Genomic DNA, 50,861 nt, shown 5'->3' with positions numbered 1-50,861 from the left:
ATGTCGCCGCGCTTGTGCGCCCAGCCGAACAGGATCGAGGCGTAGGCAAAGACGGCCCGGCGCGTGCCGCGCTTGGCGCTGGGGATCGCGTCGAAGATCGGCTGTAGATCGGTGCGGGTGATATGCGGGAGCGGCTTGCTGGCGAGCTTGGGGGCGAGGTAGCGGTTCACCACAAGGCGGGCCATTGCCAAGCTGGACGGACGCCTGGCCTTTTCGTGTTCGTAGTGATCGAGCCAGACAGCCGCGATCTTCGAAAAGGCCAGCTCGCTTTCCAGCCGCTTGCGATCGGCCTCGATCCGCTTGGCCTCATCCTTGGCCGCGACGGCCTCGATCGCGCTGGCGCGCGGGTCAATGCCTTGCGCCACCAGTGCGGCCATCTCCCGTGCCCGCTTGCGCGCCTGATCGGGCGTCAATGGATCATGCCGCCCGATCGTGTAGCGCCGCGTTGGAGCGGTCCGGGCAGCGCCGGGGCGCGGCTGGCGATACTGGAAGATATAGACCTTGCTGCCCGCTGGCGTGATTTTGAGGCCGAAGCCTGCCAGTTCATCGTCCCAAACGAATTGATCGCGTGCGCCCTTGCTGGCTGCGTCAACTGTCCGCTTCGTAATGTTTGCCATGCTGGCCTCCTGATCGCCGCCGGCACTCTAGCAATCACATAGCAAGCACACCAGAGGAAACAGGATGATCCAATCGGAATGACAATGACACGTAAAGCAATGGCATTACGCCATTCTGTCCGGGCAGCGAAAGCGGTTCAGCCGATATTCCGCTAATTTGTAATCAGGGGGTCAGGGGTTCGAATCCTCTAGCCGGCACCATTCGGTCAGCCAACCAACCCGGCGTAAGTCCATGCAAGCTTCTCGCCGGCGTGGAATGGGACAAGGCTCGATCCGGCCAGATCGATGCATTCGGCCACGTGTTGCGGGCGACGCTCCAGCACGACGCGGGTTTCGTTGAGCGGCAGGCCATAAAACCGCGGGCCGTTTTCCGAGGCGAAGGCTTCGAGTTGATCGAGCGCGGCTTCCTCTTCGAACACCTTCGCATAGCTTTCGAGCGCGAGCGGAGCGTTGAACACTCCGGCGCAACCGCAGGCGGCTTGCTTGTCGGCGGCGGCATGTGGTGCGGAATCGGTGCCGAGGAAAAACTTTGCCGATCCCAAGGTGGCCGCGCGGCGCAGGGCCAGTCGGTGGCTCTCGCGCTTCACGATCGGCAGGCAATAAAAGTGCGGGCGGATGCCGCCTTCGAACATTGCGTTGCGGTTGATCACCAGGTGGTGCGGGGTGATCGTGGCGGCCAGATGTGGCCCGCCGGCTTCGACGAATGCCACCGCATCGGCCGTGGTGATGTGTTCGAACACCACCTTGAGCGCGGGAAAATCGGCGATCAGCCCGGCCAGGACCTGTTCGATGAACACCGCCTCGCGGTCGAACACATCGACGCTGCGGTCGGTGACTTCGCCGTGGACGAGCAGCGGCATGCCGATCCGCTGCATGGCTTCTAGCGCCGCACGGATGTTGCGGACGTCGCTGACGCCATGCGCCGAATTGGTCGTGGCGTTGGCAGGGTAGAGTTTTGCGGCGGTGAACACGCCCTCGATGAAGCCGCGTTCGACTTCGCCCGCATCGATCGTGTCGGTGAGGTAGCAGGTCATCAGCGGCTCGAACGGCAAGCCGGGTTCGACGGCGGCCAGAATGCGGTCACGATATGCCATTGCCGCCGCCACGGTGGTGATCGGCGGCTTGAGGTTGGGCATCACGATCGCGCGCGCGAATTGACGGGCGGTATAGTTCACGACCGAGGCCAGCATGGCGCCATCGCGCAAGTGCACGTGCCAATCGTCGGGACGGCGCAGCGTCAGGCGGTTGTCGACTTCGGCACGAGGCAGGCTGTCGGCAATCGTCATTCATCGGCTCCAGCGAAGGCGCGTGCGGCAATCAGCAGCCAGGAATCAACTGGCGACCTGTTCGGGTTTCAGGACCGCATAGCGATCCAGCAGCTCGGCGAGAAGTACATTGGGAAAGCGCCGGGGCTGCATGATCGCATAGAAGCTCTCGCCCAGTTGCGGAATACGGCAATGTTCGACCAGCACGCCCGATTGCAGTTCGTCGCGCACCACGATCGGCGGTACCAGCGTCACGCCCTCGCGTTCGCGGGCGAGCAGCCGCAGCATGGCCATGTCATCTACTTCGGCCACGACGATCGGGCGGATGCCGGCCAGATCGAGCAGGCGGTCGAAGCCGACGCGGATATCGCTGTCGAGGCTGGGCAGCAGGATCGGTTCGCTCCGCAAGTCCTCGGGGAAGCGGAACGCGGGCCGGCCCGGGCGCGGGCGGCCGACCAGGCTGACCGGTTGCTGATCCAGCAGCATATTGCGAAACGGTGTGCGCGCGTCGCGCTGTGCAGCGCTGTTCGACAGCACCACGTCGAGCGAATGGGCTTCCAATTGCGCAAGCAGATCGCGCATGGTGCCCGATCGCACGATCAGCTCGACATCCGCCCGTCCGAACAGCGGGCGCAGGAATTCGAGCTGGAAGTTGCGCGACAACGTCGTCAGCGCCCCCACCCGCAAGGCCTGGCGAATGCCGCCCGGGCGCCCATCGAGCGTGCTCATCAATTCGTCGCCCGCCTCGAACACGGTGTCGGCGTAATCGAGCGCGATGCGGCCCGCTTCGGTCAGCACCAACCGCTTGCCAACGCGATCGAACAGCGCGTGGCTGATCTGCTGTTCAAGCTTCTGGATCTGCACCGACACCGCCGATTGCGACAGGTTCAATCTTTCGGCCGCGCGAGTCAGGCTGCCTTCGTGCGCGACAGCCCAGAAATAGCGCAAGTGATTGAAGTTCAGATTCGCCATATCGTTCTATAAAACAGAATGACTATGCAGAAACAATGAATTTTTCTGCAATTACCGTGCCCGCTATCGCTCTCCCGTTCCGGGTGCTGCGTTGGAGGGAAAGCATTTGCCATACCAATACCTGCCGCTTGCCGCTCCATCCGCGCTGCTGCTGGCTGCCGCGATCAGCTTCCTGAGCGCTGCTTCGCCGGCGCGGTTGGCGACACGGCTGGCCGAGGCGCTGGCCTTTGTGGCCATGGCCGGCGCAGCCGCTTCGGCCATATGGCTCGTCCTGCACGGGCCGGGCGACGCAATCGGATTGAGTGGCTTTGGACTATCGCTCCGGCTCGATGCGGTGAGCGGCACGATGCTGGTGCTGGTCGGGTTCGTCGGCTGGATCGTGGTGCGGTACGCCGCAACTTATCTCGACGGCGAGGCACGCGCCGGCGCGTTCATGGGTTGGCTTTGCACGACGCTCGCCTCGGTGATGCTGCTGGTGACGTCTGCCGACCTGGTCCTGCTGGTGCTTGCGTGGATCGTGACCAGCCTCGCGCTGCACCGCTTGCTTCTGTTCTATCCCAACCGCATCGGCGCGCAGCGGGCGGCCGCCAAGAAATTCGTCACCGCCCGGGCCGGCGACATGGCGCTGATCGGCGCTGCGGTCCTGCTCGCGCAGGCTTATGACACCACCCGAATTGCCACGATCCTCGACCTTGCGCGCGCAGGACATGGCGGCGGTCATGCGATCGCAGCAGCGAGCTTGCTGGCCATTGCGGCGCTGCTGAAATCCGCGCAGTTTCCAACGCACGGCTGGCTGACCGAAGTGATGGAGACCCCCACCCCCGTTTCCGCGCTGCTCCATGCCGGGGTGATCAACGCTGGCGGCTTTCTGCTGATCCGCTTTGCCGATGTGATGCTGCTCGCGCCCGCGGTGCTGGCGGTGCTGGTCATGATCGGCGGCTTTACCGCGCTGTTCGGCGGGCTGGTGATGCTGACCCAACCTGCGGTCAAGACCTCGCTGGCCTGGTCGACGGTGGCGCAGATGGGCTTCATGATCCTGGAATGCGGGCTCGCGCTGTTCCCGCTGGCGCTCCTGCACATCGTCGCGCATTCGCTTTACAAGGCGCATGCATTTCTGGCCTCGGGCGGCGCGGTCGAGGCGGTTGCCGCGCAGCGCAGGCCCGGCGCGGTAGCCATCCCCAAAGCGCGCGCCGTCGGCCGGGCGTTTGTGCTGGCACTGGCGATTTACGTGCTGGTGGGCGTGGGTTTCGGAGCCGTATCGGGCTTCGGCTTCGGGCATAAATCACCGCAGGCCATCGCGCTGGGTGCCATCCTGATCTTCGGCGTTGCCTACCTGCTGGCGCAAGGTCTTGCCGATGCCGCACCGCGTGCGCTGACCCGGCGCACAATGTTGTTCGCGGTGGCAACTTCGGTCAGCTACTTCGCGTTTCAGGCGATGGCGGTCGAATTGACCGCCGGGGTGCTGCCCGCAGCGCCCCTACCGGGACCGCTCGAATGGGCGCTGATCGTGCTCGCGGTGCTGAGTTTCGGCGCGGTGGCAGTGGCCCAGGCGATGTTCCCGCTGTGGGCCTATCACCCCGCCGCCGCCGGACTGCGCGTGCATCTCTCCAACGGACTCTACGCCAACGCCGCCTTCGATCGGCTGCTTGGCGGCTGGCGCGTGCGTGACCCGGCCTGAACACACCAAGCCTGACCTCATCGGGGAGCCGACGACCATGAATATCGAGACAACCAACTGGCGAGAGCTCATGGAATTGCAGGCCGCAGCCGATCGCGCCGCTCGCGCCATTCCGCCGTTGTGGCCGCTATCGGCGAGCGTCGCGGTCAACCCGTTCCTGGGCCAGACGCACGAAACCCTGGCGACGGTCGGCGCGCGGCTGGCGCGGGTGGCGGGCGCGCCCCTTACCATGCCGCGAAGCTGGTATCACGATCGGATCGCAAACGGCATAATCGACGATGACGATCTCAAGGGTGCTTTGGCCGATGCGCCAGTCATGCTGCGCCCCGTCAGCCTGCGCGCATTGAAGCATGCCGCCAGCCTGCCGGCGCCTGAGCCATGCGCCGTGCCGACAGTGGCCGATCTGGCGGCCCGGGTCTCGGGCATCGACTGGCCGGGGCTGATGGCCGAGCGGCTCGGCTCATGGGCGGCGGGTTATTTCGACCAGGGCCAGGCGCTGTGGGCAGCATCGCGCGGCCGGGGCGCTTATCAAGCGTGGCGCGCGGTTGCGACGCACGACCTGACGCCGGAAATCGTGGGGTTGCGCGGCTTTGCCAGGCACGTAGCCGAAACGCCGGAGACGGCATCGGGCGCGATCGCAAACGCTGTAACACAGCTCGGTTTGCCGGCTGCGGCCTTGGATACCTGTTTCCATCGCCTGCTGATGACGCTCGGCGGCTGGGCGCAATATGCGCGCTACCACATGTGGCAGGCGGAACTTGCCGGCACCGCCGACGAGACCGTCACCGACTTGCTGGCGATCCGCCTGGTCTGGGAAGCAGCGCTGTTCGAACGCTACGAAGCGCAAATCGGTGTTGCCTGGCAAGCGGAGGTGGCTGCCCATGTGCTCCCGGTAGAGCCCGGCCCCGATCTGATCGTCGACGAAATCCTGCAGGAAGCGGCCGAGCGCGCCGCACAACGTGGCCTGGCCGAGATCCTGGCCGCACCGGGACCGGGGACCCCCGCCGGTCGCCCGGCCATGCAGGCGGCATTCTGCATCGACGTGCGATCGGAAGTGTTCCGCCGCGCGCTTGAAGCGGTCGATCCCGCAATCCGCACGCTGGGTTTCGCCGGGTTTTTCGGGCTGGCGACCGCGCACCGCCGCTTCGCCTCGGATAGCGAGGAACGACGGCTGCCCGTGTTGCTGAATCCCGGCATTTCCAGCCGCGCAGGCGGACCCGACGGTGCCGCAGACCAGTCGGCACGGGTCAAGGCGCGCGCAACGCGGGCCTGGGGGCGGTTCAAGTCGGCGGCGGTGTCGTCGTTCGCGTTCGTCGAGGCGACCGGCCCGATCTATGCCGGCAAACTTGTCAGCGGCGCCTTGGGACTGACTCGCCAGCCTGCGCCAAATGACCCTGCCCCGCGCTTCGGCCCCAAACTTGGCCCAGAATCTGGCCCCGACCTGGACCTCGCCACCCGCACCACGATGGCGGAGACGATCCTGCGCGCGATGTCGTTCACCGGCAATTTCGCCAGGCTGGTCGTGATCGCCGGTCATGGCGCCAATGTCGTCAACAACCCGCATGCCAGCGCACTGCGTTGCGGCGCCTGTGGTGGCTATTCGGGCGAGGTCAACGCGCGGCTGCTGGCGGGCTTGCTCAACGACACAGACGTGCGCGCCGGCCTGGCCCAGCGCGGCATCGCCATTCCGGCCGGCACCCTGTTCGTCGGCGCATTGCACGACACCACGACCGACACGATCACGCTCTATTCCGCCGATCGGCCCTCGGAAGCGCACTTACCTGCCTTGCAACGGGCCGAAACCTGGTTCGAGGCGGCCGGCGTGCTTGCCCGGGGTGAACGGGCGCTGCGCCTGCCCCGCGCGCATGGACAGCGCAGCATTGCGCGTCGCAGCCGCGATTGGGCTGAAATGCGGCCCGAATGGGGCCTGGCCGGCTGCAACGCCTTCATCGCCGCGCCGCGCCATCGGACTGCGGGCAAGGCTCTGGCGGGCCGCGCCTTCCTGCATGACTACGACTGGACGAATGACCGGAATTTCGGCGTGCTCGAACTGATCCTGACTGCCCCGGTCGTCGTCGCAAGCTGGATCAGCCTGCAGTATTACGGATCGACCGTCGCGCCCGAAACCTTCGGCGCCGGCAACAAGCTGCTCCACAACGTGACCGGCGGGATGGGTGTGATCGAAGGCGCCAGCGGAACGCTGCGCGGCGGGTTGCCGTGGCAATCGGTTCACGACGGCCGGCATATCGTTCACGAGCCGCTGCGCCTGACGGTGTGCATCGAGGCCCCACGCGAGGCGATCGCCGCGATCCTGGAACGGCACGAAGCCGTGCGCGCGTTGTTCGACAACCGCTGGCTGCACTTGTTCGCGCTCGACGAAACCGGCGCGATGGCCTGGCGCTATGCCGGTGATCTGCAATGGGTCGACGCAATGGTCCCAAAGGAATTGGTGTAAGCTAAGACCTGATAAACCATTCGGCTGTACGGCATCTCCACAGGCTTTGTTGGAGAGATGCTGGTGGATACCATCACCATCGACGGATTGGACGAGAACGATTTTCGCCGTTCGATCGAGACCATGTTGCGCAACGGCGAAGCAGACGATGCGGCGTCGAAGCTGCGCGCGCTGCTGAAGCCTTATTCGGGCCGCGACAAGTTGCTGCCCGAACGGTTCATGACGGTATCTCCGCAAGAGGTTTCGCTGGCCGGGTGGCAGAACCTGCGCGCGCAGATCGGCAAGTACGACCGGCCCGAACACCTGATTTCGGCCTTGCGCATTGCCGTGACCGATCCAGACCCCGAAGCGCCGCCGCCCGTTCCCGATCCGTCGGGCCGGATGACCCCGCTGGTCGAAACGAGCTATTTTTCGGACGATTCGTTTCCGTTTTCGGATGCCGATCGCAACGATCTGCTCGACGGCTATTCGATGGACGACAGCGCTTGGCAGGGTGATTTCGAAGCTTCCGACTCGGCGGTCAAGGTCGAGGGCATCGAAGACCTGTACGGGTCGGTCGCCGCGATCGAGGCGCGGGTCATGCAGAGCGACGAGCCCGATGGCGACGAAATCCGTGCCGGATCGCTCGGCGCGTGTTTCCTGGCCGTGCTCGTCCACCAGGCCGTCCGTGAAACCGTGCGCAAGGAAGGCCTGCCCCGCGCCTTGTGCGTGATGGCCGGCAACGACGGCGTCTACCCGTTTTTCGATGCACCCGTGCTCGCCCGCGACGAATATCCAGACGATGGAGCCACCATGACCATGCCGCTCAGCCCTGCGTCCGCCGCGATCGACACCGACGAAATCGAGCCCGAGGAAAGCCGCGAGGGCCCTTACGATTTCAGCCGGCTCAGCAGCGTGACCAACCGCCAGGTCCGCAAGATGCCAGTCATCATGCTCGATGCCGCTGAAGCCGATCTCGCCACGCACCAGTTCGATGCCGGCGCCGCGCAGCAACTGGCCGAGATCGAGGCTGCCGAGAATGCGGAACTGCTGGCGGTGCATGAACCCGCCGCGGCGACTGTCAGCCCCGTCGCTGCCCAAGTCGCGCCGTACTTCGAGGAGCTGCCCGAAGCGCCACAAACCGTTGCGCCAGACGCTGTTGCAGCAGAGCCAGTTGCGCCTGAACCGCTCGCGTTTGCAGAGACGAACGACCTGGCCGAAAGCGCGCCTTCGCCAGCTTCTGTTTACGAACCCGCCGCTTTCGAAGCGACGGACTACGATCACGCGATCGATGCTGCACCACAGACCGATGCATTCACACCCGAACCGGAGCCGATGTCTCACATCCGCGCACTGCGGGCACGCATGACGGTCGAGCCAGAACCCGAACCGGGCCTTGGCGATCGCATCATGGCTGCGTGGCGGAAGGTTCTGGCCATGCTCGGCCTGGCTTGAACACGGCTGGTAGCAAGCCCGCGCCGATTGCATCCTCGCCGGGGTTTCTGGTAGTATCCGGTGAATGGAAAACCATCCGCAGCGCGACCTCGCATGATCCGGCACGACGCCAAATCCGATAGCCGCCTGTCACGCCGCAAGTTGCTGGCAGGCGGCGCAATCGGCGCTGCGGGGATCACGGCCCTGCCCGCATTCGCCAAGTCGCTTGTCGCCCGGCCGCCTGTTGCCAATTCGGTGGTGGATCTTGGTTTGCCGAACCGGCCCTCGCAACGCGCGCTGACCAGTGAATTTCCGGGCAAGCGGGAGATGATTCTCCAGCGCATTCGGCCACCTTTGCTAGAAACCCCGCTATCCGCCTTCAACCAGGGTGTGATCACACCAAACGACCGCTTCTACGTGCGCTGGCACTGGAACGAGATCCCCGGTCAGATCGATGCCGCGACGTTTCGACTCAAACTGCATGGCCATGTCGAACGCGAAATCGAACTGTCGCTCGACCAAATCCTCCATGGCTTCGAACGCATCGAATATACCGCAGTCAACCAGTGTTCGGGCAATTCGCGCGGGCTGTTCGTGCCGCCGGTGCCGGGCGCGCAATGGGGGCACGGCGCGATGGGCAATGCACGGTGGACTGGTGTTCGTTTGCGCGACGTGCTGGCCAGGGCCGGCCTCAAACCCGGCGCGGTGGACGTGCGCTTTGCCGGGCTGGATGAAGCGCTGCTGCCCGATGCGCCCAAATTCCGCAAATCGCTGGCCGCCGAACACGCGATGGACGGCGAAGTCCTGATCGCCTTTGCCATGAACGGCGTACAACTGCCGCTGCTCAACGGTTTCCCGCTGCGGCTGGTCGTACCGGGTTGGTATTCGACCTATTGGGTCAAGATGCTGTCCGATATCGAGGTCCTGCCGCGCAAGGACGACAATTACTGGATGACCAAGGCTTATCTGGTCCCCAAGGCGCCGTTCGGCAACGTGGCGCCCGGCGTCGACGATTACCCGAAGGAGCCGATCAGCCGGATGGTGCCGCGCTCGCTCGTCACCAACCTGGCCGAGGGCCAGCGCGTGGCCGCCGGCCGGCCGCTGGCTGTGTCGGGCATCGCGCTTGGCGGTGATTGCGGGGTGGCGAAAGTCGAAATCTCGACCGATCATGGTGCCACATGGCGTATGGCGAAACTGGGCGAAGATGCCGGCAAATATTCGTTCCGCCGCTTCGACCTGGCCGTCCCCGTTCCGGCTGCGGGCACCCTGCCCGTCACTTGCCGCTGCACCAACACCGCGGGGGTCAGCCAGCCGCTGGCGATGAACTGGAACCCCGGCGGCTACATGCGCGCGGGTGTGGAAACCGTCACCGTGATCGCAGGAGGCGGCGCATGACGGGTCCGAAAAGCGGTCTCATCGCCCTGCCCGCGCTGGCCGTGATGCTGTTCGTGCTAGGAGGAGCCAGCCCGCCAGCCAAGCTACTGCGCAACCTCAAGCTGACATCGGTGAGCGTCGACGTGCCGCAGGATTTCGAGCAACTGTTCCCCGAAGGCCCCGACGTCGAATCCGTCAACACCAACTGCCGCGCCTGCCATTCGCCCTCGATGGTGATGGTCCAGCCGCGGCTTTCGAAGGCGGTGTGGGAAAAGGAAGTCGCCAAGATGATCACGACCTACCACGCGCCGATCCCGGAGGGCGAAGTGCCCAAGATCGTGAATTACCTGAGCAGTATCAAGAACTAGCCGAGGTCAAAGCGTCCGCAGGATCGCCTCGCGTTCCTTGCCGCCGTAAGCCAGCGTCGCTTGCAGCAATGCGGTCGTAACCGCGCAATTGTCGGCATCGCTGGCCTTGTGCTGCATCGCTGCGCCCACCCGTTCGATCGACAAGTGCGTCACATCGAGCACCTCGCTCACCAGCCTGCCTGGGACCGTGGCCGAACGCGGCGTCCGTCGCTCGATCGGCGTCAGCTTGCCCGCTTCGGCCAGTTCGACAGCCAGCACCTGCTCGCGGCGGCGCAGCGCGTCGGGCAACGCGGCCTTGCCCGGATCGAGCAGCGCGGTCTGCACGAATGCCCGGCAGTCCGCTGGGCCCGTGCGCTGCGCCACCTTCATTTCGGCCAGCCGCAGCCGCATGATCCGTTCGAGCAGATCGCCCTTCACCGCATCGCGCGCTTCGAACAGGCGCTGCCGCACCAGATCGCTGGCGATCCGCGCGACCTTCGCGTCAGGATTGCCGGCCTCGGTCTGAAGCCGGACATTGGACTGGATGACTTGCGCCAGTTCGGGCTGCCGCTGTTCGAGCCAGGTCCGATCGTGCCCTGGGCCGAATGCAGCCGCCAACGCGGCTTGCTCCGCCCGGCCTTGCTGTTGCTGCTGGACCAGCAACGCTTGCGGCGAAAGCTGCGCAGGGGGCGCCGCATCGGGCTGCGAAAGACTGATCGCCAGCCGGACTGCCGCGCTCAGCAACACGAACACCCACCAGCCCTTGCGCAACCCGATCCGGAACCGTGCGGGCGCTTGCCAGGAAGCGACGCGATCGGGATCGAGGTGGTTCTCCAATTCGGGAAAATTGCGCCTGATGCCCGTCAGCAGCTTGTCGACATCGCTGCGCGTGGTTCGAAGCCGCGAGAGCAAGTCCTTGCGCCCCGGCCGCTGCAACTCCAGCCACGCCTTGTGGTAGATGTGCTTTGGATCGAGCACCGCCTCCTGAAACCGATAGCCCTTGCGCCGGGCGTTCAGAAACGCGATCGCCGGGCGTTCGCCCAGCTTGCCGGCTTCGGCTTCCCAGCGAAAACTGTCGGCCGCGGTGGCCAGCAGCGGCGCCGATCGCGGCCACGCTTCGGCAAGCAGATCGGCCACCCACTCCTCGATCGCATCGTGCCGCGCCAAATCGGCTTGCACTGCATCGCGCAGGATCAACCGCAGGCAATCTTGCGCGGCCACAAGGTCCGCTTCGTCCAGAGCAGCTTCATCACCCTCCCCGTTGCCGAGCAACAGTGCATGGAGGCGCTCTCGGGGTTGGGGATATGACGCGATAGTCGGTGCTGGCGCTGCATTCGCACGGCGCGCGATGACCGCTGCGAACGGATCGACGATCGGTGTGACCGCCGGTGCAGCGGACCGCGCTTGGGCGAAGATCATGGCGGGCGCCGGGGCCGATCCTGTCCCGGGCTGCAACACGTTCACGGTCAATGCCGCATCGCCGCTTGCTGCCCCGGCGTCGAAATCTGGCGCCGCATAGGGCCAGACCCCGACAGAGGCAGCCTCGACTTCAGCTTCTGGCACCGGTTCGTCCGGCTTCGCAGCGCGCCTTGCCAATCGCAGCGCCGCTTCCCGCGCCTCGCGCAGCCGCGCGAAGCCCGCCGGATCGGCGTCGGGGTCGATCGCCTTCAGGCGCGTGGCATAAGCCTTGCGGATCGCGCCCGCATCTGCGCCCGCATCAAGTCCGAGCACCGACCACGGCGGCCGCCGCCTGCTCATCCCAGCGGCCCGATCCGCTCGATCTCGTCGAGATTGCCGATCAGCATCGCCTTGGCATCGGCAATCCGGCGCGGGTCCTGCGATTCGAGCGCGCCTTTGAATTCGGCGATCCAGGCGCTGATCATCGCGCGTTCCTCGCCGAGAAAGTCCTCGTAGCAGCGCTCCGCCCGCGCCATCGCGGCAACGTTTTCGGCACTTTCGCGCGGGTGAAACTTGAGCCTGGCCAGCGCCGCGCGGCGCCCTTCGATCTCGGTTCGGTCGGGCCGATCCTCCTCGTCCACGATCACCAGATTGCGCGTCACGCCGGTATCGGGGAGCACGACGTCGACCTCGAGCAAGCCGCTGCTGTCATAGCTGAAGCGCACTTCGGCATGGATTTCGCCAGCCGGACGCGGCGGCACCGGGATGGTGATCGAGCCCAACTGGATGTTGCCGCTGACCTCGCGCGCTTCACCCTGATAGATGTTGAATTGCAGCTTCTTCTGGTTGTCGGCCACGGTCTGGTAGAAATTGACGCGGCTGACCGGCACCGGCGTGTTGCGCTCGATGATCGGCGAAAACACGCCATGGTGCAGGCCGCCGTGGGCATCGCGCTCGATCGTATCGACCCCCAGCGTGAACGGGCAGACATCGGTGATCCGCACTTCGTCGAGCGCATTGTCGCGCGCCAGCAGCCCGGCCTGGATCGCCGCACCTTGGGCAACCGCGTGATCGGGATGGACCGAACTGTCGGGAAAGCGGCCGAACATCCGCGCGATCGCGCGGCGCACCAGCGGCATGCGCGTGGCGCCGCCCACCAGCACGATCGCGCTCAGGCCCGCGGCATCGATCGCGCAATCGCGCAACGCCCGCACCACGGGATCGCGCAAGCGGCGGATGATCGGCCCGCAAGCCTGTTCGAAGTCCTCGGCGGTGACCGGGGCTTCGAGCCGGGTGTCGTCGAATGTCACCACGAAATCGGCTTGTGCCACGGTGGTCAACTGCCTTCGCGACTGTTCGGCCGCGCGGAACAGCAAGGCCCGGCGGCGCGCTTCGGGCAGCTTGGCGAGCGCTCCCGCCGGATCGATACGCGGCTGCATCAGCGCGGCCAGCGCGGCGTTGAAATCGTCGCCGCCCAGTCGATTGTCGCCCGCCGAACCGCGCACCTCGACAATTCCCTCGAACTTTTCGACTACCGAAACGTCGAACGTGCCGCCGCCCAGGTCGAACACCAGGAACGGCTCGCGATCCTCCTTGTCCTGCAAGCCGAACGCCAGCGCCGCCGCGGTCGGCTCGTTGATCAACCGGCGCACGTCGAGCCCGGCGATCTGCCCGGCTCTTCGCGTCGCCTTGCGCTGGCGATCGTTAAAATAGGCGGGCACGGTGATCACCGCCTGCGTCGGCAGCACGCCGGTGTGCCTAACAACATCGTCGCGCAACGCCATCAGCACGAGCGCCGACAAGTCCTCCGCCCGGTAATCCTGGCCGCCCAGCCGGGTCAGCTTGTCGGTGCCCATCAGGCGCTTGAAACTGGTGGCGGTATCGTCGGGATGATTGGCCATGCGGTCGAGCGCCGCGGCGCCGACCCAGGTCTGGCGCTGGCGATCAATGCTCACGGCCGAAGGCGTCAGCCGTTCGCCCAGCGCGTTTGGAACCAGTTCGGCAAGCCCGTCACGCCAGATCGCCACCGCGCTGTTGGTGGTCCCAAGGTCGATTCCGATCAGCATTGGTCCCCGGGCGCGCTCCAGCCCATAAGCGTTCGATCGTTTCGCCGATCCGCCCGCAGGGTTCCTGGGCTGAACTTATGATGCGATCGCGAACGGCGCAAGCCGCCAACGCTCTGGAGCCAATCCGCAAAAACCTGATATGCGACGGTGCGCAGACAAACGGGAGAACCAGCACCATGCGGACCGCAATCAAACACGCGAATCGGCGGTTTCTACGGGCGGCGATTGTGCTGATCGCCGGGCCCGGATTCGCGGCGTGCCCCGCCATCGCAAGCTCCCAACCCGCAGCGCTGCCGTTCGAACTGACGATGATCGCGCCCGGCGTCTACAGTGCGATCGACGGGCCCGGCGGCAAATCGGGTTCCAACGCCGGTTTCGTGATCGGTGACGATGGCGTGCTTGTAGTAGACAGCTTCTTCGATCCCGAGGCCACCCGCGCGCTGATCGCCGAAATCCGCAAGCTGACGCCCAAGCCGATCCGCTACGTCGTCAACACGCATTACCACATCGATCACGTCGGCGGCGATGCGGTGTTGCAGCAGGCCGGCGCGGTGGTGATCGCGCACCGCAACGTGCGCGGCTGGGTGCGGACGGAGAACCTGCACTTGTTCGGCGACCGGATCACGCCGGCCATGAAGGACCGTGTCGCGGCGCTGGCCTTGCCCGACCTGACCACCGACAAGGACCTGACCGTGTGGCTGGGCCAGCGCAAGGTTGTTGTACGGACGGTGCACGGCCATACCGGCGGCGATCTGGTGGTTTCGGTGCCCGATGCCGACGTGGTGTTCTGCGGCGATATCGTCTGGCGCCACGTCTCGCCCAACATCATCGACGGCACCGTCGCCACCTGGATCCAGACGGTGCGCGGCCTGGGAAGCGGTCCTCAGGCAGCTCAAACGACGTTCGTTCCAGGGCATGGCGGCATCGCTACAGCCAAGGACCTGGCCGACTTTGCAGACTATCTCGACGACTTGAGAGCGATCGTCCGAAGCGCCCACGCGAAAGGCCTGTCGGGCGATGCGCTGGTTCAGGCTGCAATGCCCGAACTGACGCGCAAGCATGGCGACTGGACCGCGTTTGCGCACTTCGCCCCGCTCGAACTGCGGTTCATGGCCGACGAATTGGCCGGCCGGAAACGCACGCCGCAACCGGTCGGCGAATAAAGCAGGAGCAGCCTCGATGGTAGCGCAGGGCATGATCGCACTTTCGGCCGGCGAAGCCGTCTCCGCAATGCGCGACGGGCGCATGACCGCGCTGGCTTACGCCGAAGCCTTGCTGGCGCGCTGCGCTGCGGGGGCGGAGCTCAACGCGTTCATAACGCTCGATCCCGAAGCGGTGCGCGCGCAAGCTCGCGCTGCCGATGCGCGGCGGGCAGCGGGCGAAGTGCTGGGCCCGCTGCATGGCCTGCCGATGCCGATCAAGGACAGCATCAACACCGCCGACTTGCCAACCACCGCCGGAACCTCCGCCTTGCGGCATTTCCGCCCGGCCGCCGTTGCCTCGGTGGTCGCACGGTTGCGCACGGCGGGGGCGATCGTGCTGGGCAAGACCAACCTGCACGAACTGTCGCTCGGCTGGACGAGCAGCAACATGGCTTATGGCGCGGTGCGCAATCCGTGGGATTTGGCGCGGATACCGGGCGGCAGCAGCGGCGGCACCGCGGCGGCGGTGGCGGCCGGCATGGCGCCGCTGGGGCTGGCCGAGGACACCCAAGGCTCGATCCGCGTGCCCGCGGCGCTGTGCGGGATCACCGGTTTCCGGCCCACCACCGGACGCTATCCCAGCGATGGCTGCGCGCCGATCAGCGGCGAATTCGACCAGGTCGGGCCGCATGCCCGTTGCGTATCCGATCTGGTGCTGTTCGATGGCGTGATCAGCGGCGAAACTGCGCCGGTAGCGGTCCCGTCGATCGAAAGCCTGAGGCTGGGCATCGCGCCCGATTACTATTTTGCGGGACTCGATCCGGCTTTGGCGGCGGTGGTCGAAGGCACCATCCAGCGACTGGCCCGTGCGGGCGCCACGATCGTCCGGGCCGATCTTCCGGGGCTGGATGCGCTGATCTCCGCGATCACGATGCCCGTGCAGATCCATGACGTCGTGCCGTCGCTGACGGCATGGCTGGCGTCCTCGGGCGCAACCATCGGCTTCAAGGCGCTCCATGCCGAAGTCAGCCCCGACGTGAAGTCGGTGCTCGATGCCTTTGCCGTGCCGGGTGCGCCGGCTGCGATCCCCGATGCCTACTACACCGCCGCGATCACCGAACATTTGCCCGCGCTTCGGGCCAGGCTGGCGGCGTGGTTCGCCGAGAACCGGATCGATGCCATGCTGCTGCCCGCCACGATGGTGCCGGCAACACCGATCGGCGGCGATAGCCTGTTGCGGATCGGCGATGCAGACGTGCCGTTTGCGACCGCGATGGGGCGCAACATCGCACCGGGCAGCACCGCCGGATTGCCAGGGCTGGTGCTGCCTGCCGGCCTCGCCGATGGCCTGCCGGTTGCGATCGAGCTCGATGGACCAGGAGGCAGCGATCGCGCGCTGCTGGGGATCGGGCTGGCGATCGAAGCTTTGCTCGGCCCCCTGCTCGCGCCAGACTGGATCAACGCGGCTTGAACAGGGCTTTATTGATGACGACGTGGACGCCCTTGTTGCGGTCGACCAGTTCGGTGACTTCGACATCGCCGGCCACGCTCATCAGCATATAGGCATCATCGCGGGTCATGCCCTTCGCGGTCACCAGAAAATCGAGCATGTTGCGCAGCGCCTTGCGCGTGGCGTTGCTGAGATCGTCGTCGAAACCCATTGCGATATAGGCGTCTGGGGTTTCCGCGCGGGGGTATGGTGACTTCATGCCCTTGTGCAGGATGAACTCGAACGTGCCGGTCAACGAGGTTTCGAGCGCGGTGATATCGACTTCGCCGTTGCCTTGCGCGGCGTGCCCATCGCCCGCCTGGAACAGCGCGCCAACCGCATGGACCGGCAGGAACAGCGTCGATCCCGCGACCAGCGCCTTGTCGTCCATGTTGCCGCCGTTGATATTGGGCGGCGCCGAATCATAACGGCCGAAGCCCGGCGGCGGTGCCACGCCCATGCTGCCGAAGAACGGGTGGAGCGGTATTTCGATGTCCGATGCGAAGTTCGCAACCATTCGCGTCCGGTCGAGGGGGATGATGCGGATCCGCGAATAGGGGAAGTCGTCGGTCAGGAAACCGGTGCCGACCCCGAAGGCGTTGTAGGCATAGGGGATCGCCAGATCGATCTTGTGGATGCGCACCTCGAGAGTATCCCCCGGCTCGGCGCCTTCGATCGCGATCGGGCCGGTCAGGATATGGCCGCCCGGCCCGCGTGCAGCAGCGGGCACGCCATCATAGACCTCGCGCAACGCCGGCTCGACATCCTGCGGCGCCACGCCTGCCTTCTCGAGCCGGGTCGGGCTGCTGGTCAACAGCGTGTGGATCACCACCGTATCGCCCGACTGGATCGTCAGCGCCGGTTTGTCGGTGGCGTCGTAATGCCCCCACGCCACCGTTTGCGGCGTGGCCTGGAGTTCGTAAGTCTTCGCGGTCGCAGGCGGGGCAACCGCCAGCACAGCCAGCAGGATCAGTCGCGCGATCATGGTTTCGCCTCCGCCATGTCCACCGAAGACAGATAGCGCGGGGGCCGACGCGCGTGAGTGGCCTGTTCGAATGCATAGCCATAAGCCAGCAGCCGGGCGTCGCTCCATGCCGTGCCGATGAACGACAAGCCGACGGGCAAGCCATTCACCAGCCCCATCGGCACGGTGAGGTGCGGGTAGCCGGCAATCGCCGCCGGGCTGCCTGCGCCGCCGCCGGCAAAATTGTCCTTGAGCACGGGATCGATCAGCCATGCCGGCCCCAGCGTCGGGGCGACCAGCGCCGATACGGTGTTTTCGGCCAGCAGCTTGTCGATCCCGTCGGGGCCGGCGCCGCGTTTGGCTTCGGCTGCGGCCTTCAAGTAATCCGGGTCCGCCAGCCCACCGGTCTTCTCGGCTTCGAGGAACAGTTCCTGCCCGAACAGCGGCATTTCGCGGGTCGCATTCGCGCTGTCGAAGGCGATCACGTCGGCCAGGGTACGGCTGGGCACTTTGGCGGGGTCGGTCGAGGCGAGATAGGTGTTCAGATCGGCCTTGAGCTCTGTCATCAGCACGATGTGTTCTTTCGGCCCCAGCTCGCGGCGGCCAGGAAATGTCTTGATGTCGACCAGCGTTGCGCCGGCAGCTGTCAGAGCGGCGAGCGCTTGTTCGAACACCGTTTCGGTTTCGGGGTGGAAGCCGGCGGCAAAGCGCATGACGCCGATCCGCACCCCCTTGAGCGCATCGGGCCTGAGGCCGCTGGTGAAGTCCTTGCCCATGCTGTCTGCGCGCGCGGTGGCCGGATCGGCGGGGTCGCTGCCCGCCATGGCGCCGAGCAGGATTGCGGCGTCGGTCACGCTGCGCGCCATCGGTCCGGGGGTGTCCTGACTGTGGCTGATCGGAACGACGCGGGTGCGCGACACGAGACCGACCGTAGGCTTCAGCCCGACGAGGCCGTTGATCGCCGAGGGACACGTGACCGACCCGTCGGTTTCGGTACCGACCGTTGCGGCCGCGAGGCTGGCTGCCCCGGCCACGCCCGATCCAGCGCTCGATCCGCAGGTGTTGCGATCGAGCGCGTATGGATTGCGCGCCTGTCCACCGGCGGCACTCCAGCCGCTGATCGAATGGCTGGAGCGGATGTTGGCCCATTCGGACAAGTTGGTCTTGCCCAGGATGATTGCGCCCGCCGCACGCAACCGCACAACCAGCGGCGCATCGCGCCCGGTGACATTGCCGGAAAGCGCAAGGCTGCCCGCGGTCGTGGCCATCGGATCGGCGCTTTCGATGTTGTCCTTGATAAGAACAGGTATGCCCGCAAGCGCGCCCTGGGCCCTGCGAGCCTTGCGCGCAGCATCGGCGGCGCGCGCCTGGTCTAACGCCTGCGGGTTGATCGCGATCACCGTATGAAGCTGCGGGTTGAGCGCCGTGATGCGCGCTTCGTAAAGCCGGACCAATTCTGCCGATGTCACGCGCCCGGCATCAAGGTCTGCTCGTAATTCGCTTATCGACTTCTCAACCAGGTCGTAGGCGTGTGCCGTTCCGCTAGCGAGCGCGCTGCCGACCGCCAGCAACCAGAATAATGATTTCACCCGCGCTCTCCGCTCGTTGGACCTGACGGCGACGCTTCTCGCCGGCCGCCATGAAAGCACCAATATGGCCGTTGAGGAACAACGCTTGCGCATGTTGGCCTGACACGTGACCGCATTCCCGGCCAAATTGGGATGGAATTTTCGCAAAGATCGTCGGGGCTGGCTGGCGCTTCGTCATTGCCGCAAACGGCTGGTGCACCCGACAGGATTCGAACCTGTGACCTCTGCCTTCGGAGGGCAGCGCTCTATCCAGCTGAGCTACGGGTGCCGAAGCGAGCCGGCAACTAGCAGCGCCAATCGTGCCTTGCCAGAAGTTTTCTTGAAGGCGCGGTCAAAGCGCGTCGCTTTAGCGATTTGGTAGGCTATGCGATGTTACTTCCATGACTGGTCATGAACAGCGCAACACCCCCTTCTGCCGGGCCGGCTGCCAGCAACTTTCCCGGATCGGGGCGGGCCGAATTCGGGCAGGCTGCATCGAGCGCGCTCAGCATGCGTTGGGCTGCGCTCAATGACGCCGCGGCGCTGGTGTGCAAGCTGGCGGGAATTGTTCCGGAGGCACGCACGCCCGAATTGCGCAACTACCCCGCGATCATGCGCGATGTCGGCGGCTGGCGCCAGTCGCTGGCCGAACAAGGCATCGACGATCTTGCCGCCATGATGGAGCCGGGCCTTGCGGCCCTGCTCGCGGTTCACGCGCGCGGACTGAGCGCGGCGCCGGCGGCGCTGGTGTTATGGCGCGAATTCCATGCCGCACGCGCGGCACTCCTGGATCTGGTTCCTCCCCTTGGTATTCGGCGACGGGCCTGACTGTTCGATCTTCGGCCACGGTGCGCGAAATCCATTGCGACGTTCGTGTTATGTTCCTAAGTTCGTCCGATGGTCGATTCGCTTGCGCACATTGTTGGCAGCCCCGAGCAGTCTTGCAAACTTGACGGAATGGGTTCGTCGTTGGTTGCGGCAGCGCATGTATCGCGTGGAGTTCTGCGATTGTTCGCGCGGAACGACATCTGGTGCCTTACCGAAATGCCGCTTCGTGGCGGCCGCCGGGCCGACATCATGGGCGTCGACGCCAAAGGGCGCATCGTCATTGTCGAGATCAAGGTCGCTCGCGCAGACTTGTTTGGCGATACCAAGTGGACCGATTATCTGGAGTTTTGCGACCGGTTTTATTGGGGCCTCGCGCCACATCTCGACCGCGCCTGCATGCAAACCGAAGCTTTCCTCCCCGACGTCTGCGGATTGATCGTTGCCGACGGGTACGATGCTGAAATCCTGCGCTCGGCCGCATCGCTGCCGCTGGCGGCCTCGCGGCGCAAGGTTGAAGTCGAACGTTTGGCGCGCGCTTCCATGCGCCGGCACGTAGTACGCACTGATCCGATGCTGTCCGCCTGGGGTAGCGAAAACCATTGACGACGCGGCGTGACGATTTTCGGGCATGTTGCGGTCTGGGACAACCGGTTGCCGCGTGCTAGCTCGTCATGGCTACAACGAGTCGCCGCCAATGCGGCAGAAACACAAAGAGGAGCCAGTCGCCATGTCGATCTTCAGCGCAATCAAGGACAAGATTTTCGGTCACGCCGCCGCGGCGCAACCTGCAGCCGACGCGGCGCCGGCTGCCGCAGCAGACGCAGCTCCTGCGCCCGAAGCCGCCCCGGCGCCTGTTGCTGAAACCGAAGTCGATGTCGAAGCTTCGCTCGCTTCGATGGACGGCGCAGATGATTTGAACTGGCAGACGTCGATCGTCGATCTGATGAAGCTGGTCGGCATCGAATCGAGCCTCGCCAACCGCAAGGAGCTGGCGCAGGAGCTGGGCTACGCCGGCGATCTCGACGGTTCGGCCGAAATGAACATTTGGCTGCATAAGGCAACGATGCAGCAACTGGCTGCAAACGGCGGCAAGGTTCCCGCGAGCATGCTCGACTGATCGGACACACGACGAAAACGGACCGGGCGCGCCTTTCGGCTGCCCGGTCCGACCACATCGACTTCGGCTTTGCCAGATTGCGGCGTGCCGCGCTTGCCGAGCGACCCGCCAGCACCTAACCGGTCAGCAATGCCGCTTGCCGATCCCACCCGCGCCGCCCCGGTTCCCGAGGCAAGGCCCGAATCCGGGACCCAATCGGGGCCGCTTGCGCCGGGTGGCGCATTGGCGCCCTTCAATTACCCCGCATTCCGCGCAATCTGGATCGCCAATCTGGCATCCAACGTCGGATCGATGATCCAGGCCGTCGGCGCGGCCTGGCTGATGACCGAGCTGACCCCGCAACACCGGCTTATTGCGCTCGTGCAGGCGTCGAACACCGTTCCTGTGATGCTGCTCGGGCTGTTCGCGGGTGCGATCGCCGATAACTACGATCGACGCCGCGTGATGATTGCGGCCCAAAGCATGATGCTGGTGGTGTCCGCGATCCTGGCGGTGCTGGCCTGGCAAGGGCTGGTCGGACCATATCTGCTGCTGGGGATGACGCTCGCCGTGGGCATGGGCACCGCGCTCAACGGTCCGGCCTGGCAGGCATCGGTGCGGCTGCAGGTCGGCAATCGCGATCTGCCGCAAGCGATCTCGCTCAATGCCATTGCCTTCAATCTGGCGCGCAGCGTCGGCCCCGCGCTGGGCGGGCTGATCATTTCGATCTGGAACCCCAGCCTGGCCTTCGCGGTCAACGCGATCAGCTATGTCGGCATGGTGGTGGTGCTGCTGCGCTGGCACCCCGAAACGATCCGGCCGACGCCGCAACCGATGCTGCGCTCGATTATGGTGGGGGTGAATTTCTGCGCGCGTTCGGGTCCGATCCGGCGCGTATTGCTGCGCGGCGCGGCGTTCGGCTTCGGTGCGATCGCCTGCCAGGCGCTGATGCCGGGCATCGCGCGCGACCAGTTGCACAGTTCGGCGGTGGGGTACGGGGTGATGCTCGGCGCGTTCGGGATCGGTTCGATCATCACCGCGCTGTTCATCGGCGCACTGCGCCGGCGCCACGGCGCCGAATGGGTGGTGACCTGGGCCACTGCCGCCTTCCTGTCGGGGCAACTGCTGCTCGCCGAAGCGCACAACCTGGCCCTGGCAATCCCGGCCATGTTCCTGGCCGGCGGCGGCTTCGTGGCGACGATGACCAGCCTCAACGTCGCGGTGCAATTGCGCGCGCCCGAGGCCATTCTGGGCCGCTGCCTGTCGCTTTACCAGGCGATCGTGTTCGGGGCGATGGCGATCGGCGCTTATAGCTGGGGGGCGATGGCCGATCGATTCGGCCTGATTGTCGCGATCCGCATGGGCGCCGGCTGGCTGGCGCTGACGCTGCTGCTGCGGTTCGTGATCCCGATGCCGCGCCGCGAGGAAGGCCGCATCGATCCGGCCTTCGCGCCCGAAACCGCAGACCCCGCAAAGGACAACGATGCCGCAACTTGAAACCCTTCCGTCTGATGCACGCATAGCCGGCGCACGCATGGCCGACTCCCGCCCGCTGCGATCAGTGCTGTACATGCCCGCCAGCAACCGCCGCGCCATCGCCAAGGCGCGCGGGCTCGATGCGGATGCGCTGATCCTGGACCTGGAAGACGCGGTCGCTCCAGAGGCCAAGGAAACTGCGCGCGGCGTGCTGATCGAGGAGCTGGCCGCCGGTGGATTCGGGCACCGGCGCATGATCGCGCGGATCAACGCCATTGCCAGCCCATGCGGCGAAGCCGATCTTGCAGCGCTTGCCACAGCTTCGATCGAAGCGATCCTCGTCCCCAAGATCGACCATGCCGACCAGATCGCGCTGCTTTCGCAGGCCATGGACCGGCTCGGCTTCGCGCCCCGCGTGGCATTGTGGGTGATGATCGAAACTCCGGCGGCCGCGCTGGCGATCGAACGCATCGCAGCGGCAGCCGCCGGCACGCGACTGGCGGCGTTCGTGCTGGGCTTGAACGATCTCGCCAAGGACACTGGCATGGCCCAATTGCCCGGCCGCGCCGCGTTCGTGCCGATCATGGTAAATGTTCTGATGGCTGCGCGCGCGCATGGACTGGTGGTGCTCGACGGGGTCAGCAACGCGATCGAGGACACCGCCAGGGTCGAGGCAGAGGCTGTCCAGGCGCGCGACCTGGGATACGATGGCAAAACGCTGATTCACCCGTCGCAGATCGAACCGGTCAACCGCGTATTCGCGCCCGATGCCACCGATTTGGCGGACGCTCGCGCGATTGTTGCGGCCTTCGACGACCCCGCGAATGCCGGCAAGGGCGTGCTCCGCGTCGAGGGCAAACTCGCCGAACTGCTCCATCGCGATCTGGCGCGCAGGCTTATCGCACGTGCCGAAGCCATCGATGCCCGAGCGCCGACGACCGCTCTGGCCGGCCAACCTTGACACAATCCTAACCTTGACCGTCAACCGCGTTCGCGCGACTTAAGGGTTCTTTCACGAAGTTGCGCCAGAAGAAGTCCGTTCGGATAGCACCGAAGGGGAATTTTTCGCATGGACGGCCTGCACGAATTCAGCTCGCACGACGCTTTGGGCGACGAACCCATTGCCGGCGTGGACGAAGATGCGGCGATCGAATCACCGCTGCTGATCGGCCAGGACGAACGGCGCATGCAAGTGCGCGCCTACAATTTCTGGGCGGGCCTGCTGGGCGACCAACCGTTCCCGTCGGTCGCTTCGCTGACCGAAAGCGCTGCACCCGATTTCGCCAATCATGCGGTCCTGCTCAAATTCGATCGCGGCATGGACAATCCCGCCATTGCTTGGCTGGGCGAACAGCTTGCCGACGAGTGCGACACCAACGCCCGCACCATCCGGGCAATCAAACGCTTGTCGGATGTGCCCGGCCGTTCGTTGCTGTCGCGCATCACCGATCACTACATGCAGATCATCGCCAACCGGGCGCCGATCGGATTCGAAGCCGAATTCATCAACTTGCGCGGCGTGACCGTGCTCTATCGCGGCATACTTCTGCCCTTTTCGTCCGATGGCGCATCGATCGATCACGTCTACGGCGTCATCAACTGGAAGGAAGTGGCCGATCAGGGCACCACCGATGCCTTGCTGGCAGAGATCGGCAAAGCGCTCGGCCATGGCGGTGAAAAGGCGCCACGCCGCCCGATTCAGTTGCTGACCGATTGGGCCGATGGCCCGGCAGCGGTCTCGGCCAACGACGATGGCATTGGTCCGCTTGAACTGACCGACATCGTGGGCAACCCGCTCGACTTCACCGACGAAGCAAGCTTCGGCACGACGATGCAGGATGCCGATCACGCGACCCTCGCCGATTGGCTCGCCAGCGCACGCGACCTTGCGCAAACCGCGCATTCGAGCGAGGATCGCACACGCGCGGCGCTTTATGGCGCGATCAGCCGGGCCTGGGATTTTGCGCTCGCTGCCGCCGAAGCAACGGAAGAATTCAACGAACTGATCGAGGACGCCGGGCTGACACGCCAGGATCGCGCGCCGATGACACCGGTCGTCAAGCTGGTGTTCGGGGCGGCTTATGACAAGACGCGGCTGACCGAATATGCTGCGGCCCTGCTTCATGCCCAGCGTTTGCAATTGGGACGCGGCGTGCTGCTGCGTTTCCTGTCCGATGCGCCGGGTGGGCTCAAAGGCGTGGTAGCCGCGGAACGCCGACTGCGGCGCGAAGCCGCCGGCCGCGCAACGCATGACCGCAGCCCCGATGCGCTTGCCGCCAAATTGCGCAAATTGCCCGAGCAGTCGCTGGGATCGATCAATCGCGAGGGCGAGGAATTCGCGCTCGTGCTCGTCCGCCGGATCGTCGGATCGGTGCCGGTCTTGCTGGGCGAGGTCCTGGGCGATCCTGCGCTGGTCGAAAAGGCCGCGCGCCGCCTGATCGGCTGACCGGCTAAAAGCCTTCCAGACCCAAATCGGCATCGGGCCTGCAACACCCTTGCGCCGGGACTGGAAACCGCCCGCAAACCTGCTAGCGGTCAGCCATGGCAAGCACGGTAGCAAGACGGGGTCCGCGCACGATGGGTTGGCTGGGGTGGACCGGCGTCGGCGTACTTGTCCTGGCGCTTTCGCTGGTCGTGAGCGTGAGCTACGCGATGGCGACCAATGCGGTGGCGTTGCTCGACAATGCCGATGCGCTGTTCCGTGGCAATTCGCAGATCAGGCTGGTGGCTGCCACGCAGTATGGCGCCGATCCGCAACAAAAGCTGGAAATGTTCGTGCCGGCCAAGCCGGTAAAAATTGGCGCGGCGCCTTATCCGATCGTGGTGTTCATCCACGGCGGCGGGTGGGACAGCGGTGATCCGCACTATTATCGGTTCATTGCACGCGCGCTGGTGCCGCAAGGCTATGCCGTGGTCCTGCCAGGGTACCGGCTCTACCCCAAAGCGCGTTTCCCGGGGATGGTCGAGGATGGCGCAGCCGCCCTTCGCTGGGTCCACGATCATGCCGCCGCACTGGGCGGCGACCCGACGCGGGTGGTGCTGATGGGCCATTCGGCGGGTGCGTATAATGCCGCGATGCTGGCTTTGGACAAGCGGTGGCTGGCGCACGAAGGGCTCGATGCCAACCAGTTGCGCGGCTTCATCGGACTGGCGGGTCCCTACGATTTCCTGCCGCTCGATACCGATGCCACGCGCAACAGTTTCGGCAATGCGTCAGATTTGCCTGCCACCCAGCCGATCCATTTCGCGCGCGCCGATGCACCGCCGATGCTTTTGCTCACCGGCGATGCCGACAAGACCGTGTTTCCGCGCAACAGCGTGGCACTGGCCAGGGCCATGACCGACGCGGGCCGTCCGATGCAGGCCGACGTGCTTCCCGGGCTGTCGCACACGCGCATCATCATGCTGATGGCCAAGCCATTCGCCGGCAACCACGCGGTGCTCGACAAGGTGCTGCAGTTCCTTGCTGCGGTGACCGCACCCGCATCTTCAGCGGCAGTTAAGCCAACCGTGCACTAAGCTGGCCACCATGCGCCTCCTGACCCGTTTCGCCATGCGAGTGGCCCTGGCCACCGCCGGCCTTGCGTTCACGATCCAGCCCGCTGCCGCGCAATCGATCCTGCGCGATGCCGAAACCGAAGCGCTGTTCCAGGACATGTCGCGCCCGATCATCGTCGCAGCGGGCCTCGATCCGCGCAATGTCGATATCATCCTGGTCAACGATGGTTCGATCAACGCCTTCACCGCGGGCGGGCAAGCGGTGTTCATCAACAGCGGACTGATCGCGCTGGCCGGCAATGCCAACGAAGTCCAGGGCGTGATCGCGCACGAACTGGGCCACGTTGCGGGCGGGCATGCCGAACGTGTGAACGAAGGCCTCAAGCCAGCCACCGGCATTACCATCCTCAGCCTGCTGCTCGGCGTGGCGGCGGCGGCGGCAGGCTCGCCCGAAGCGGCGCTGGGCATCATCGGCGCCGGACAGCAGGCCGCGCTGGGCAAATTCCTGGCGTTCAGCCGCACGCAGGAAGCCTCGGCCGACGCCGCTGGCGCGTCGTTCCTGTCCAAGGCCGGGCTTTCGGGTCGGGGCAGCCTCGATTTCTTCAAGAAGCTGCAGAACGAGGAATACCGCCACGGTTACACCCGCAATGCCGAAGCCGAATTCTACAGTTCGCACCCCCTGACCGACGATCGCATCGCCACCCTGCAGGACACGTACGAAAAAGACCCGGCGTGGAATGCGAAAACCGATCCCAAGCTGGAGGCGCGGTTCCAGCGGGTGAAGGCCAAGCTTTACGGCTATCTCGCCGAACCCGCAGCCACGCTGCGCGATTTCCCCGAATACGAAACCACCGTCCCGGCCCGCTATGCGCGCGCTTACGCGTTCCACAAGGAAGCGCTAATGGACAAGGCCCAGGTCGAAACCGATGCGCTGCTGAAAACCGCGCCCGATGATCCCTATTTCCTGGAATTGAAGGGCCAGATCCTGCTCGAATCGGGCAAGCCGCTCGAGGCGATCGAACCGCTGCGCCGCGCGACCACGCTCACTGCCAATGCGCCGCTGATCGCCACCACCTTCGGCCATGCGCTGATCGCCAGCGAAGACCGTGCCAACTTCGTCGAGGCGCAGCGCGTGCTGAAGGCGGCGGTGGCCAAGGATCGCGAAAACCCGTTCGCGTGGTATGAACTGGGCGTTGTCTATGAAGCCAATGGCGATCACGCGCGCGCGCGATTGGCCAGCGCCGAACAGCAGTTCATGAACGGCAAGTTCGCCGAGGCGATGCGCAGCGCCGAAGTGGCGCAACAGGGCCTTCCAGCCGGCTCGCCCGACATGCTGCGCGCGCAGGACATCGCGATGAGCGCACACGCCGAGGTTGAGCGGCAGGCGAAGAAGCGCTAGCCGCAAGGTCTCATGGCATCGCAGTCCCCTCGCCCGGCCACTCGCCGCCCGTTGCTGATCGGCATGGTGATCGGCGTGCTGCTGTGCGCGGTCGCGGTGCTGGGCTGGCAAGTGTGGGCCGCCCGCACCGCCGCGGCGACCAGCGGGGCCGAGAGCGCCGCCTTGTCGCGCGATCTTGCCGCTGCGGGGATCGACCCGGCAAAGCGCATGGCGATCGAAGGACTGGTCCGCGCCTATCTGCTCGATCACCCCGAAATTCTGCCCGAAGCGATGGAACGCCTGCGCAGCCAGGAAGCCCGCGCCATGATCGCGCCCTTGCGCGGAACGCTCGAAACCCCGTTCGACGGCGCGGTTCTCGGCAATCCCAAAGGCCGCAAGGTACTGGTCGAATTTGCCGATTATGCCTGCGGCTATTGCCGCAAGAGCGAAGCCGATGTCGAAGCGATGATCGCCGCCGATCCCGAATTGAAGGTGGTGGTGCGGCTGTTGCCGATCATCGGACCGCAAAGCGAACCCGCCGCACGGATGGGCCTCGCCGCCGCAAGGCAAGGCCGATATGCTGCATACCACAAGGCGATCTATTCGGGCGCCAGCCCAAGCGACCAGTCGATTGCTGCGGCGGCCAATGTGGCCCGGCTCGACGCCGGGGCTGCCAAAGCGCAAATCGCCGATACGCGGGTGACCGACGAACTGCAGCAGAACATGGCGCTTGCACGGCGGCTGGGGATCAATGGCACGCCATCATGGGTGGTGGGCGATCAATTGCTGTCCGGCGCGATCGGGCGCGAGAAGCTTGAAGCAGCGGTGGCGCAAGCGGCGAAGGGATAGCCCTCCCAGCGCCCGATCGCCCTGAGCTTGTCGAAGGGCTGCTTTTCTTCGAACGTTGCATCTAAAAAGAACAGCGCTTCGACAAGCTCAGCACGAACGGCTTTGGCAAGCTATCGCGGCATCTCCAACTCGTACAATTCCACCTCGCCGAAGCTTTTCGCCAGCGCCTGCACGCCCACCGAGCGAAACCGGCATACGGTACAGTTGTCGATCTTGAGCGCAGCAGCAAACGTCTCGGTGCAATAGACCCCGCCCACCGGCGTGACCGGTTCGATCCGCGCGGTGCGGTTGACTTCGCCTCCGTACCAGATGCGGTTGCCGGTGATGCGATCGGTGCCCACCCACACCGGTCCGTAATGCACGCCGATACGCATGCCCGAAATTTCGCCCGCCGGGGTCAGTTCGGGCGGCAGGTCGGCCAGCCGGTCCTGCATTTCCAGCGCCATGCGCGCGGCCATGCGTGGCTCGTCGACGATGGCATAGACCGCATCGCCCCAGGTGTTGCGGAATTCGACGTGATCGCCGTATTCGTCGAGCACTGCGCCGATCCGGCCCATGACTTCGGCCATGAACCGCACCAGTTCACGCTCGCCCAGCCGCGAGAAACCTTTGTAGTCGGCAAAGATGATCGAGCGGATTTCGCGCCGGGTTCCGCTGCCGACGGGCGCGCGGGCCGGGAACTTGAGCTTGCGCGGCACCGGGCCGGCCGCAATCACCTCGGTCTGGCGCGACAGCTTTTCCCATTGGCGGATATCGGCGTGCGCCCCCGCCAGCCCGGTGCGCGACAGCGAATGGATCTGGTCGGACACCACCGCCAACTGGATCGCCGGCACTCCCATCGCATCGGCGCGCAGCACCGCCAGCCCCATCGCCAGCCGCGTGTTATAGGCAAACTGGTTGTCATCGCCGACATAGGCGCCGGGTGTCGCGAAGGTGATGCGTGCCGCTGCATCGCGGCAGGCGTGATAGCGCGCGGTCCAGCCCGGACCGCCACAAGCCACGGATTCGGCAATGAAATCATCTTCGGCAAAGGGCAGCACCACGTTGAGCTCACCCCCGCGCGCCAGCACTTGTTCGGCGATCACGATATCCGCGCCGCACGCCAGCGGGCCATAAGCGATGCGGATCGCATGCCGATCGAGCACCTCGCCCACCCGCACGGCGAGCGCGGCTTCCTCATCGCTGCCCTCGCTGAACATGTGCCCGCAGAATACGGCGACGGGAGCATTCATGGCGCAGAACCCTCGGCTTCTTCGAGTATGACGACATTGCGCTGCTCGATCGGGTTGAGCCGCACGAGCAAGCCCCGGGGACGATACCAGGAGAATTGCGCGAAATAGTCGCGCAGCGCCGGGTCCTGGAACGCGCGCCCTTCGCGGGCAAAGATTTCATTCCGCGCAATCCGCAACTGCGCCTTGGTCAGCCCCGCAAACTCGCTCGCATCGAGCATCCGCACCGACGAATCGGGGAAATACAGGCGCGGCGCGCCAGCGGCCGGCGCCGCTGCGGACGGAGCGCTTGTTTTGGGTTCGGGAACCGCCACCTCGCGCACTTTTTCGGTGACATAGACAGTCGGTGCAGCGATCGGAGCGCTGTTGCTTGCGCCTCCTGTGGGCGCAGGCGGAGGTGAGCCCGGATTGTCCTTGCCCTGGCCGATCAGCACTCCGCCCAGCGCAGCCAGCGCCACAACCGCAACACCGCCGCCCGCCAGCAACGGCCAGCGCGAGGGCCTGGATGCGACGGCCGCCGCCGCGGCACGAACCGGCTCGGGCGGCGGGTTTGCGGGCAAGCGCCATTCGCGCTGCTCCTCTCCCTTCGCGCACAATTCGGCAAGGCTCGCCTTGACCTTGCGCCAGCCGGGATGATCGGGCTCGCCGTTCCAGGCGCCGATATCGACGTACTGGATCTGGTTGAACGGCAGCGGCGGCATCAAGTCGCCGATCGCGGTCTGCACCAGTTTCTTCTGGTTGCGCGCCATGTCGGCCTCGGCGCGCACCCACTCCGATTTCACCGCATCGGCCGACCACACCACGATCGCCGCCCGCGCGGCGCCGATCTTGGCGGTGATCACATCGCCATAGGACTGGTGCGGCGGCAGGTCTGCGTCCCACCACACCGCGTAGCCCTCGGCCTCGACCGCGCGCGCGAGCATGGCCACGCGCGCATGATCGACCCGCGAATAGGAAATGAACACGTCGACCAATTGCCCACCTCTCTCGCCGCCTGTGGCCATGCTATCGCCGCTGCCGGGACTTGGCCAGCGCTGAACGACCCGAAGGGCTTGACCATCGCGCCCGCTCCGGTGCAGGGCCGTGGGGCAGTGCGCGGTGATCGATCATGCCGCCGCAATGGGGCCTCCGCCCGCCGGAACGCCCCGCCAGACACAAGCCGAAGGTTCCCATGGCAGGCCATTCCAAGTTCAAGAACATCATGCACCGCAAGGGCGCGCAGGACAAAAAGCGTTCGGCGCAGTTCAGCAAGCTCAGCCGCGAAATTACCGTGGCCGCCAAGATGGGCATGCCCGATCCCGACATGAACCCGCGCCTGCGCGCCGCGGTCAACGCCGCCAAGGCGCAGTCGGTGCCCAAGGACAACATCCAGCGCGCGATCGACAAGGCCAGCAAGGGCGATGCCGAAAACTACGAGGAAGTGCGCTACGAAGGCTACGGCCCGGGCGGCGTCGCGCTGATCGTCGAGGCGCTGACCGACAACCGCAACCGCACCGCCACCAACGTGCGCACTGCGTTCTCAAAGAACGGCGGCAACCTCGGCGCCAGCGGCGCAGTCAGCCACGGATTTGAACGGCTCGGCCTGATCGAATACCCGGGCAGCGTGGGCGATGAGGACAAGGTCCTCGAAGCCGCGATCGAAGCCGGCGCCGAAGATGTCGAAAGCGATCTGGGCGATGGCGACGAGAACCCCGGCAGCCACCAGATCTGGACCTCGGTCGACGTGCTCCACCCGGTCGCGCGCAAGCTGGAAAAGGCACTGGGCGAAGCCGAGGGCGTCAAGCTCGGGTGGAAGCCCGGGCTCAAGACCGAAGTCGGCGAGGACGACGCGCGCACGCTGCTCAAGCTGATCGATGTGCTCGACGATGACGATGACGTGCAGGCGGTGTGGGGCAACTACGAAATCCCGGACTCGGTCATGGAAAAGCTTGGGTGATGTTGAGCTTGGTCGCAAAGGCGCTGCTGTCTGGCGCGTTGATCGCGGCCATTTCCGAGATCGGCAAGCGGCTGCCGACGGTGGCCGCGCTGGTTGCGTCGCTGCCGCTGATCTCGGTTCTGGGCATGATCCTGCTGTGGCGTGCGCGGCCCGATGCGGAAAATATGGCGATCCATGCCGAAGCGACGTTCTGGTACGTGCTGCCCTCGCTGCCGATGTTCCTGCTGATCCCCGCCTTGTTGCGTTCGGGCGTGCATTTCTGGATCGCGCTGGCGCTGGGCTGCGCGTTGACGGTGGGGTTGTACCTGCTGATGGCGCAGATCGGCCCGCGCTTCGGCCTCAAGCTGTAACGTGCTGATCATCGGGCTCGACCCGTCGCTGACTTGCACGGGCTGGGGCATCGTCGCCAAATCGGGCAATCGGCTGAGTCACGTTGCCAACGGCCAGATCCGCACCGATGCCGCGATGTCGCTGCCCGAACGGCTGGTGACGATCGACCGCGAGCTGACCGACGTGATCCTGCTGCACCGTCCCGACACCAGCGCGGTGGAGGAGGTGTTCGTCAACAAGAACCCTCAATCGACGCTGAAGCTCGGCCACGCGCGCGGCGTGGTGCTGCTGGCCCTCGCTCGCGCGGGGATGCCGGTCCACGAATACGCAACGCGGCTGGTCAAGAAGGCGCTGGTCGGCACCGGCGCGGCCGAAAAGGCGCAAGTGCAGGCGATGTTGAAAGTGCTGCTGCCGGGGGTCAAACTGGCCGGCGCCGATGCGGCCGATGCGCTGGCAGTGGCAATTTGCCATGCCCATTTGCAACGGGGCTAGCGTTAAGCCGCGGGGCGTGCAAGGAACAAACCATGATCGCGCGACTGTCAGGAACGCTTGAGGATTTCGGCGCCGATTGGGCGGTGATCGATGTGGGCGGTGTCGGCTACCTCGTCCACTGCTCGGCCAAGACGCTGGCCGCGCTGGGCATTCGCGGTGACAAAGTGGTGATCCACACCGAACTCCAGGTCAGCGAAAACGACATGCGCCTTATCGGCTTCGCCAGCGCGGCCGAACGCGAATGGTTCCGGCTGCTGACCGGGGTGCAAGGCGTGGGCTCGAAGATGGCGCTGGCGGTGCTGTCGGCATTGGCAATCGAGGATTTGCAGCGCGCCTGCGCCGGCGGAGACGCCGCGATGGTAGCGCGCGCGCAAGGCGTGGGGCCGAAGCTGGCTTCGCGGATTGTCAATGAATTGAAGGACAAGGCAGGTGGATTGGCGGGCGTGGTTGGGGTCATCGGGGCTGTGGTGGCCCCGGTAGGCTCGGTCAGCGCGGACGCGATTTCGGCGCTTCAGAACCTCGGCTTCAAGCCGCAGGTGGCGAGCACGGCAGTAGCAGCGGCACTGGAGGAACTGGGCGACGGGGCGGCACTCAACGCGCTGGTGCGGGTGGCGCTGAAACGGGCGGCGGGATGATGGGCGATGATAGTCGACAATTTCCTATAAATTCGTATGATATTCCTATGAGCCAGCTCAACATCACCATCCCGCCAGCGCTTCGCGCCTGGATCGACCACCGCGTGGCCGAAGGCCGCTACACCAGTGCCAGTGACCTGGTGCGCGACCTGCTGCGCCGAGACCAGGAAGCGGCCGAAAGCGATACCGCATGGGTCCGCGCAATGGTGGCCGAGGGACTTGCATCGGGCATTTCGCCGGAAAAGCCCGAGACGATCATCGAAAACATCATTGCCAGACGCCGGGCAAGGCGTGGCTGAGGTTGTATTCTCGAATGCAGCCGAAGCGGACCTCGTTGAGATCGACGAATTCAGCGTCGTCCGGTTCGGTGAGGATGTGGCAGAACGCTACATGCACGGTTTCGACGAAGCATTTACACGTCTCAGCGAGTTCCCGCTGACGGCTCCGCTACGGCCGGAAATCGGCGATAATATCCGCTGCCTCGTTCATCGCCAACATCGCATACTGTATTGCGCTTCGGCATCGGATGTTCTGATCTTGCGCATCCTGCATCATGCCCGAGACGCCAAAGACTCACTAACGGGCGCGCAGACATGACATGACCGATAATCCCCACCTCACCCCCCATCGCCAGCCCGAAGATATTGACGCCGCGCTGCGTCCGAAAACGCTCGCCGAATTTGTCGGTCAGGCGGCGGCGAAGGACAATCTGCGCGTGTTCATCGAAAGCGCCAAATCGCGGGGTGAGGCGATGGATCATGTGCTGTTTTATGGGCCGCCGGGGTTGGGCAAGACCACGCTGGCTCAGATCGTTGCGCGCGAACTGGGCGTGGGGTTCCGCGCCACCAGCGGCCCGGTGATTGCCAAGTCGGGCGATCTGGCCGCACTGCTGACAAATCTCGAAGAAGGCGACGTGCTGTTCATCGACGAGATTCACCGGCTCAACCCGGTGGTCGAGGAAATTCTTTACCCCGCGATGGAAGACCGCGCGCTCGACCTGATTATCGGTGAAGGCCCGTCCGCGCGATCGGTGCGGATCGACTTGCCGGCGTTCACGCTGGTCGGCGCCACCACGCGGCAGGGCCTGCTGACCACGCCGCTGCGCGACCGTTTCGGCATCCCGGTGCGGCTCAACTTCTACACGATCGAGGAACTGGAAAAGGTCATCGTGCGCAACGCCGCGCTGCTCGGCGTGGGCATCGTGGCCGAGGGCGCACGCGAGATCGCCCGCCGCGCGCGAGGTACGCCACGCGTGGCAGGACGCCTGCTCCGGCGGGTGCGCGATTTTGCCCAAGTCGCTGGCCTGGCGACGATTTCGCGCGAACTGGCGGATTCATCGCTGACTCGGCTGGAGGTCGATGCACTGGGGCTCGATGCGCAGGACCGGCGCTATCTGATGATGATCGCCGACATCTATCAAGGCGGCCCGGTCGGTGTGGAAACGCTCGCGGCCGGCCTCTCCGAACCGCGCGACACGGTCGAGGACGTGATCGAACCGTTCCTGATCCAACTCGGGCTGATCGCCCGCACCGCGCGCGGGCGCTGCCTCAACGATCGCGGGTGGAAGCACCTCGGCCTTGCCCCGCCGTCAGGAAGCCAGACCGGGCTGTTCGACGAAGGCGACTGACCCGCCCTCGCCCGTCGCTGGCCGGTCAACAGTCACGGTTAGCGAATATTCGGTTCCATTTCGGGACACTGTTGCGCAAGCTACCGGTTTTGCGCGGTTTTGGGACGATCCCAAGCCTTGAAACACGGTTAACGGGGTTGTCCGCGCCGGTCTCATCTGCGTTTCTGCAGCGACAGGGCGAATGGAAGGGCAACGGTAACTCTCGCTGCTTTATCCCGGCCGCAGAAACGAAAGAACGCAGGCTATGTCGATTCGCACAGCGATGGTGAAGCTGATGGCAGCGGCCGCGGGCAGCGCAATGCTCGGTGGCGGCGCGGTCCACGTGTCCGAGAAGCCTTCCGCGCAGGAAGAACATCACGTCAAGCTGATCAAGGGCGCGCCCCGGCATCACGCCGCGCGCGTCATCGCCAAGCGGCCGCTGCGCCATCGCGCGTCGCGCTATGTGCGGCAGGATTGCATGACGTACCGCACTCACCACAAGGGCATGGGACACAAGACCATGGCCCTTCGCAGCCACGCCGCACGGCGCGCAGCGAACTGCGAACAGCAAGTCGTCTCGCGTGACAACCATCGCAGTCGCCGCATCGTCAAAACCACTACTACCCGCCATTATGATGCGCCGCAGCAGCAATATGCAATGGTTCCGGTGCCTTACGCACCGCAGGCTCCGGCCATCGGCGGTGGCGGCGGCGTGCCGGTGGTGATCGGCGGCGGCCTGGGCCTTGGCGGCTTCGGCGGCGGGTTCTTCGGCGGGTTCTTCGGTGGGGGCGGCAGCAGCAGCGGCGGTAGCGTGGTCATTTCGACCACTTCAACCGGCGGGCTTTCCACCAGCAGTTCTTCGTCGGGCGGTTCGAGCAGCACCTCGAGCTCTTCGGGCGGGCTGACCAGCACCACGTCGACCTCCTCGGGTGGTATCAGCACCGGCGGCATTTCGACCTCGACCGGGGGCGTGAGCACTTCCACCTCGACTGGCGGGGTTTCGACTTCAACCGGCGGCGTCAGCACTTCTACCGGCGGGGTGAGCACTTCGACCGGCGGCGTGACGAGCTCGTCGAGCACGTCGACATCCTCGGGCAACGTCTCCACTTCGAGCGGCAATGTGTCGAGTTCGTCGGGCAACAATGCCTCGTCATCCTCGTCCGGCAATGTCAGTTCATCGTCTTCGGGCAACGTTTCCTCTTCGACATCGTCATCGGGCAACGTCTCGACCTCGTCGTCGACGTCGTCCTCTGGCAATGTCTCGAGCTCTTCCTCGACATCGTCGTCGGGCAACGTCGCCTCGTCCAGCTCGACGTCTTCATCGACCTCGACCTCGTCGGGCAACATGACATCGTCGGGAACGACCACCAGCACAACCAGCAGCGGCACCGATGTGCCCGAACCTTCGATGGTGATCCTGTTCGGCGCCGCCGCTGCCGCACTGGTCGCCCGGCGCCGCTGGGCTCGGCCGGCTCGGAGCTTGGCTACAGCCTGACGTCGACGGCCTTGGCAACGCAAAAAAGGGCGGCTTCCGAAACGGAAGCCGCCCTTTTTTCGTGCTTGTTCGCAAAGGCCATCCGGAAGGCCGAAGCCCCCCCGGATGGATTGGCGATCAGGCAGCCAGCTTGCGCAGCACGTAGTGCAGGATGCCGCCGTTCATGAAGTACTCGATCTCGTTGGCGGTATCGATCCGGCACAACGCGGTGAAGCTGAAGGTCGAACCGTCGGGGCGAGTCACGTCGACGATCACGTCCTGGCGCGGCGTGAGGCTGGCCAGGCCCTTGATCGTGAAGGTATCGTCGCCGGTCAGCCCCAGGCTGGTGCGGGCGTCGCCGCCCATGAACTGGAGCGGCAGCACGCCCATGCCGACCAGGTTCGAACGGTGGATGCGCTCGAAGCTCTCGACGATCACCGCGCGCACGCCGAGCAGATTGGTGCCCTTCGCCGCCCAGTCACGGCTCGATCCGGTGCCGTATTCCTTGCCGGCGATCACCACCATCGGGGTGCCTTGCGCCTTGTACTTCTGCGCCACGTCGTAAACCGCGCCGACTTCGTCGCCGAAGCGGCTCATGCCGCCTTCGATGCCGGGGACCATCTCGTTCTTGATGCGGATGTTGGCGAAGGTGCCGCGCATCATCACGTCGTGGTGCCCGCGCCGTGCGCCGTATGAGTTGAAGTCTGCCTTGGCGACCTGGTGCTGCATCAGCCATTCGCCCGCGGGGCTGTCGGCCTTGATCGATCCGGCCGGACTGATGTGATCGGTGGTGATCGAATCGCCCAGGATCAGCAGCGGCTTGGCCTCGATGATGTCGTTCACTTCCGAAGGCGTCATCGACATGCCTTCGAAGTATGGCGGGTTGGCCACATACGTCGAACCGGCCTGCCATTTGTAGGTTTCCGAGCCAGTGACGTTGATCGCCTGCCAGTGGACGTCGCCCTTATAGACATTGGCGTAGCGCGCCTGGAACATCGGACGGTCCATGCAGCCGGCCATCGTAGCGCTGACTTCGGCGTTGGTCGGCCAGATATCCTTGAGGAACACGTCCTGGCCGCCCGAACCCTTGCCGATCGGGGTGGTGGTGAAGTCCTCGATCACCGTGCCCTTGAGCGCATAAGCCACCACCAGCGGCGGCGAGGCGAGGAAGTTGGCGCGCACGTCGGGCGAAACGCGGCCTTCGAAATTGCGGTTGCCCGAGATCACCGAGGCGGCGACGATGTTGTTTTCGTTGATCGCCTTGCTGATCGGTTCGGCCAATGGCCCCGAATTGCCGATGCAGGTGGTGCAGCCATAACCGACGAGGTTGAACCCAACCGCATCGAGGTGCTCGGTAAGGCCGGCCTTGTTGAAGTAGTCGGTCACCACCTGGCTGCCCGGCGCCAGGCTGGTCTTGACCCAGGGCTTGGGCTTGAGGCCGAGTTCGTTGGCCTTCTTCGCCACCAGCCCCGCCGCGACCATCACGCCGGGGTTCGAGGTGTTGGTGCAACTGGTGATGGCCGCGATCACGACGTCGCCATCGCCGATGTCATGATCCTTGCCGCTGACGGCCACGCGCGATTGCGTTTTCTTGTAAGTCGCCACCAGATCGGCGTTGAACACATCATCGACCGCGGTGAGATCGACCTTGTCCTGCGGCCGCTTCGGCCCGGCGAGCGAGGGGACGACGGTGCTCATGTCGAGCCCCAACGAACTGGTGAACACCGGATCGGGCAGCGCCGGATCGAGCCAGAAGCCCTGTTCCTTGGCGTACGCCTCTACCAGCGCGATCTGGTCTTCCTCGCGGCCGGTCAGCCGCAGATAATCGAGCGTCTTGTCGTCGATGCCGAAGAAGCCACAGGTCGCGCCGTATTCGGGTGCCATGTTGGCAAGCGTCGCGCGATCGGCCAGACTGAGCGAGGCGAGCCCCGGGCCGAAGTATTCCACAAACCGCCCGACCACGCCGTGCGCGCGCAGCATCTGCGTGGCGGTGAGCACCAGGTCGGTCGCGGTCACGCCTTCTTTCAGTTCGCCGGTCAGCTTGAAGCCGACGACTTCGGGGATCAGCATCGACACCGGCTGGCCGAGCATCGCGGCTTCGGCCTCGATCCCGCCGACGCCCCAGCCGAGCACGCCCAGGCCGTTGATCATGGTGGTGTGGCTGTCGGTGCCGACGCACGTATCAGGATAGGCCACGGTCATGCCGTTCTGGTCCGCGCTGGTCCACACGGCCTGCGCGATGTGTTCCAGGTTCACCTGGTGGCAGATGCCGGTGCCGGGAGGGACCGCCTTGAAGTTGTCGAGGCTTTTCGAGCCCCACTTGAGGAAATCGTACCGTTCACCGTTGCGATGGTATTCGATCTCGACGTTCTGTTCGAACGCCTTGGGGTGGCCGAATTCATCGACCATCACCGAGTGATCGATCACCAGATGGACCGGCACCAGCGGGTTGATCTTGCTGGTATCGCCGCCCAGCTTGGCGATCGCGTCGCGCATCGCGGCCAGGTCGACCACGCAGGGCACGCCGGTGAAATCCTGCAACAGCACGCGTGCGGGGCGGTATTGGATTTCGCGGGTGGAGCGTGGATCGGCCTGCCAGTCGACGATTGCCTTGGCATCGTCGGTCGAAACGGTGAACCCGCCATCTTCGAAGCGCAGCAGGTTTTCGAGCAGCACCTTCATCGAGAACGGCAGCCGCGAAATATCGCCGAACTTTTCCGCCGCTTTCCGAAGCGAATAGTAGGCAAGCTCCTTGCCTCCCACCGTCATCGTGCTGCGTGTGCCGAGCGTATCTTGTCCGACCTGAGTCATGGTGGTTTGCCGTCCCCTTTCGCAGAAAGACCGCCGATCAAACGCGGCAACCCTTCTCCCGCTGGGCGTGACCAGCACGCGGCGCGGAAAGGCAGGAAGACAAGTCTGACGGCGGCCCGAATTTCGGCTCAGGCTATCCGCGTATCCGCGCGCCCCGTCAAGCCTTGGCGTCAAGGCTTGGCGTCAAGCCTTGGCATCAAGGGCTCGGCGAAGGCGGCCACTCACGCTTCGTTTACCCGCCCGGCCTAACCCGCCGAGGGAACACATGGCGCACACGCCCGTTTGTGAGCCATCGCATTCACCGAGCGGGCAGGTCCGGTTAAAGTCTACACGAGCAGCAGCAGGGGAAAAATCATGCTTCACGCAGAACCGATGGTTGAAACCAGGTCCGAGACAACGGGGATAGCCACTGTGTTGCTGACCGCGACCCTGACGCTCGCCGCCTTGGGTGGCGCTGCGCTGGCCGGCCTGCAGTCGCTGATCGGCGGCTGAGCGATCAAAGCAGGCGCAATCCCGCCAACCACTATCCGGGGGGTGGAGCTTCGAAATCGGCCGGATTGCCGCGCCGCGCTGCGTAAAGGCAACCGCCCACGATCAGCACCACGCCGCCGAGCGTGCTCCACGTGAGCGATTCGTCGAACGCCAGCCAGCCGAACAGTGCCGCCCAGATGAATGCCGTATATTCCATCGGCACCAGCACTTGCGCCTCGGCGCGCGCGTAAGCCCAGCTTAGCAACATCACCGAGGCCGCCGCCAGCAGCGCCGCCGACACGATCAGCACCCAGGCGTGCGGCCCGGGCCAGGTCGCCAGCCACGGCGACGCCAGCGCCAGGAACATGAACGAAAAGCCCGCCTGGAAGAACGCGATCTCCTCGGGCTGCGCAATTTGCGCCTGCTGCCGCTGAAGCACCAGGTTCCACGCATAGAACACCGCCGAGACCAGCACCGCCGCCATGCCCTTGATGCTTTCGGCATCGTGCGGCCCGGCCAGCTTGCCCTGCGCGATCACGCTCACCCCGATCAGCGCCACCACCGATCCGCCGACCGCGCCCTTGCTCAAGGTTTCACCCAGCAGCGCAGCGGCCAGGAACAGCGCAATCAGCGGCGCAATGAACGACAAGGCCATCGCTTCGGCCATCGGCGTGCGCGCCAGGCCATAGAAGAACATCGTCGCCATGATCGCGCCGACGCCCCCGCGCGTGGCATGAAGCCGCAGCGCTGCCGCATCGGGCATCCCCCGACCGGCAACCTGCGCGCGCCACCGCCACACCGGCAGCATCAGCGTGGCACCGGTCAGCGTGCGCCACAGCATCGCAGTATAGGCCCCCACCGCCAGCGCTGCGCCTTTCATCACCCCGTCCATCGCACCGAACAGCCCCAAGCCGAAAATCACGACGAGAATCGGGATCAGCACGCTCACGGCCGGTGCCGCGGTGCTGCGCGCGCCAGATGTCGAATTGTCTCCCATGCTTTTCGCCTAGCCGGGGTCAGCCTGCTTTGCCATGCCCGGCTTGTTTCATCGCTGGGGATGATTCAGCCTTGCGAAAGGTACGACGCTTGATTGGATGCAGCGGATCGGCCAGATCCGGATATGGCCGGACGGTGGGCAGCGGAGTCGGTATGGGTGGTCCATCCGGCTTGCACCGCGTGACGGCATCGAAGGCGCGACACACTATCATGACAGCAGCGAACGGGTATCGGTTTGGCTCCATCTGGCGGCCAGCGTTGGGCTTCGGCCAGCGGCAGGCGCGCCTTGCCGCCAGCGGATCCGCGCTGGCGTGTGCGTTGTTGGTCACGGCCTCCGCTGAAGCGCAGACTCCGCCGCCGGTGGACCTGACTCGCCAGGGCGCGATGGCCCAGCCGACCGCCCAGCCGACCACCTCGCCTCGCGCCACATCGTCTGTACCCGCGTTCGCACCGCCCAGCGACACGGTCGGCACAACCGTGGCCCCATCGGTGCCGCTTGCGGTGGCCGTGCCGCCGCCGCATTGGTCGCTGGCCGATGCGCAAGCGCTGCTCACCCAAATCCAGACGATCGGCCGCGAAGGCCTGTTCGTGCGCGATTACCAACCCGCGAGCCTGGCCGACGCAATCAAGGCCGGCGAAGGCCCGGCGCTCGACGCCACCGCCACGCAGGCGTTTACCTGGATCGCCGAAGACTTGCGCGACGGGCGCACGCCGATGGACGCGCGCGTGCAATGGTTCGTGGTCGACCCCGACGCCGAAGCGCACCCGATCCGCCCGCTGCTCGAAGGCGCGCTCGCCAGCCACGATATCGCCGGCGCTTTCGCCAGCCTTGAACCGACCACGCCCGATTACGCCGAGTTGCGCGATGCCCTGGCACAGGCGCGTACTCCCGCCGAAGCCGCGCTGATCCGCGTCAACATGGACCGCTGGCGCTGGCTCGGCCGCGATCTTGGCTTGATCCATCTTGAGGTCAACGTGCCCGAACAGATCCTGCGGCTGGCGGTGCGCGACAAGATCATCACCACCTATCGCGCAATCGTGGGCAAGCCGGGCCGCACCGCCACCCCGCAATTGTCCGCCACCGTGCAGAATGTGGTGTTCAACCCGACCTGGACCGTGCCGCAATCGATCGTGAAGGGCGAAGGTCTTGGCGCCAAACTGCTCGCCAGCCCCGCTTCGGCCGCGAGGCAGAACTACAAGGTGACCAAGACCGAATCGGGAATGGTGATCGTGGTCCAGCAGCCGGGCAAGGGCAACGCGCTGGGGGTGATGAAGCTCGACATGCCCAATCCGCACGCGATCTACATCCACGATACGCCCAACCACGCGCTGTTCAACCTGACCAGCCGCGCGCTCAGCCACGGCTGCATCCGTGCCGAACGCGCCGACGAACTGGGCATGACGATGGCGATGCTCGGCGCCGACATTTCCAAGGAACAGGGCGTCGAATACACGCACTCGGGCAAGTACACCAAGGTGGCGATGACGCAGACCTTCCCGGTCTACATCACCTACTTCACGATCGCGCGCGACGTGAACGGGTTGATGCGCAACTTCGCCGATCTCTATGGCCGCGACGCCCCGGTGCTGGCCAGCTTCGCCGCCCCGCGCCAGCCGCACACAGGCCAGCGCGTGAGCAAGGAAGCGGTGGTGAAGCTGGATAACCCGCTGTAAAAAAGCGGGTTTCAGTGGATCAGGAAATGCCCAGCCGATCGGCGTAAAGCAGTCGGCCGCCCGAAAGGTGCCACAGCGCCTCGTTGAAATCGTCGGGGTTCATCGCAAAACAGCCATCGCTGCGGCCCAGCTTGCCCCACTTGGTCAGCATGTCGGGCGCCGCGTACCACGCCGGATGCAGCACGATCGCGCGTTCGAGCGCGCGCGAGTTGGTGGGATCGCTGCCGACCAGCCGGATCGAAGTGCCGTACTTGCCGGTGTACCACTCGTTGGTGATGAACGCGCCCTTCGACGTGGCGTTGGAGCCCATGTCGTTCGAGAACGTCTTGAGAAAACCGTCATGCTCGGGGTCGGACCCCTTGCCGTGGGCGACGAGGAACGAGCGGACTGTACCGCTTTCGAGATTGGCGAAATGCAACCGTGGGAGCGACGACGGCAGGCCGAAATCGGCCACGCCCACCAGATCGGCCCGCCAGACCCGAGCGCGCACCCGCGCCACTTCGCGCTGGGCAATTTCCAGGATCTTGCAGTGCTGCTGATCGGGCGAGAACGCTTGCGCGAACACCCGCGGCGCAAGCGCAACCGCACCGGCAGCTGCCATCACGCCACCCAGAATTCGCCGACGATCGATCGTGTTGTTCATGCCCTACCCTGCCTCGCGTTCATTGAGCCAGCGATGAACGGCCAGTCTAGCGCGATTCGACAGATGATGCATCCCCTGCGCCAAGGCGGGCAAGCGCCGCGCCATCGACCCGCATCCCGGTCCATTCGTCCATCATCCGGGCGCCCAGGTTCTTGTAGAAACCGATCGATGGCGCGTTCCAATCGAGCACCGACCATTCAAGCCGCTTGCACCCGCGTTGCAATGCCGTTGCCGCCAGGTGTGCGAGCAAGGCCTTCCCCAGCCCCGACCCGCGCGCTTCGGGGCGCACGTAAAGGTCTTCGAGGTAGATCCCCGGGCAGCCTTCGAAGGTGGAAAAACTGTGAAAGAACAGTGCGAAACCTTGCGCAGCTCCGGCCAGTTCTCCGATCACCACCTCTGCCATGGGGCGCGCACCGAACAAGTGTTCGCCCAAAACGGCCTCGTCGAAACGAACTTCGTCCGAAAGGTTTTCGTAGGCGGCCAGATCTCGGATAAGCGCGGCAATCAGCGGCAAGTCGGAACGGTTGGCGGGTCGGATCGAAACTGTCATGTCCCACCCGATACGCGCGAACCCGCGAGCGTCAACCCGGCTGGATCACCATCCGGTCGCCGCTCAGCTCTACCTTGCCCAACCGCCGCAGCACCGATTGGCCCAGCAGGTTGACCGGCAACCCACGGATTACCACCGCGCTGACCCCGCCAAGATCGGTGCCGCCGATCGTCAGCCGGTCGATCCGCACCCGCGCGGCCATGCCCTGCCCCGCTGCGGTCTGCACGATCGGCTGGAAATCTGCGCCTGCCAGGTCGATGCCCAGCCGCTGCGCCTCGTCTTCGCTGATCGCGACGGTATCGGCGCCGGTATCGACCAGAAACCGCGCATCCTGGCCGTTGACTTGCGCATCGAGGTGAAACTGGCCGCTGCCATCGCGCGCGATCGCGATCGGCTCGCCCGGCCCCGTTTTTGCGGCAACCGCAGCCGGTTTCGGTGCGGGTGCATCGTAAGCCCACGGATTCGTCGAATGGTGAGTCGGCTCGGCGACAAGATCGGCCGCACGTGGTGCCCGCTGCGCCAGAATCCCGGCAATCGAAAGCATCGAAATGATCGCGCCGAGGGTAAGCTTCAACAGCCGGTACATGACGTGAGAGGTTAACCGGCAAAGGTTAGCGCATCGCCAACGCGCATTCAGTCCTGGGTCGACTATTCGGCGGCTTCGGTCACCTGGCCGGCATCGTTCATCGCGGCTTCGATCTCGGCGGCCTTTTTCTCGACCAGTTCGACCACATGATCGAGCATCGCCGCGCTTTCGACATGGTGAGAGGTTAGCCCCGAGAGATAGACCATGTGCTTGCCGTTGCCGCCGCCGGTAATACCGATGTCGGTTTCGCGCGCTTCGCCGGGACCGTTGACCACACAGCCCAGCACCGAGAGCGACAGCGGGGTCTTGATGTGGCTGAGCCGGCTTTCGAGCGCTTCGACCGTGCGAATCACGTCGAAGCCCTGCCGTGCGCAGCTCGGGCACGAAACCACGCGCACGCCGCGCGTGCGCAGGCCAAGCGACTTGAGGATCTCGAACCCGACGCGCACTTCTTCCTCGGGCTCGGCCGAAAGCGATACGCGGATCGTGTCGCCGATCCCTGCCCACAGCATGTTGCCGATGCCGATCGCCGATTTGACCGTGCCGCCGATCAGCCCGCCGGCTTCGGTGATCCCCAAGTGCAGCGGGCAGTCGACCGCGTCTGCCAGTTGCATGTAGGCTGCCACCGCGAGGAACACGTCGCTGGCCTTCACCGCCACCTTGTATTCGTGAAAATCGTGATCCTGCAACAGCTTGATATGATCGAGAGCGGATTCAACCAGCGCTTCGGGGCACGGTTCACCGTACTTTTCGAGCAGGTCCTTCTCGAGGCTGCCCGCGTTCACCCCGATGCGGATCGCGCAGCCGTTGGCCTTGGCCGCGCGCACGACTTCGGCCACGCGTTCGGACGATCCGATGTTGCCCGGGTTGATTCGCAGGCAAGCCGCGCCCGCATCCGCCGCTTCGAGCGCGCGCTTGTAGTGGAAATGGATATCCGCGATCAGCGGCACGCGTGACGCGCGCACGATCTGGCGCAGCGCCGTGGTGCTTTCCACATCCGGGCACGAAACGCGGATCAGATCGGCGCCCGCATCCTCGCAGCGGCGGATCTGGTCGATCGTCGCCTTCGCGTCGGACGTGAGCGTGTTGGTCATGGTCTGCACCGTGATCGGCGCATCGCCACCCACAGGAACACGACCGACCATGATCTGGCGGCTTTGACGGCGCGCGATATCGCGCCACGGACGGATCGATGACATACCCGCGCCTATACCCGCGGAGCGCCGCCAGCGCAAAGGTTGGTTGCACGGGAAGCGCCTAACGCGGCCTTTACCAATCCGCGCTAGCGTGGCCGTCCGCATTCCGGAGCCGCCGACGCATGGACCACCCCCTCACCCGCCAGATTGACCGCCACCGTGTGCTACGGCGCAAGCTGGCCGTTCTTGCTTTTTGCGCACTGCTGGCAATCCCCGCCGGATTGGCTTTCGCCCAACAAGGCGGTGGCGCACCCTTCACCGTCACCGAAACCGGCCAGGGCTTTGGCCGGCTGCAGGATGCGGTGGGCGCAATCGGCGCGGGGCAAGGCACGATCCGCATTGCATCGGGCAGCTACCACGAATGCGCGGTGCAGACCGCGGGATCGGTGACTTACACCGCCGCCGAGCCGGGCAAGGCGATTCTTGCCGGCACCGCCTGCGAAGGCAAGGCCGGGCTGGTGCTGCGCGGTGAGGCTGCAAAAATCGACGGGCTGATCTTCGAACGTTTCGGCGTGCCCGACGGCAACGGCGCGGGCATCCGGCTGGAAAAGGGTGATCTCACGGTTCGCCAATCGTGGTTCCGTGACAGCGAGGAAGGCATCCTCACCGCCGACGATCCGGCACACACGATCACCATCGACCAATCGACCTTCAGCCGCCTGGGCCGCTGCGACCGTGGGCTATCCTGCGCGCATTCGCTCTACACCGGCGATTATGGCATGCTCACTGTGACGCGCAGCCGCTTCGAGGCGGGGCGCGGCGGACATTACGTCAAAAGCCGCGCGGGTCGCGTCGCGATCAGCGATTCGAGCTTCGATGATTCGAAGGGCCGCACAACCAACTACATGATCGACCTGCCCGCCGGCGCCACCGGCACGATCCGCGGCAACTGGTTCGTGCAAGGCGAGGACAAGGAAAACTACAGCTGCTTCATCGCGATCGCGGCGGAAGCACGCCAGCACAGCTCCGACGGGCTGGCGATCAGCGGCAACGACGCGCGCTTCGCCCCAGGGGTAAGCCGCTCGAGCGTGTTCGTGGCCGATTGGGTGGGCGATCGGCTGGCGATTGGCGAAAATGCGCTCGGGCGCGGGTTGAGCAAGTTCGAACGGCGGTAAGCTCCGCTAAAGCAAGTGCCCCGAACGATCGCGCTTGGTCGCCAGATAGCGTTCGTTGTGCGCGTTCGCACCTGGCGCATGCGGCACGCGTTCCAGCACCTTGACACCAACCGCCTCCAGCGCCGCGACTTTGGCGGGATTGTTGGTCATCAGCCGGATCGCACGCACGCCGAGCAAGTCGAGCATCCGTGCCGCTACCGGAAAATCGCGCGATTCGTTGGGCAGTCCCAGCCGTTCGTTGGCCTCGACCGTATCGAAGCCCTGGTCCTGCAGTTCGTAGGCGCGCAGCTTGTTGATCAGACCGATCCCGCGGCCTTCCTGCCGCAGATACAACAAAAGCCCCCACCCCCCGGCGCGCGCTTCCTCGGCCATCGCTGCCAGCGCCGCGTCGAGCTGCGGGCCGCAATCGCACTTGAGGCTGCCGAGCACGTCGCCGGTCAGGCATTCGCTGTGGAGTCGCATCAAGGGCGCGCGATCGCCGCGCTGCGCGCCGATCACCAAGGCCACGTGCTCGCGCAGATCGTCGCGCGCGCGGAAGGCGACGATTTCCGCCTCGGCGAGCGCCGCCACCGGCAGTCGCGCGCGAGCCTGGATCGTGATGCGCGACGGGTCGGCAAAGGCCGCGAGATCGGCGGTATCGACGCTAACGGCCGGGTCGGCACCCTTCATGACAAGGTACGCCGGCAGGATTCCCGCCAACCGCGCCAGTTCCATCGCCGCCACCGCCGCATCGTGCGCATCGAGGTGATCGGCGCGGAATGGTCCGCTCAGCGGATGCGACAGATCGAGCGCCGGATCGGCGAGTTCACGCGCCAGCGCCAACGTGAACGGCTCGGCGCCGTGGATCAACACCGGTTCGTGCGGCGTGGCCGCCTCGCGCTGGTTGGCCAGCTTGAGCGTGGCTGCGCGGGCCGCCGAAATCAGCAGGCAATGCGCAGTGACGCCGGGTTCGGAGTAGCCGGTTTCTGCCGGAAGCAGGTCAAGCGCGCCATCGCTGCCGGTGAGGCGAATCGCCCAGCCGTGGCGCAAGGCATCAAGCGCCTGCGCCACCGCGCGCGGGTTCGCATCGCCGGCTCCCTCGTTCACAGATCGAACTCGGTAATCAGCGGAATATGGTCCGAAGGCTGGTCCCAGCGCCGGGTTTCCTCGACCATTCGGTGCCCGCGCGATTGCGCCGCCAGTTCGGGCGAGGCCCACATGTGATCGAGCCGGCGGCCCTGATCCTTCTCGCGCCAGTACGAGCGATAGCTCCACCACGAATAGTTCCGTTCAGGGGCCGGGATGTGCTTGCGACCGAGATCGACCCAGCCGTGTGCATCGCGCAATTGAGCCAAAGTCTCGACTTCGATCGGTGTGTGGCTGACGACCTTGAGCAGCGCCTTGTGGTTGTAGACATCGCATTCGAGCGGGGCGACGTTGAAATCACCGACCAGCAGCGTGGGGCGGTCGATCGCATCGGCCCAGCGGGTCATCCGGCCCAGAAAATCAAGCTTCTGGCCGAATTTCGCGTTCACCTCGCGATCGGGCAGATCACCGCCGGCGGGGATGTAGACGTTCTCGATCACCAGATCGTGGTTGTCCAGTTTCACTCCGACATGCCGCGCTTCGCCGTTGTCCTGCCAGTCGTGACGGCTGATCTCGTGCATCGGCAGGCGGCTGACCGTGGCGACGCCATGATAGCCCTTCTGCCCGTGAACGACGCGATGCGTATAGCCGAGCGCTTCGAACACATCATGCGGGAACGTCGCTTCCTGCGTCTTGATCTCTTGCAGGCACAGCACGTCGGGCGCCTGTTCGGTCAGGAAACGCACGACCTGATCGGCGCGCAGGCGGACCGAATTGATGTTCCAGGTGGCGACAGAAACTTTGGGGGAGACCATGACGGGCACTTAGGCGGCAGCCAGGCTGACGGCAAGGCGCAAGCCGGTCGCAAGGGGCTTGCAAGCGGACTGCACCATGTCTGGGAAGAAAAAACCCCCACCCCGGGGGGCAGGTGGGGCGGGGGTTCGTTCTGTGCGTTCGTCACGCATGACAGGCGGTCGTTTTCGCGAGGGGGGCAACAGGGGGGAAACCCGCCTCGTGCCGCCGTGTCGAGAGATGATCTAGGCCCTGCCCGCTTGCTGCCGGATGAACGATCGCGCCAGTATTGTCGCGATTTGTCGCATGGATCGAACACACCGCGGTTGAGGCGGTCACCACCAGCGACGAGCCGCTATAGCCCGTTCATTTCCGCGTGGTGGCACCGCGCGGATCGTTGAAGCGGAACATGTTCTCGGGCACCGCGATGCCGTATTGCTGATGGCTCAGCCGCACCATCGTTTCGCGGTTCTGCGCATCGAGCGCCACCCACGAATCGAGCCGCATCCCGCCGGGTGCGGCGCCGTCGCGGATGAAGATCATCGTGATCGTGCCGTATTCGGGATGGCGCGGGTCTTTCGCGGCCACGCTGGTCACGTCCGCGTGCCCGGTCGGCACCAGACGGGCAAACCGTGCCACGTCGCGGTTGGGATCGAGCAATGCGCCAAGCGGGCTGTTCTTGATCGGCCAGCGCTGGACCTGGCGCACTTCGTAATCGACCACCGTCAGCGCCGAGCCATCGCCGACGATCAGCATCGGCACGCTCTTTTCATACTGGAAGCGGATGCGGCCGGGCCGTTTCAGGGTCAGCACGCCGGTGACGCGCTGCCCGCGCGCGTCGCTTTGGACGAAGTCGGCGCGCATCGTGGAGATGGCGCGCAAAGCAGCAACCGCCCGTTCGATCTCGGGTGATGCCGCCGCAGCAGGTGCCGGTTGCGGCGCAGCTTGCAGCGCCGAGGCGCCAACGAGCGCAACAAGGCCCGCAGTCATCACGGCGCGGGCCTTTAGAGATGTTTTCGAGAAGATCGTGTTCATGCAATAGCCCTTCGCTAGTCGGGCTTGAACTCGCGCTGAACCTCGCCAGTTCCCAGCAAGGGTGCCCGACGCGAAAAGGCGCCGGGACCGCGCTTACTTGATCTTGGCTTCCTTGAACTCGACGTGCTTGCGCACGACGGGATCATACTTGCGGAAGCTCATCTTCTCGGTCGTGTTGCGCGGGTTCTTCTTCGTCACGTAGAAGAAGCCGGTGCCTTCGCTCGACACGAGGCGGATCTTGACGGTGGTCGGCTTGGCCATTGTGCGTTCCTGGATGAAATAACAGCCCGGCACGCGTGAGCGCTCGGGAACAAGGCGCGCCCACTGACGCAATGCCCTGCAAAAGTCAAGGCGGTGGGCGGGCGCTGCGAGATCATTTTGCGGGTTCCGTCAGTCCTGCTATGAAGTTGCAAAGGAAACCATGATCGAACTGTCCGCCACCCCACCCGAAACTTTGGCTGCCGAACCGCTCGCCGATGCTTCGGCCGACTTCGCGCGCCTGCCTGACTTGCCGGCCGACGTATTCACTGCCCCGCTCAAGCGCCCGGCGCATGTCGGCGAGAACTGGATCGAACCGCACCAGGCCGAATACGGCGCCACCGATCACGCGATCTGGAACGACCTCTACGCGCGGCAGATGGACCTCCTGCCCGGACGCGCTTCCTCGGCATTCCTGGCAGGACTGGACAAACTCGATCTTGCGGCCGGCGGCGTGCCCGAATTCGGCGCGCTGTCCGAGCGGCTGGACGCGCTGACCGGCTGGACGATCGTGCCGGTGCCGATGCTGATTCCCGATCACGTGTTCTTCTGGCACCTCGCCAACCGGCGCTTTCCGGCAGGCAACTTCATTCGCACGCGCGCAACCTTCGACTACATCGAGCAGCCCGACGTGTTCCACGACGTGTTCGGCCACGTGCCGATGCTGACCGACCCGACTTACGCCGACTACATGCAGGAATACGGCCGCGCTGGATGGAAGGCGATGCGTTACAACCGCTTGAAAGCCTTGGGCGCGCTTTACTGGTACACGGTGGAATTCGGCTTGGTGATGGAAGCCGGCGAGGTGCGCGCTTACGGCGCCGGCATCCTGAGCGGCCCGAGCGAGGTGGTCTACGCGCTGACCAGCCCGTCGCCCAACCGGATCATGCTCAACGTCGACCGGGTGATGCGGACCGACTACGTGATCGACGACCTGCAACCGACGTACTTCGTGATCGAATCGTTCCGTGACCTCTACCACCAGACGGTCGAGCGCGATTTCGACCGGCTGTATCGCTCGCTCGGGCCGGGGTTCACTTATGCCAACACCGCGGTGATCGACGTCGACAACGTGGTAACGCGCGGCACGCTGGAATACCACTTGCGCGGCGGGCGCGGATCGGGTGCTTCGCCGGCTTGATGGAATTCGGCGCCTCGGGCATTTCTGCCGAGTCGCGGGAGTTTAGTTGATAAAACACATGCACAGGCATGCGTTTGCCCATGGGGTTCAGCGGGGTTCACGGTAGAAAGAGCCGGCGCCGGGTATAGCAAGCTTTGGCGATGTAGGAAAATGGCTGGCGCGGTAGACATACAGGCTTGCGATCAACACTATTTGAGTGCGAGCAATTTATTTCGCTTCTTTTCGCGTCCAAAGTGCAGTCGAAGTTCTGGATATGCCAAAATCCGCGCTCACTCCCAGAAGGTGCATTTTTTGCGGTTCTCGTAAAAATATTACGAGGGAGCACGTCGTCCCTAACTGGCTTCGCAAAGTTATACCGCGGCTCCACGAGACACATGTCCAATCTGGATTTCGAACTGCTAGCCAAGGCTGTACGCTTTACGTTCAACCTTTGTGGTCTGTCAGAAATGGAAATATAGGAAATAAAACGCTTTTCATGGTTTGCGCTGATTGCAACGGAGACTGAATGCGCAATTTGCAGGATGAGCTCAAGCCATTGCTAGTCCCTTTGATTGAGGGCGAATGGCACGACCTAAATGCAGCGTTGGCAGATCGCATCTCCGCTTGGATGGCAATGACTGCGACTGTCATCGCAATGAGTGTACGCGACACGCTTGGTGTAACGAGAGCTGAGCGAAAATTCATTTACGAAAATCACCAAGCCCCTGAAAACTGGTCGATATGGATCGGGCGTGGCTCAGGATTTGACGACATAACCTATTCGAACCGAGTAGGCGTCATCACCGAAGTGCCTGCCCGTGAGATTGAGTCATTTGAGCTGCTGCCGGTCTCATGGACACCGAGTTAAGGTGTTTTTGGGACCGGAGGATGTAAATGCAACGACGGAAGTTCAGCCGAGAGTTCAAGCTTGAGGCGGTGAAGTTGGTCCGCGATCGGGGCGTGGCGGTGGCACA

At 65.0% G+C, this 50,861-nt stretch carries 50 protein-coding genes and 1 tRNA gene; 30 read left to right on the top strand and 21 right to left on the bottom strand.

The window, feature by feature from the left end:
• From Q0R16_RS10730 to Q0R16_RS10720, 3 genes are all read right to left on the bottom strand, one after another.
• Positions 1–617: Arm DNA-binding domain-containing protein (locus Q0R16_RS10730; protein ID WP_295635884.1), on the bottom strand; the 617-nt coding region annotated here is incomplete at its 3' end.
• A gap of 206 nt (positions 618–823) precedes the next feature.
• Entirely contained in the window at positions 824–1,903 is a 1,080-nt protein-coding gene (pyrC, locus tag Q0R16_RS10725; protein WP_295635883.1) for a dihydroorotase, read from the bottom strand.
• A 45-nt stretch (positions 1,904–1,948) separates the two neighbouring features.
• A complete protein-coding gene (locus Q0R16_RS10720; RefSeq protein ID WP_295635882.1) occupies positions 1,949–2,854 on the bottom strand; it encodes a LysR family transcriptional regulator in 906 nt (301 codons plus the stop codon).
• A 106-nt stretch (positions 2,855–2,960) separates the two neighbouring features.
• Between Q0R16_RS10720 and Q0R16_RS10715 the strand changes: the two genes are divergently transcribed.
• From Q0R16_RS10715 to Q0R16_RS10695, 5 genes are all read left to right on the top strand, one after another.
• Positions 2,961–4,532 carry a proton-conducting transporter membrane subunit gene (locus Q0R16_RS10715; RefSeq protein ID WP_295635881.1) on the top strand — a complete coding sequence of 524 codons (1,572 nt, stop codon included), beginning with the start codon at positions 2,961–2,963 and terminating at the stop codon, positions 4,530–4,532.
• A 37-nt stretch (positions 4,533–4,569) separates the two neighbouring features.
• Positions 4,570–6,987 (top strand): YbcC family protein, encoded by a 2,418-nt coding sequence (locus Q0R16_RS10710; protein WP_295635880.1) that lies wholly within the window; start codon positions 4,570–4,572, stop codon positions 6,985–6,987.
• A gap of 63 nt (positions 6,988–7,050) precedes the next feature.
• The gene (locus tag Q0R16_RS10705) at positions 7,051–8,421 is read left to right on the top strand and encodes a hypothetical protein (protein ID WP_295635879.1); all 1,371 of its coding nucleotides are present in this window, start codon (positions 7,051–7,053) and stop codon (positions 8,419–8,421) included.
• A 93-nt stretch (positions 8,422–8,514) separates the two neighbouring features.
• The gene (locus Q0R16_RS10700) at positions 8,515–9,795 is read left to right on the top strand and encodes a molybdopterin-dependent oxidoreductase (protein WP_295635878.1); all 1,281 of its coding nucleotides are present in this window, start codon (positions 8,515–8,517) and stop codon (positions 9,793–9,795) included.
• Entirely contained in the window at positions 9,792–10,142 is a 351-nt protein-coding gene (locus tag Q0R16_RS10695) for a cytochrome c (protein ID WP_295635877.1), read from the top strand. The genes Q0R16_RS10700 and Q0R16_RS10695 overlap by 4 nt, the downstream gene beginning before the upstream one ends.
• Before the next feature lie 6 nt (positions 10,143–10,148).
• On the opposite strand, the gene Q0R16_RS10690 is transcribed toward Q0R16_RS10695, so the two are convergent.
• Both Q0R16_RS10690 and Q0R16_RS10685 read right to left on the bottom strand, forming a co-directional pair.
• Positions 10,149–11,879 carry a hypothetical protein gene (locus Q0R16_RS10690; protein WP_295635876.1) on the bottom strand — a complete coding sequence of 577 codons (1,731 nt, stop codon included), beginning with the start codon at positions 11,877–11,879 and terminating at the stop codon, positions 10,149–10,151.
• On the bottom strand, positions 11,876–13,585 hold the full coding sequence (locus Q0R16_RS10685) for an Hsp70 family protein (protein ID WP_295635875.1): 1,710 nt from the start codon (positions 13,583–13,585) through the stop codon (positions 11,876–11,878). The genes Q0R16_RS10690 and Q0R16_RS10685 overlap by 4 nt, the downstream gene beginning before the upstream one ends.
• 176 nt (positions 13,586–13,761) lie before the next feature.
• On the opposite strand from Q0R16_RS10685, the gene Q0R16_RS10680 reads away from it, so the two are divergent.
• Positions 13,762–14,748 carry an MBL fold metallo-hydrolase gene (locus Q0R16_RS10680; protein WP_295635874.1) on the top strand — a complete coding sequence of 329 codons (987 nt, stop codon included), beginning with the start codon at positions 13,762–13,764 and terminating at the stop codon, positions 14,746–14,748.
• A gap of 16 nt (positions 14,749–14,764) precedes the next feature.
• Complete coding sequence (locus Q0R16_RS10675; protein ID WP_295635873.1) at positions 14,765–16,198, top strand: amidase family protein; 1,434 nt, start codon at positions 14,765–14,767, stop codon at positions 16,196–16,198.
• On the opposite strand, the gene Q0R16_RS10670 is transcribed toward Q0R16_RS10675, so the two are convergent.
• The 3 genes from Q0R16_RS10670 to Q0R16_RS10660 form a co-directional block, all read right to left on the bottom strand.
• Positions 16,185–17,201, bottom strand: a complete 1,017-nt coding sequence (locus Q0R16_RS10670; protein WP_295635872.1) for an acetamidase/formamidase family protein — start codon at positions 17,199–17,201, stop codon at positions 16,185–16,187. The genes Q0R16_RS10675 and Q0R16_RS10670 overlap by 14 nt on opposite strands.
• Positions 17,198–18,769 (bottom strand): amidase, encoded by a 1,572-nt coding sequence (locus tag Q0R16_RS10665; protein ID WP_295635871.1) that lies wholly within the window; start codon positions 18,767–18,769, stop codon positions 17,198–17,200. The genes Q0R16_RS10670 and Q0R16_RS10665 overlap by 4 nt, the downstream gene beginning before the upstream one ends.
• A gap of 191 nt (positions 18,770–18,960) precedes the next feature.
• A tRNA-Arg gene (locus tag Q0R16_RS10660) sits at positions 18,961–19,037 on the bottom strand.
• A 122-nt stretch (positions 19,038–19,159) separates the two neighbouring features.
• Here Q0R16_RS10660 and Q0R16_RS10655 point away from each other — a divergent pair.
• From Q0R16_RS10655 to Q0R16_RS10615, 9 genes are all read left to right on the top strand, one after another.
• Positions 19,160–19,576, top strand: a complete 417-nt coding sequence (locus Q0R16_RS10655) for a hypothetical protein (RefSeq protein ID WP_295635870.1) — start codon at positions 19,160–19,162, stop codon at positions 19,574–19,576.
• Between the two features lie 129 nt (positions 19,577–19,705).
• Positions 19,706–20,179 carry an MmcB family DNA repair protein gene (locus tag Q0R16_RS10650; protein ID WP_295635888.1) on the top strand — a complete coding sequence of 158 codons (474 nt, stop codon included), beginning with the start codon at positions 19,706–19,708 and terminating at the stop codon, positions 20,177–20,179.
• Between the two features lie 124 nt (positions 20,180–20,303).
• Positions 20,304–20,693: a DUF3597 domain-containing protein gene (locus Q0R16_RS10645; protein ID WP_295635869.1), complete on the top strand. Its 390-nt coding sequence runs from the start codon at positions 20,304–20,306 to the stop codon at positions 20,691–20,693.
• 129 nt (positions 20,694–20,822) lie between these two features.
• Positions 20,823–22,169, top strand: coding sequence for an MFS transporter (locus tag Q0R16_RS10640; RefSeq protein WP_295635868.1), 1,347 nt, complete (start codon positions 20,823–20,825; stop codon positions 22,167–22,169).
• Positions 22,170–22,206: 37 nt separating this feature from the next.
• Complete coding sequence (locus tag Q0R16_RS10635; RefSeq protein WP_295635867.1) at positions 22,207–23,109, top strand: CoA ester lyase; 903 nt, start codon at positions 22,207–22,209, stop codon at positions 23,107–23,109.
• 108 nt (positions 23,110–23,217) lie between these two features.
• On the top strand, positions 23,218–24,594 hold the full coding sequence (locus Q0R16_RS10630; protein WP_295635866.1) for a hypothetical protein: 1,377 nt from the start codon (positions 23,218–23,220) through the stop codon (positions 24,592–24,594).
• Between the two features lie 95 nt (positions 24,595–24,689).
• Positions 24,690–25,667 (top strand): alpha/beta hydrolase, encoded by a 978-nt coding sequence (locus tag Q0R16_RS10625; protein ID WP_295635865.1) that lies wholly within the window; start codon positions 24,690–24,692, stop codon positions 25,665–25,667.
• A 34-nt stretch (positions 25,668–25,701) separates the two neighbouring features.
• Entirely contained in the window at positions 25,702–27,045 is a 1,344-nt protein-coding gene (locus tag Q0R16_RS10620) for a M48 family metalloprotease (RefSeq protein WP_295635864.1), read from the top strand.
• Positions 27,046–27,057: 12 nt separating this feature from the next.
• Positions 27,058–27,873 carry a DsbA family protein gene (locus tag Q0R16_RS10615; protein WP_295635863.1) on the top strand — a complete coding sequence of 272 codons (816 nt, stop codon included), beginning with the start codon at positions 27,058–27,060 and terminating at the stop codon, positions 27,871–27,873.
• 110 nt (positions 27,874–27,983) lie between these two features.
• Here Q0R16_RS10615 and Q0R16_RS10610 read toward each other — a convergent pair whose 3' ends face one another.
• Together Q0R16_RS10610 and Q0R16_RS10605 are read right to left on the bottom strand one after the other, a co-directional pair.
• A complete protein-coding gene (locus Q0R16_RS10610) occupies positions 27,984–29,105 on the bottom strand; it encodes an adenylate/guanylate cyclase domain-containing protein (protein ID WP_295635862.1) in 1,122 nt (373 codons plus the stop codon).
• Positions 29,102–30,106 carry a YARHG domain-containing protein gene (locus Q0R16_RS10605; protein ID WP_295635861.1) on the bottom strand — a complete coding sequence of 335 codons (1,005 nt, stop codon included), beginning with the start codon at positions 30,104–30,106 and terminating at the stop codon, positions 29,102–29,104. Before Q0R16_RS10605 ends, Q0R16_RS10610 begins: the two co-directional genes overlap by 4 nt.
• Before the next feature lie 167 nt (positions 30,107–30,273).
• Between Q0R16_RS10605 and Q0R16_RS10600 the strand changes: the two genes are divergently transcribed.
• The 7 genes from Q0R16_RS10600 to ruvB are packed head-to-tail and all read left to right on the top strand — an operon-like array spanning position 30,274 to position 34,122.
• Positions 30,274–31,038, top strand: coding sequence for a YebC/PmpR family DNA-binding transcriptional regulator (locus Q0R16_RS10600; protein ID WP_295635860.1), 765 nt, complete (start codon positions 30,274–30,276; stop codon positions 31,036–31,038).
• Positions 31,038–31,388 carry a DUF3147 family protein gene (locus Q0R16_RS10595; protein WP_295635859.1) on the top strand — a complete coding sequence of 117 codons (351 nt, stop codon included), beginning with the start codon at positions 31,038–31,040 and terminating at the stop codon, positions 31,386–31,388. The genes Q0R16_RS10600 and Q0R16_RS10595 overlap by 1 nt, the downstream gene beginning before the upstream one ends.
• A 1-nt stretch (position 31,389) precedes the next feature.
• A complete protein-coding gene (gene ruvC, locus Q0R16_RS10590; RefSeq protein WP_295635858.1) occupies positions 31,390–31,860 on the top strand; it encodes a crossover junction endodeoxyribonuclease RuvC in 471 nt (156 codons plus the stop codon).
• Between the two features lie 32 nt (positions 31,861–31,892).
• The gene (gene ruvA / locus Q0R16_RS10585; RefSeq protein ID WP_295635857.1) at positions 31,893–32,495 is read left to right on the top strand and encodes a Holliday junction branch migration protein RuvA; all 603 of its coding nucleotides are present in this window, start codon (positions 31,893–31,895) and stop codon (positions 32,493–32,495) included.
• Positions 32,496–32,542: 47 nt separating this feature from the next.
• Complete coding sequence (locus Q0R16_RS10580; protein ID WP_295635856.1) at positions 32,543–32,794, top strand: type II toxin-antitoxin system ParD family antitoxin; 252 nt, start codon at positions 32,543–32,545, stop codon at positions 32,792–32,794.
• The gene (locus tag Q0R16_RS10575; RefSeq protein ID WP_295635855.1) at positions 32,787–33,092 is read left to right on the top strand and encodes a type II toxin-antitoxin system RelE/ParE family toxin; all 306 of its coding nucleotides are present in this window, start codon (positions 32,787–32,789) and stop codon (positions 33,090–33,092) included. Before Q0R16_RS10580 ends, Q0R16_RS10575 begins: the two co-directional genes overlap by 8 nt.
• A 1-nt stretch (position 33,093) precedes the next feature.
• Entirely contained in the window at positions 33,094–34,122 is a 1,029-nt protein-coding gene (gene ruvB, locus Q0R16_RS10570) for a Holliday junction branch migration DNA helicase RuvB (protein WP_295635854.1), read from the top strand.
• 651 nt (positions 34,123–34,773) lie between these two features.
• On the opposite strand, the gene Q0R16_RS10565 is transcribed toward ruvB, so the two are convergent.
• Positions 34,774–35,490, bottom strand: a complete 717-nt coding sequence (locus Q0R16_RS10565; RefSeq protein WP_295635853.1) for a hypothetical protein — start codon at positions 35,488–35,490, stop codon at positions 34,774–34,776.
• On the opposite strand from Q0R16_RS10565, the gene Q0R16_RS19580 reads away from it, so the two are divergent.
• Positions 35,447–35,596, top strand: a complete 150-nt coding sequence (locus Q0R16_RS19580; protein WP_366857506.1) for a PEP-CTERM sorting domain-containing protein — start codon at positions 35,447–35,449, stop codon at positions 35,594–35,596. The two genes, Q0R16_RS10565 and Q0R16_RS19580, sit on opposite strands and share 44 nt — an antisense overlap.
• Before the next feature lie 117 nt (positions 35,597–35,713).
• Here the strand turns inward: Q0R16_RS19580 and acnA are convergent, their stop codons facing one another.
• The gene (acnA, locus tag Q0R16_RS10555; RefSeq protein WP_295635852.1) at positions 35,714–38,386 is read right to left on the bottom strand and encodes an aconitate hydratase AcnA; all 2,673 of its coding nucleotides are present in this window, start codon (positions 38,384–38,386) and stop codon (positions 35,714–35,716) included.
• Positions 38,387–38,740: 354 nt separating this feature from the next.
• Here acnA and Q0R16_RS10550 point away from each other — a divergent pair, with 354 nt between their 5' ends.
• Positions 38,741–38,878 carry a hypothetical protein gene (locus Q0R16_RS10550; protein ID WP_295635851.1) on the top strand — a complete coding sequence of 46 codons (138 nt, stop codon included), beginning with the start codon at positions 38,741–38,743 and terminating at the stop codon, positions 38,876–38,878.
• A 31-nt stretch (positions 38,879–38,909) separates the two neighbouring features.
• Here Q0R16_RS10550 and Q0R16_RS10545 read toward each other — a convergent pair whose 3' ends face one another.
• Positions 38,910–39,854 carry a DMT family transporter gene (locus Q0R16_RS10545; protein WP_295635850.1) on the bottom strand — a complete coding sequence of 315 codons (945 nt, stop codon included), beginning with the start codon at positions 39,852–39,854 and terminating at the stop codon, positions 38,910–38,912.
• Positions 39,855–40,174: 320 nt separating this feature from the next.
• Here Q0R16_RS10545 and Q0R16_RS10540 point away from each other — a divergent pair, with 320 nt between their 5' ends.
• On the top strand, positions 40,175–41,527 hold the full coding sequence (locus Q0R16_RS10540; protein WP_366857503.1) for a L,D-transpeptidase family protein: 1,353 nt from the start codon (positions 40,175–40,177) through the stop codon (positions 41,525–41,527).
• Positions 41,528–41,546: 19 nt separating this feature from the next.
• Here Q0R16_RS10540 and Q0R16_RS10535 read toward each other — a convergent pair whose 3' ends face one another.
• From Q0R16_RS10535 to ispG, 4 genes are all read right to left on the bottom strand, one after another.
• Entirely contained in the window at positions 41,547–42,170 is a 624-nt protein-coding gene (locus Q0R16_RS10535; protein ID WP_295635849.1) for a murein L,D-transpeptidase catalytic domain-containing protein, read from the bottom strand.
• A gap of 46 nt (positions 42,171–42,216) precedes the next feature.
• Positions 42,217–42,720: a GNAT family N-acetyltransferase gene (locus Q0R16_RS10530; protein WP_295635848.1), complete on the bottom strand. Its 504-nt coding sequence runs from the start codon at positions 42,718–42,720 to the stop codon at positions 42,217–42,219.
• 31 nt (positions 42,721–42,751) lie between these two features.
• Complete coding sequence (locus Q0R16_RS10525) at positions 42,752–43,294, bottom strand: TIGR02281 family clan AA aspartic protease (RefSeq protein ID WP_295635847.1); 543 nt, start codon at positions 43,292–43,294, stop codon at positions 42,752–42,754.
• A 74-nt stretch (positions 43,295–43,368) separates the two neighbouring features.
• On the bottom strand, positions 43,369–44,505 hold the full coding sequence (gene ispG / locus Q0R16_RS10520; protein ID WP_295635846.1) for a flavodoxin-dependent (E)-4-hydroxy-3-methylbut-2-enyl-diphosphate synthase: 1,137 nt from the start codon (positions 44,503–44,505) through the stop codon (positions 43,369–43,371).
• 119 nt (positions 44,506–44,624) lie between these two features.
• Between ispG and Q0R16_RS10515 the strand changes: the two genes are divergently transcribed.
• Complete coding sequence (locus Q0R16_RS10515) at positions 44,625–45,617, top strand: right-handed parallel beta-helix repeat-containing protein (protein ID WP_295635845.1); 993 nt, start codon at positions 44,625–44,627, stop codon at positions 45,615–45,617.
• 6 nt (positions 45,618–45,623) lie between these two features.
• On the opposite strand, the gene ribA is transcribed toward Q0R16_RS10515, so the two are convergent.
• The 4 genes from ribA to rpmG all read right to left on the bottom strand — a co-directional run bounded on the left by ribA (position 45,624) and on the right by rpmG (position 48,770).
• Positions 45,624–46,703: a GTP cyclohydrolase II gene (ribA, locus tag Q0R16_RS10510; protein WP_295635844.1), complete on the bottom strand. Its 1,080-nt coding sequence runs from the start codon at positions 46,701–46,703 to the stop codon at positions 45,624–45,626.
• Positions 46,700–47,497 (bottom strand): exodeoxyribonuclease III, encoded by a 798-nt coding sequence (locus Q0R16_RS10505; RefSeq protein WP_295635843.1) that lies wholly within the window; start codon positions 47,495–47,497, stop codon positions 46,700–46,702. The genes ribA and Q0R16_RS10505 overlap by 4 nt, the downstream gene beginning before the upstream one ends.
• A 343-nt stretch (positions 47,498–47,840) precedes the next feature.
• Positions 47,841–48,509, bottom strand: coding sequence for an outer membrane lipoprotein carrier protein LolA (locus Q0R16_RS10500; RefSeq protein ID WP_295635842.1), 669 nt, complete (start codon positions 48,507–48,509; stop codon positions 47,841–47,843).
• 93 nt (positions 48,510–48,602) lie between these two features.
• Positions 48,603–48,770: a 50S ribosomal protein L33 gene (gene rpmG, locus Q0R16_RS10495; RefSeq protein WP_295635841.1), complete on the bottom strand. Its 168-nt coding sequence runs from the start codon at positions 48,768–48,770 to the stop codon at positions 48,603–48,605.
• Between the two features lie 247 nt (positions 48,771–49,017).
• Between rpmG and phhA the strand changes: the two genes are divergently transcribed.
• The 3 genes from phhA to Q0R16_RS19575 all read left to right on the top strand — a co-directional run.
• Positions 49,018–49,908: a phenylalanine 4-monooxygenase gene (phhA, locus tag Q0R16_RS10490; protein ID WP_295635885.1), complete on the top strand. Its 891-nt coding sequence runs from the start codon at positions 49,018–49,020 to the stop codon at positions 49,906–49,908.
• Positions 49,909–50,413: 505 nt separating this feature from the next.
• Positions 50,414–50,755, top strand: a complete 342-nt coding sequence (locus Q0R16_RS10485; protein ID WP_295635840.1) for a hypothetical protein — start codon at positions 50,414–50,416, stop codon at positions 50,753–50,755.
• A gap of 26 nt (positions 50,756–50,781) precedes the next feature.
• Positions 50,782–50,861, top strand: an 80-nt coding sequence (locus tag Q0R16_RS19575; RefSeq protein ID WP_366857517.1) for a transposase, incomplete at its 3' end; no start/stop codon positions are given.

The sequence above is a fragment of the Novosphingobium sp. genome, from assembly GCF_025351285.1.
Lineage (GTDB): Bacteria > Pseudomonadota > Alphaproteobacteria > Sphingomonadales > Sphingomonadaceae > Novosphingobium.
Note: the sequence above shows the minus strand (reverse complement) of the source record. Positions and strands in the feature narration are given on the sequence as shown.

Excerpts from the sequence above, each read along its gene's own strand:
- pyrC (WP_295635883.1), bottom strand. The coding sequence starts at position 1,903 with ATGACGATTGCCGACAGCCTGCCTCGTGCCGAAGTCGACAACCGCCTG.
- Q0R16_RS10720 (WP_295635882.1), bottom strand. The coding sequence starts at position 2,854 with ATGGCGAATCTGAACTTCAATCACTTGCGCTATTTCTGGGCTGTCGCG.
- Q0R16_RS10710 (WP_295635880.1), top strand. The coding sequence starts at position 4,570 with ATGAATATCGAGACAACCAACTGGCGAGAGCTCATGGAATTGCAGGCC.
- Q0R16_RS10700 (WP_295635878.1), top strand. The coding sequence starts at position 8,515 with ATGATCCGGCACGACGCCAAATCCGATAGCCGCCTGTCACGCCGCAAG.
- Q0R16_RS10695 (WP_295635877.1), top strand. The coding sequence starts at position 9,792 with ATGACGGGTCCGAAAAGCGGTCTCATCGCCCTGCCCGCGCTGGCCGTG.
- Q0R16_RS10690 (WP_295635876.1), bottom strand. The coding sequence starts at position 11,879 with ATGAGCAGGCGGCGGCCGCCGTGGTCGGTGCTCGGACTTGATGCGGGC.
- Q0R16_RS10685 (WP_295635875.1), bottom strand. The coding sequence starts at position 13,585 with ATGCTGATCGGAATCGACCTTGGGACCACCAACAGCGCGGTGGCGATC.
- Q0R16_RS10680 (WP_295635874.1), top strand. The coding sequence starts at position 13,762 with ATGCGGACCGCAATCAAACACGCGAATCGGCGGTTTCTACGGGCGGCG.
- Q0R16_RS10675 (WP_295635873.1), top strand. The coding sequence starts at position 14,765 with ATGGTAGCGCAGGGCATGATCGCACTTTCGGCCGGCGAAGCCGTCTCC.
- Q0R16_RS10670 (WP_295635872.1), bottom strand. The coding sequence starts at position 17,201 with ATGATCGCGCGACTGATCCTGCTGGCTGTGCTGGCGGTTGCCCCGCCT.
- Q0R16_RS10655 (WP_295635870.1), top strand. The coding sequence starts at position 19,160 with ATGAACAGCGCAACACCCCCTTCTGCCGGGCCGGCTGCCAGCAACTTT.
- Q0R16_RS10650 (WP_295635888.1), top strand. The coding sequence starts at position 19,706 with ATGGGTTCGTCGTTGGTTGCGGCAGCGCATGTATCGCGTGGAGTTCTG.
- Q0R16_RS10645 (WP_295635869.1), top strand. The coding sequence starts at position 20,304 with ATGTCGATCTTCAGCGCAATCAAGGACAAGATTTTCGGTCACGCCGCC.
- Q0R16_RS10640 (WP_295635868.1), top strand. The coding sequence starts at position 20,823 with ATGCCGCTTGCCGATCCCACCCGCGCCGCCCCGGTTCCCGAGGCAAGG.
- Q0R16_RS10635 (WP_295635867.1), top strand. The coding sequence starts at position 22,207 with ATGGCCGACTCCCGCCCGCTGCGATCAGTGCTGTACATGCCCGCCAGC.
- Q0R16_RS10630 (WP_295635866.1), top strand. The coding sequence starts at position 23,218 with ATGGACGGCCTGCACGAATTCAGCTCGCACGACGCTTTGGGCGACGAA.
- Q0R16_RS10625 (WP_295635865.1), top strand. The coding sequence starts at position 24,690 with ATGGCAAGCACGGTAGCAAGACGGGGTCCGCGCACGATGGGTTGGCTG.
- Q0R16_RS10620 (WP_295635864.1), top strand. The coding sequence starts at position 25,702 with ATGCGAGTGGCCCTGGCCACCGCCGGCCTTGCGTTCACGATCCAGCCC.
- Q0R16_RS10615 (WP_295635863.1), top strand. The coding sequence starts at position 27,058 with ATGGCATCGCAGTCCCCTCGCCCGGCCACTCGCCGCCCGTTGCTGATC.
- Q0R16_RS10610 (WP_295635862.1), bottom strand. The coding sequence starts at position 29,105 with ATGAATGCTCCCGTCGCCGTATTCTGCGGGCACATGTTCAGCGAGGGC.
- Q0R16_RS10605 (WP_295635861.1), bottom strand. The coding sequence starts at position 30,106 with ATGGCCACAGGCGGCGAGAGAGGTGGGCAATTGGTCGACGTGTTCATT.
- Q0R16_RS10600 (WP_295635860.1), top strand. The coding sequence starts at position 30,274 with ATGGCAGGCCATTCCAAGTTCAAGAACATCATGCACCGCAAGGGCGCG.
- Q0R16_RS10595 (WP_295635859.1), top strand. The coding sequence starts at position 31,038 with ATGTTGAGCTTGGTCGCAAAGGCGCTGCTGTCTGGCGCGTTGATCGCG.
- ruvA (WP_295635857.1), top strand. The coding sequence starts at position 31,893 with ATGATCGCGCGACTGTCAGGAACGCTTGAGGATTTCGGCGCCGATTGG.
- Q0R16_RS10580 (WP_295635856.1), top strand. The coding sequence starts at position 32,543 with ATGAGCCAGCTCAACATCACCATCCCGCCAGCGCTTCGCGCCTGGATC.
- ruvB (WP_295635854.1), top strand. The coding sequence starts at position 33,094 with ATGACCGATAATCCCCACCTCACCCCCCATCGCCAGCCCGAAGATATT.
- Q0R16_RS19580 (WP_366857506.1), top strand. The coding sequence starts at position 35,447 with ATGACATCGTCGGGAACGACCACCAGCACAACCAGCAGCGGCACCGAT.
- acnA (WP_295635852.1), bottom strand. The coding sequence starts at position 38,386 with ATGACTCAGGTCGGACAAGATACGCTCGGCACACGCAGCACGATGACG.
- Q0R16_RS10550 (WP_295635851.1), top strand. The coding sequence starts at position 38,741 with ATGCTTCACGCAGAACCGATGGTTGAAACCAGGTCCGAGACAACGGGG.
- Q0R16_RS10545 (WP_295635850.1), bottom strand. The coding sequence starts at position 39,854 with ATGGGAGACAATTCGACATCTGGCGCGCGCAGCACCGCGGCACCGGCC.
- Q0R16_RS10535 (WP_295635849.1), bottom strand. The coding sequence starts at position 42,170 with ATGAACAACACGATCGATCGTCGGCGAATTCTGGGTGGCGTGATGGCA.
- Q0R16_RS10530 (WP_295635848.1), bottom strand. The coding sequence starts at position 42,720 with ATGACAGTTTCGATCCGACCCGCCAACCGTTCCGACTTGCCGCTGATT.
- ispG (WP_295635846.1), bottom strand. The coding sequence starts at position 44,505 with ATGTCATCGATCCGTCCGTGGCGCGATATCGCGCGCCGTCAAAGCCGC.
- Q0R16_RS10515 (WP_295635845.1), top strand. The coding sequence starts at position 44,625 with ATGGACCACCCCCTCACCCGCCAGATTGACCGCCACCGTGTGCTACGG.
- Q0R16_RS10505 (WP_295635843.1), bottom strand. The coding sequence starts at position 47,497 with ATGGTCTCCCCCAAAGTTTCTGTCGCCACCTGGAACATCAATTCGGTC.
- Q0R16_RS10500 (WP_295635842.1), bottom strand. The coding sequence starts at position 48,509 with ATGAACACGATCTTCTCGAAAACATCTCTAAAGGCCCGCGCCGTGATG.
- rpmG (WP_295635841.1), bottom strand. The coding sequence starts at position 48,770 with ATGGCCAAGCCGACCACCGTCAAGATCCGCCTCGTGTCGAGCGAAGGC.
- Q0R16_RS10485 (WP_295635840.1), top strand. The coding sequence starts at position 50,414 with ATGCGCAATTTGCAGGATGAGCTCAAGCCATTGCTAGTCCCTTTGATT.